The following is a 57,289-nucleotide window of genomic DNA, read 5'->3' on the forward strand; positions in this document are numbered from 1 at the left end:
CTTCCTTCGTACTCACCCTCTCGGGCTTTCCTCCGGGCGCTTCCCTTCGGTCTTGCGTTTCCGACTCTATCAGATCCTTTCGGCGTCTGATTCCCAGTCAGCGGGAGTTGTCTTCCCGGCCGTTGGGCCGTTCCGACGTCCCAAACCTTAGCGGATTCTCTCGGCGATTCCCAATCGGGCCGCCGAGCCCCGTATCGAATTGAATTCGGACACGCCGAAATCAACCCGCTCGGGAGATCGTGCTTGTGGTTTGGGTTGCCGCTGATGCGGCGGGAGTGCTGCCGCAGAACCGTTACGGCTCCGTGGCAACCCGAAGAACTTTACGGATCCGGCAGAGGGTTGTCAAGCGTCCGCTGTCAAGATCTTTTAGTCCAGGTCGTTCAGGCGTCCGCCCGCGTCCGGCTGGGCGTGTTCCACCCTGCGCAGCAGGCGGGTGAGGACGTCTCCCAGACTAGCGCGCTCGTCGGCGGAGAGGTCCTGGAGCAGGTCCTCCTCGAAGACCGTGGCGAGGCGCATCGCCTCGAGCCACTTCTCGCGGCCCCCCGCGGTCAGTTCGACGATGACGCGGACGCGGTTGGTCTCGTCGCGCTCCCGGGTCACCAGTCCCTCGGCGACCATGCGGTCGATCCGGTGGGTCATCGCGGCCGGCGTCAGGCCGAGGCGCTTGGCGAGGTCGCTGGGGCCCAGTCGGTAAGGGGCGCCGGAGAGGACGAGGGCCTTGAGGACCTCCCACTCGGCGTTGCTGATGCCGAGGGCGGAGGTCTGGCGGCCGTAGGCGACGTTCATCCGGCGGTTGAGCCGGGACAGGGCCGAGACGATCTGCTCGACCTGGGGGTCGAGGCCCTGGAACTCACGCTGGTAGGCGGCGATCTGCTCTTCGAGCGTCGGCTCGGTGGCACCGGGGGTCTCGGCCATGGGCGCAGTATCGCACGGGGGTCCTTTGCCTCGAAGTCCTTGACTCTGTACTCTTTAGCTTCACGAAATTTATCTTCGAAGTCTTCGGTTGTAAGTGCTGCATGACTTCAACTACCTGAGAGAGGTGAACGTGACCAGGGCGATGGGCGCAGCGATGCGCCGGATCCACGTGGGCAACGCACTCAGCGCGTTCGGGCTCGGCTTCACCGTCCCGTACCTGTACGTCTACGTGGCGCAGGTGCGTGGGCTCGGAGCCATGACGGCGGGGCTGGTCCTCGCCGTCTTCGCTGTGGCCGCGCTGGTCGTGCTGCCGTTCGCCGGGCGGGCCATCGTCCGGCGCGGTCCGCTGCCGGTCCTGCTCGCCGCCCTGGTCACCGCCGCCGTGGGCGCGCTGAGCCTGGGGCTGGCGGGCACCGCGACGGCCGTCCTGCTGTCGGCGGCCGCGCTCGGTGCCGGGCAGGCCGTGATGCAGCCGGCGCTGGCGACGATGATCGTCGACTGCTCGACCGCCGACACGCGCTCCCGCGACTTCGCCCTTCAGTTCTTCCTGCAGAACCTGGGGCTCGGCATCGGTGGGCTCATCGGCGGCCATCTGGTTGACTCTACGCGCGTCGACTCCTTCACTCTGCTGTTCTCCATCGAGGCTGCGGTGTTCCTCGGGCTGATCGCGGTGATGGCGACCGTGCGGATGCCGCGCGCCCCGCGCGTCGAGGGGGCTCCCGCGGGGACGGCCAGGTCCGGCTGGAAGCAGTTGCTCGGGAACCGGGCGATGGTGCAGCTGTCGGTGCTGGGCTTCGTGCTGTTCTTCGCCTGCTACGGGCAGTTCGATTCGGGTCTGAGCGCGTACGGGGTCGAGAAGGCCGGGATCTCGACGTCCGCGTTGGGGACGGCGCTGGCCGCCAACACGCTGATGATCGTCGTCGCGCAGTTCGCCGTGCTGAAGTTCGTCGAGCGCCGGCGCCGGTCGCGGGTGATCGCGGCCGTGGGACTGATCTGGGCCGTGGCCTGGGTCGCGGCCGGGTACGCGGGGCTCGGACACGGTAGTCAGGAGATGGCGACGGCCGCGTTCGTGTCGACGTACGCGCTGTTCGGGCTGGGTGAGGCGATGCTGTCGCCGACGCTCGCCCCGCTGGTCGCCGATCTGGCGCCGCGCGGGATGGCCGGGCAGTACAACTCGGCTTTCGCGCTGGTGAAGCAGCTCGCGCTGGCCGTGGGGCCGGCGGTGGGCGGGCCGCTGGCGGCCTCCCTGCCGGCGCCGTACGTCGTGACCTTTCTGCTGTTCTCCCTCGGGATCACCTTCCTCGCCCTGCGCCTGGGCCGTCGGCTGACCGCCGTGCAGGACCAGCCGTGGCGGAGGAAGAGCCTCGTCGTCGCACAGGGCGGGGCGCCCGTGGAGTCAATGGCCGGGTGACGGTCGCGTCCTCAGGGGCGCGGCAGGACGAACTCGCACCAGACCGCCTTTCCTCCGCCCGGTGTCCTGCGCGCCCCCCAGGACGAGGCGATCGTCGCCACGATGGCGATGCCCCGGCCCGACTCGTCGCCCGGTTCCGCGCGCCGCCGGCGGGGAAGGTGGTCGTCCCCGTCGGTCACCTCGATGATCAGGCGGCGGTCCGTGCGGCGCAGCCGCAGCCGCATGGGGGGCGTGCCGTGCTGGAGGGAGTTGGCGACGAGTTCGCTGGCGGCCAGGACGCCCAGGTCGTGCAGTTCGGGCGGGAACCGCCAGCTCGTCAGCACGCCGGAGGCGAAGGCACGCGCGCGTGGGGCCGCTTCGACGCCGCCCAGGAGTTCCAGCGCGGCGTTGCGGAAGAGCTCGCTGTCGGGGCCCGTACGGGCCGGGTGCTGCAGGACCAGGACGGCCACGTCGTCGTCGTGGTCCGCGGTGACGCCCGCCGAGCGGACGAGGCGGTCGCAGACGACCTGGGGGGTGCCGGTCGCACCGGACAAGGCGCGTTCCAGGGCCGCGATGCCCTCGTCCAGGTCCTCGTCCCGGCGTTCCACCAGGCCGTCCGTGTACAGGACGGCGGTGGAGCCGGGGCCGAGCGGGATCGAACCCGAGGCGTGCATCCAGCCGCCGGTGCCCAGCGGCGGGCCCGTCGGTTCGTCGGCGCGCAGCACCACGCCGCTCTCGTCGCGGACGAGGATCGGCAGGTGGCCGGCCGAGGCGTACACCAGGCGGCCCTCGTTGGGGTCGTGGATGGCGTACACGCACGTGGCGATCTGGTTGGCGTCGATCTCGGCGGCGAGGCCGTCCAGGAGCTGCAGGATCTCGTGCGGGGGCAGGTCGAGGCGGGCGTAGGCGCGGACCGCCGTGCGGAGTTGGCCCATGACGGCCGCCGCGCGGACGCCTCTGCCCATGACGTCGCCGATGACGAGGGCCGTGCGGCCGCCGCCGAGGGTGATGACGTCGTACCAGTCGCCGCCGACCGCGGCCTCCGTGCCGCCGGGCTGGTAGGTGGCGGCGATGCGCAGGTCGTCCGGCTGTTCGAGCTCCTGGGGGAGCAGGGAGCGCTGGAGGGTGACCGCGGTCTCGCGCTGGCTGCGTTCGCTGGCGCGCAGCCGCTCGGCGGCCTCGGCGTGGTCGGTGACGTCCGTGGCGAACACCAGGACCCCGCCGCCGTGGCCGTCCGGGGTGTCGCCCTCGGTGACCGGGGTGCAGCTGAAGGTGTAGGAACGGCCGTCGGGGGCCTTGCGGGACTTGAGCGTGCGCGGTCGGCCGCTGCGCTGGACCTGGTCGAGCAGGGGCAGCAGGCCCAGTTCGTCGAGTTCCGGGAGGGATTCTCGGGTGGGTCTGCCGAGCGGGCGCGGGCCGAAGGCGGCCACGTAGGCGTCGTTGACGTAGGCGACGCGGTGGTCGGGGCCGTGGACCAGGGCGACGAGGGCCGGGACGCGGTCGAGGACCTCGCGCACGGGGAGTTCGTCGACGGCCGGCACCGGGCGTGTGTCGTCGGTGAGTTGTTCGGCGCGGGCCGCGGGCACGGAGCCCGCGCCCTCGGCCTGCCGGTCGGGGACGGCCACCTGGTCCGTCCGCGCTGCAGCGCGGCGCTGCGTTCCGGGGAGCCGGGCGCTCCAGCGCGTGAAGTTCACGAATCCTTGCCTCGTGTCGTCGTCTTCGGCGTCTTCGGCCCACTCCGGACCCGGCCGGAGGGCTGGGGGGTGACACCCCCGGAATGCAGCACGGTGGGGAAAGCCTCTTGGGTTCTCGAGGGCGAGCGGTGCTCGCCGCGGGCGGGGATCAGTCTGGCAGTGTGGCCTACCGGGGCGACATCCGTCAGACGCCCACCCGGTCGGTGGAGTTCCTCGCTCCGGTCAGGACGACCCCTTCGGGTCGTCGGCCGGGTCACCAGGAGGCTTTCCACCGGCCGCGAGTTCGAACTCCGCACGGGGATGTTCGAGCGAACCGAGCGAGACGATCTCCCGCTTGAAGAGGCCCGAGAGGGTCCATTCGGCAAGCACACGGGCCTTGCGGTTGAAGGTGGGCACCCTGCTGAGGTGGTACACCCGGTGCATGAACCAGGCCGGGTACCCCTTCAGCTTGCGGCCGTAGACGTGGGCGACCCCCTTGTGCAGGCCCAGCGAGGCGACCGAACCGACGTACTTGTGGGAGTACGTCCGAAGGTCCTCGCCCCTCAGCGCATGTGCGATGTTGTCGCCGAGGACCCGGGCCTGGCGCACCGCGTGCTGGGCGTTCGGGGCCGTCTCCGCGCCGGGCTGTTCGGCGGTGACGTCGGGGACGGCGGCGGCGTCTCCCGCCGCCCACGCGTGCGTGACGCCGTCGATCGTCAGCTGGGGGGTGCATTTCAGCCGACCTCGTTCGGTGCGCGGGAGGTCGGTGGCGGCGAGGAGGGGGTGCGGCTTCACGCCGGCCGTCCACACGAGCGTGCGGGACGGGAAGCGGGCCCCGTCGCTGAGGACGGCGACCCGGTCGGCGCAGGACTCGAGGCGGGTGTTCAGCCGTACGTCGATGTTGCGGCGGCGCAGCTCGGTGACCGTGTAGCGGCCCATCTCCTCGCCGACCTCGGGCAGGATGCGGTCCGAGGCCTCGACGAGGATCCACTTCATGTCCTCGGCCTGGACGTTGTGGTAGTGGCGCGTGGCGTAGCGGGCCATGTCCTCCAGCTCGCCCAGCGCCTCCACGCCCGCGAAGCCGCCGCCGACGAAGACGAAGGTGAGGGCGGCGTCACGGATCGCCGGGTCGCGGGTGGAGGAGGCGATGTCCATCTGCTCGATGACGTGGTTGCGCAGCCCGATGGCCTCCTCGACCGACTTGAAGCCGATGCCGTGGTCGGCGAGACCGGGGATCGGCAGGGTGCGCGAGATCGAGCCGGGCGCGAGCACGAGTTCGTCGTACGACAGCTGCTCCGCGCCCGCGCCCTCCTCCTCGGTGGCGAGGGTGGTGAGGGTGGCGGTGCGCTTGGCGTGGTCGATCGAGCGGACCTCGCCGATGACGACATGGCACTGGTCCAGTACGCGGCGCAGCGGTACGACGACATGGCGCGGGGAAATGGAACCGGCGGCCGCTTCGGGCAGGAACGGTTGATAGGTCATGTACGGGTCGGGGGTGACGACCGTGATCTCCGCCTCGCCTCGCCGCAGTTCCTGTTTCAGCCTCCGTTGCAGGCGCAGCGCCGTGTACATCCCGACGTAGCCGCCACCGACAACGAGAATGCGCGCACGTTCCTTCACCATCCCATGACGCACCCGGCGCGGGAGTTTGTCCACAGCCCCGACAATTTGTATGACAGCGGGTCGGGGATCTCCGGAGTTGGCCGAATTGCCCAAGTGCGCGGAAGGAACGCAGGTCAGTGGGTGTGCGCCGGGTAACATCCGGGGGTGCAATCGGGACTTATACCACCCGTGGTCCGATCGGGGGGGCGCTCCGTGCGGAACGTGCCCCTTCTGAATTGACCCCCTCTCAACTATGTTCGTGTGTCGACGGGGTGTAGGGGGATGCGCTTCATCGGGTCCAGGTCCGCGACGGGCGGGCGGGTGATCCGTTCTTCTCCGCACGCTCCGGCTTTCATGGCGGGGAGAGTCTCCGGGGGGAGACGTCATTACCGGGGGAACACTTATGCATGTTCAGGACTCTCATTGGTCGTCCGCACTCGCGGCGGGCGGCGTGGTGAGCGCGGCGGGCAACGGACGCGCGAACGGACCGCGTACGACGCCGCTGCGCGTGGACGCACAGCGCAATCTGGAGCACGTGCTGCGGGCGGCGCGCGAGGTGTTCGGCGAGCTGGGCTACGGCGCGCCGATGGAGGACGTGGCGCGGCGGGCGCGGGTGGGCGTGGGGACCGTGTACCGGCGGTTCCCCAGCAAGGACGTCCTCGTGCGGCGGATAGCCGAGGAGGAGACCTCCCGGCTCACCGACCAGGCCCGGGCGGCGCTCGGACAGGAGGACGACCCGTGGTCGGCGCTGTCGCGGTTCCTGCGGACGTCGGTGGCCTCGGGGGCGGGACGCTTGCTGCCGCCCCAGGTGCTGCGGGTCGGCGTCGCCGAGGAGCGGGGTGACGGGGGCGGGTTCGACGAGGCGCGGGTGCCGCAGCAGCGGGTGCCGGGGGCCGGGGCCGGGGAGCTCCGGTTGGTCTCCGAGGGCACCGGGCCGGGTGTGTCCGCGCAGGACGACACCGGGGCCTCGGCGCTGCTCGAGGTGGTGGGGCAGTTGGTCGAGCGGGCTCGGGCCGCGGGGGCGTTGCGGGCCGACGTCTCCGTGTCGGACGTGCTGCTGGTGATCGCCACCGCCGCGCCGTCGCTGCCGGACCCGGCACAGCAGGCCGCCGCGTCCGCACGACTGCTGGACATCCTGCTGGAGGGGCTGCGCTCTCGGCCCGCGTGATGTTCGTGTGGGTGGGGTGACTTCCCACCCACACCGTCACTGTCGCGGCGCGCATGACTCGAAAGGGTGCACCAGGGCGTCAATGGAGGCTTCCCCGGAGGGTGAGGGCCAGTGCGGCTCCGGGGGGAATCCCCACGGATGAGTGGATGTCGTGCCCTCGGGGGGTCCTGAACAAAAGCCAATATGGCACTCTGACCCGGTGTTCGGGACTGGTGGGTCGGGCGGGGGCTATCTGCGATGAGTGGCGACGGGCGGGACGGGTCGCTGGACGACGGTGACCCGGAGGAGAACGGCTCCCCGCAGGTACCGAGTCAGGGAGGACGCGTCGGCACCCCGCGCGGCGACGACCTGACCGACGCGCCCTCCATCCCGGCACAGGGCGGCGAGCCCGTCGAGGGAAGCGTTCCCGCCCAGCGCGACCGGCGGGAGGGCGGCGGCGTGCTGCCGCCGCCCAGGGAGTTGCGCGCCTCCGACGCCGACCTGATCGACCGGATGCGCTCGGGTGACGACACCGCGTACGAGGAGCTGTACCAGCGCCACGCGGAGGCCGTGCGCCGGTACGCCCGTACCTGCTGCCGTGACGCCCACACCGCGGACGACCTGACCGCCGAGGTCTTCGCCCGCACGCTCCAGGCCGTACGCGGCGGACACGGCCCCGAGCACGCCGTACGCGCGTATCTGCTCACCACGGTGCGCCGGGTCGCCGCCGGCTGGACGAAGTCCGCCAAGCGCGAGCAACTGGTCGACGACTTCGCGGTGTTCGCGGCACAGGCCGCCCGCTCGTCCGAGGTCTCCGACGACGACAGACTGGACCTCGGCGCCGACGTGCGCGCGATGCACGAGGCCGAGCAGTCGATGGCGATGCAGGCCTTCCGGTCGCTGCCCGAGCGCTGGCAGGCCGTGCTGTGGCACACCGAGGTGGAGGACGAGTCGCCGAGCGAGGTCGCCACGCTGTTCGGGCTGGACGCCAACGGCACGCGCGTGCTCGCCAGCCGCGCCCGTGAGGGGCTCAAGCAGGCCTATCTGCAGGCGCACGTCAGCGCCACCCTCGTGGCCGACGAGGAGTGCGCCCGGTACGCCGACCGGCTCGGCGCCTACGCCCGCGGCGGGCTGCGCACGCGCGCCGAGCGGGGACTGCGCAAGCACCTCGAGGAGTGCGCCAAGTGCCGGCTGGCCGCGGGCCAGATCGAGGAGGTCGCCGGCGGCATTCCCGCCGTCGTACCGGTCGCCGTCATCGGCTGGTTCGGCGCCGCCGGGTACGCCAAGGCGATCGGCCTCATCGCCGGCGGGGCCGGTGCCGGGGCCGCCGCGGTGGCGAGCGGCGGTTCGTCCGGGGGCGCGGGCGCCGGCGGCGCGGCGGCCTCCGAGGGGCTGGGCGCGCCCGTGAAGGCCGGCATCGCGGCCGGTGTCGTCGCGGTGGCCGGCGTGGCGGTGGCGCTCGCGCTGGCCGGCAGCCCGCATCCGGCCAGGAAACCGGACGCCAAACCGCCGGTCTCGACGCCGGTCGTACGGCCCGAGTCGCCGAAGCCCACGCCCCCGACGCAGCAGCCGACACCGCCGGACGTCGTCCCCGTGGCGGACTTCCCCACCCCGACGCACGCCTCGCCGCCCGCACCCCGGCCGAGGCCCACGCCGACCCCGGCCCCCACTCCCGCGCCGAAGCAGCCCCCGCAACCGAGCCCGACGCCGACGCCCACCCCCACGCCGACCCCGCCTCCCCCACCGGCGCCTCCCGCCGTCTACCAGTGGAGCGAGCTGTCGTACGACATCACCGGCGACGGCACCAAGCCCGAGATGCGGATCGGTGACAGCAGCTGGGTGTGGCAGCGCTACGGCCTGTCGATCGGCGGACGGCGGTTCGCCCGAGGCGTGAGCGTGCACGGCGGGTCCTCGGTCACCATCGACCTCAACCGCGGCTGCACCGCCTACGACGCCGCCGCCGGCATCGACGACACGACCCTGGGACTCGGCAAGGTCCGCTTCGCCGTGTACGCCGACGGTGTCCGGCTGTGGAGCTCCGGGCCGGTCGAGGGAGGCGACCCGGCGGTCCCGGTCCATGTGGACCTCGCCGGGCACCGGACCGTACGGCTGGCCGCCGAGCCGAACAACGCCTTCGACTCGCTGACGCTCGCGGACTGGGCCGAGTCGAGGTTCACCTGCGCGTAGTCGACCGGCCCGGTCACCGCTCGCTCACGCGGCCGGATGGCTGCGCAGGGCCTCGGTGAGCTCGGCGAACAGGTCGTCCGGGGTGAGGGCGGCGCCCCTGGCGTACTCCGCCTCGTAGCGCTCGGCGGACAGGGTGGCGCGGGCGGCCTCGCCGGCCTGCTCGGCCCGCGCGCCCTCCGGCATGAGACGCGGCCGGCCGTCACGCCACGTGTCCGCCAGCGCCAGCAGCAGGGCCGCGCGCGCATGGTCGCCCAGCTCGCTCAGGACCTCCGCCGTGGTGTCCAGCAGGGTCGCCACGATCACTTCGGCGCAGCGCTTCTCCACCGCCTCCCGGACGGCGTCGACGAGCTTCGGCAGCCCGTGGACCGGGCCCGACTCGGCGGCCGTCACGCAGGCGTCCACCGCCATCAGCATCACCAGGAACTGCGGCGGCGGCGTACCCCGTCCGGTCTCCGCCCGGGCCTGCTCGCACAGCTCGCGCGCCCGGGCCGGATCCTTGTCGTCCAGGGCGATCTGGGCGAGCGTCAGCAGGACGAACGCCTTCGAGTCGACCACGGCGTGCCGCTCGGCGGCCTCACTCGCCTCGTCCAGCAGGCGCAGCGCGGACCGGCGATCGCCCGCGCGGAAGGCGATCTCACCGAGCCGGGCCAGCAGGAACGGCGTCTCGGTGTAGGCGCCGACCTCGTACGCCAGCCGCAGTGCCTCCTCGTACTCGGCCTTGGCCTCCGGGTGCCGGCTGCGGGCCATCGCCGCCTCCCCGGCCGCGCTGCACACCTGAGCCCGCATCCAGCGGTCGCCGACGCGGCGGCTGAGCACCCTGAGTTCCGCGAGGTCCTCGTCGACGCCTTTCATGCCGCCCGGCGAGTCGACGGCCATGTGGGTACGGAACATCAGGGAGACGCCGATCGCCCAGTCGTCGCCGTACGTACGGCAGTTGGCGACTGCCGCGTCCATGGCGGGGCGCAGGTCCGTCGAGCCGTCGAGGACGATGGTCGCCAGCGGCCACACCAACCCCGGCATCCGGGCCGCCTCCGGGCCGCCGGGCTCGTAGAAGTCGCGCAGCCGGGCGACGTGGCGCCGCAGCCGTTCGTCCAGCAGGCCGTCCAAGCGCTCCGTGTCCGACCTGAGGAACAGGTGCAGCATGCGGAGGTTCATCCGAAGCGTGTGCCGGGGGTGGTGTCGCTCGGCGTCCGGGGCGGCCAGGAAGACGTCGACGGGGTCGGGAACGTCGCCGGCGAAGGCGGCCGGGGCTGCCGTCGGGTCGGCGTGCCGGGTACGGCGGCTGTCCAGGGTGGCGCCCAGGCGCAGGGTGCGGTCCACCCAGGCGACGCTCTCCTGGCGGTAGTTGCGCAGCCACCAGAACCAGCCCATGGCCAGGACCAGGGCGCCGGCCTCCTCCTCGTCGCCCTCGGCGAGGGTGCGGTCGAGGGCCGCGCGGATGTTGTCCAGCTCGGTCTCCAGGCGCGCGATCCACGGCAGTTGGCCGGCGGACCGCAGCAGCGGCTCGGCCCTCTCCACCAGCGCGCGCACCCACGCGCGGTGCCGCCGTTCGGCCTCGGCACGCAAGTCGGGGACCTCGGCGGCGCGCTCGACGGCGTACTCATGGATGGTCTCCAGCATGCGGTAACGCATGGTGACCGGGCCGCCCTCGTCGTACGGCGTCTCGTGCGGGGTCGCCACGATCAGGGACTTGTCGACGAGGGCGCCGATCAGGTCGGCGGCGGGGCCGGTGCAGACGGCCTCCGCGGCGGCGAGGTCCCAGCCGCCGGCGAAGACGGAGGTCTCGCGCAGGACCGTGCGCTCCCGCTCGTCGAGCAGGTCCCACGACCAGTCGACGACCGCGCGCAGGGTCTGCTGGCGGGGCAGGACCGTGCGGCTTCCGGAGGTCAGGAGGCGGAAGCGGTCGTCGAGGCGGTCGGCGATCTGCCGCGGGGTGAGCAGCCGCAGCCGGGCCGCGGCCAGTTCGATGGCGAGCGGCAGACCGTCCAGGCGGCGGCAGATCTCCGCGACGGCCTCGCGGTCGCGCAGCACCACGTCCGCGTCGAGGCGGGCGGCCGACGCGCGCTCCTCGAAGAGGCGGTGGGCCTGGTCCGGGGCGAGGGGTTCGACCGGGCGCACCGACTCGCCGGGGACGCCCAGGGGTTCACGGCTGGTGGCGAGGATCGTGAGCCCCGGGCAGTGGGTGAGCAGCGTCTCGGCGAGGGCGGCCGCTGCTTCGATGACGTGTTCGCAGTTGTCAAGGATCAGGAGTTGGCTGCGCGGGGCGCAGTACTCGACGAGCAGGGCGAGCGGGTCGTCCTGCGGGGCCGTCAGCTCGGTGGTCATCAGCACGGTCTCGCGCAGACCGAGCGCGCTGACCACCGCGCCTGGCACCGCCTCCGGCCGGTCGAGCGGCGCCAGTTCGACCAGCCAGGCCTGCGGGAGCCCGGCGGCGGCTTCCTCGGCGAGACGGGTCTTTCCGGAGCCGCCCGGTCCGGTGAGGGTGACCAGTCTGGCTCCTTGCAATGCGGAACGGATGGCGTCGAGCTCTGGTTCCCGGCCCACGAAAGAGGTAAGTCGGGGACGGATGTTGCCGGTTGGGGTGGGGGGATGGGGGTGCGGGTTGGGGTGGGGTGCGTTGAGGAGTTCTGTGTGGAGGGCTTGGAGGTGGGGGCCCGGGTCGGTGCCCAGGCCCTCGGACAGGGCTCGGCGGGCCGTCTCGTACGCGGCCAGGGCGTCTGCGCCGCGGCCGGCGTCGCGCAGGGCGCGGATGAGGAGGGCGTGGAGGGGTTCGTCGTAGGGGTACGCCGCGGTCAGTTCCCTCAGGTGCGGTACGGCGGTGTGGGCGCGGCCCAGGCGCAGGTCCGCGTCGATGCGGGCGCGGGTCGCCTCCAGATGCAGGGCGTTCGCGCGGGTGGCGGCCGTGCGGTCGGGGAGGTCGGCGAGTGCGGGGCCGCGCCAGAGGGTGAGGGCCTCGTCCAGGGTGCGGGCGGCGCGGGGGGCGTCGTCCGCTGTGAGGGCCGTGGTGCCTTCGGCGACCAGGCGTTCGAAGACGTACAGGTCGATGTCGTCCTCGGTGGCGGCGAGGCGGTAGCCGCCGGGGGTGGAGGTGATGGCGTCCTTGCCGAGGGTGCGGCGCAGGCGGCCGATGAGGGCCTGGACGGCCGCGGGGGCGTCCTGGGGTGGGGTGTCGGGCCAGACCTCGTCGATGAGGGTGGTGGGGGGTGTGACGCGGCCGGGGCGTAGGGCCAGGACGGTGAGGAGGGTGCGTAGGCGGGGGCCGGGGATGGGTACGGGGGTGCCGTGGTCGTCGGCTGCTTCGGTGACGCCCAGGATTCTGTACCGCACGGGGTCATTGTCGCCGGAGTTTCGCCCCCGCCGCCCCTACCCGTCCCGTCTCCAGGGGCTGCTGCCCCCTCGGCCCCGCCCAGGGGGCCCCGCCCCCTGGACCCCCGATCGGCCCCGAAAGGGCCTCGTCCTCAAACTCCCCCAGAGGGGGACCCCCAGACGGGCTGGATTTACCGACCGGCGTCCAGATGTGCCGGCGCCTCTTCAGGTTCTTCAGGCCACCCCCGCCCCGCCGCCCGACGCCAGCGCGCCCCGTCTCGGGGAGATGCCCGCCGGGACCGCTCGTTGGCGGGCGGGGGTGCCTGTCCAGCAGGTGCCTCGGCGGGCGAGGAGGCGGCGGAGCCAGAGTTCCAGGGAGACCAGGTCGGCCAGGCCGTCCAGGGGGAGGGGCTCGCCCGCTGCCGCCGCGCGCAGGGCCTTGCGGACCACGCGGGCCTCGACCAGGCCCGCCTCGGCGAGGAGGGGGGTGCCGAAGAGGGACATGAGGGAGTCGGCGGAGGTGCGCAGGCCGGTGCGGGCGGCGACGGCCGCGGAGGCGTGGGAGGGGGCGCCCCAGCCGGGCGGGAGGTCGCGGACGCCGGCGCCCTCCAGGACCGTACGGAGGATGGCGGCGCGGGCGCCCGGCTGGACCCGTAGGGCTTCGGGGAGGGTGCGGCAGGCGCGGACGACCTGGTTGTCGAGGAACGGGGCGTGCAGGCGCTGGGAGCGGATTTCAGCTGCCTGTTCGAGGACGCGGACGTCGGCCGCCTGACGGGCGAGGGCGGCACGCGCGCGGTGGTCGCCCGGGCGTTGGCCGGGGCCGACCCCCGAGCGGTTCGTCGCGGCCTGGAGGCGAACCGATACTTCAGCCAGGGCCTCACCGGTCAGCCAGCGGGCCGCGGGGCCCGGTCTGGCCCAGGTGAGGGCGGCCAGGGAGGCTCCGACGGCGCCTCCGGGCTCGTCGAAGCGGCGCTGGAGCAGGCGCTCGGCGAGCAGGTCGAGGCCCGCCCGGTAGGGGGTACGGGCCAGCCGGCGGGCCGCGCCGTACACGCGCGCGGGGACCATCACGGAGCCGTCCGCCTTCGCCAGGGCGGCGACCGGGCGCACCAGGTGGCGGCGTTTGCGGTCCATCAGGAGGTCGGCCAGGCGGGCCGGGTGGGCGTCCAGGACCTGGCGGGCGCCGTAGCCGGTGAAGTGGTCCGCGCTGCCGGCGGCGAGGCGGGCGCGGTGGCGGGCGGCCGTCACGAGGGACGGGGCCGGTTCGTCGGTCAGCGGGCCGTCCAGGTCGGCGTAGGGGAGGGTCTCCTCGCCGCCGGTGACGACCACGTGGTGCAGGCGGGGGTTGGCCGCCAGGGCGCCGGCGCGTTCCAGTTCCGCCTCGCGGCCGCCCACCGTCAGGTCGTTGAAGGTGACCGCCAGCAGGCGCTCGCCCGCGCCCGTGCCGTGGCCGAGGACCGTGCCCGGCATGCCCGGCAGGCCGGCGGCCAGGAGCGCGAGGGTGCCCGAGGCGGGGCCGCCGGAGAGATCGGCGCCGATCCCCGCGACCGGCATACCGCGCGCGGCACGGCGTTCGGCGGGGCCCATGCCGGGGACGGGTCCGGGGTCCATGTCGACGCCGGGGACGTGCCGGGGTGCCGACAGACGCGCGCGTACCGCGTCCACGAGTGCGTCGCGGACCGCGTCGACGGCGCTGTCCGGGTCGGCGGAGGGGGCGGCCACCGCGAGGGAGGCGACCGGCTCGTAGCCGGCGATCTCGCGCGCCCCGGTGCGCAGGATCAGCGCGTGCCCCGGCGGAATGCGCCGTACGCCGTCGTACGGGGTGGAGTCGTGCAGCGCGGCCGGGACGTCCGGGGCGGCGAGCAGGGCTGCCAGATGGCCGAAGTCGAGGTTGGCCTCGATGAGGTCGGCGAGCGGCAGGGCGGCGGTGGCGTAGGCCGTTCCGTCGGCCCAGGGGGTGTAGAAGACCGGGCGCGCGCCCGCGAGGTCGCCGCAGACGGTGATGCGGCGGCCGACCTGGACAATGGCCGTGTAGCTGCCCGGCCAGGCCGTCAGATGGCGCAGTGCGCCCCCGCGCGCGGCGAACAGGCCGACCCGCAGTTGCTCGTCGGTGGCGCCGCAGGTGCCGAGGACCGCGATCCGGGTCTGCGCGTCGGCCCTGACCACCCGCACCTCGTCGGGGCGCCAGTCGCCGACCGCCCACAGCGGATCCGGGTCGCCCCACAGGAGTTGGGAGCCCACCGGATGCACGGTCTCGCCGTCCGCCCCGGTGGCCCCCGCGGAACCGATCCCGGCGGCCCCCGCGGCGGTGCTGCTCCATCCCACCAACCACCGCATCGACGCCTCCACAGGCTGTGGACAACCAGTGCACCGAACGAACCGGTTCACCATGCTGCCATGAAGAAGGCGTGCTGGAGGGGCGGCGAAGCCGCTTACGACCCTGGGAACGCGCCGGGGCGCTCACCCTGTCGGGGAGATCCCCCGGCCGTCAACACCCGGGCGGAACAGGGAGGCTGCGACGCGAATGCGCCCCCAAAACGCTCCCCGAAAACTCCGTTCGCGCCCTCAAGTGCCGTGGTGGGAGCGGTAATCACCCGGCGAACACGGGGGCGATTTTCAGCCAAATCGGCGATGCGGGGACACGCCCGCACACGCTCCGTACCGACACTGCGCGCCACCAAGTCAGGCGCGCAGCCCGGGAGGTGGAGTTCACCTCCCGGACCGGTCCGCCGCCCGCGGGGATGAAGGCGGCGGTGTCCCCCAGCCCACTGGATCCAGTACAGCGGGCCGACCCACGCACGATCCATGGAAGCGCTCCCGAGGTGGCCGGAGAAGAGCGCACGGACGGGCGCACGGCCACACATCGGGAGCACGAGGCAACCGCGCGTATCGGACCCGCACTTCAGTACGGACCACAATCCCGCCATCCGGAACAATGCCCCTTAACGCTTGGGATGCGGCGAACTACGCTGGGTTTACGAATGCCGCGTGGTTATGCCAACGCGGCAGCCGTCTGTGTCGAGGGGTGGCGCAATGTCCAGGGAGCAACGCGGGCCGAACGAAAAGCTCGGCGCCGTTCTCGCCCTCGCGGGAATCAGCAACGCAGGCCTCGCCCGTCGCGTCAACGACCTTGGCGCCCAGCGGGGACTGACTCTTCGCTACGACAAGACCTCGGTCGCGCGCTGGGTGTCGAAGGGCATGGTGCCGCAGGGCGCCGCGCCGCACCTCATCGCCGCCGCGATCGGCCAGAAGCTCGGCCGCCCGGTGCCGCTCCACGAGATCGGCCTGGCGGACGCGGATCCCGCCCCCGAAGTGGGCCTCGCCTTCCCCAGGGACGTGGGACAGGCGGTGCGCTCGGCGACGGAGCTGTACCGCCTCGACCTCGCCGGGCGCCGGGCCGGCGCCGGCGGCATCTGGCAGTCGTTGGCCGGATCGTTCGCAGTAAGCGCGTACGCAACGCCCGCCTCACGGTGGCTGATAACCCCGGCCGACTCTTCGGTGGCGCGCGAGGCGAACTCGGCGGAGGGCTCGGGCGCACCGCTCAAAGTCGGCCACAGCGACGTGCAGAAGCTGCGGGAGGCCGCCGAGGACGCCAGGCGCTGGGACTCCAAGTACGGGGGCGGCGACTGGCGCTCTTCGATGGTGCCCGAGTGTTTACGGGTGGAGGCGGCGCCGCTGCTGCTCGGCTCGTACTCGGACGAGGTGGGGCGGGCCCTGTTCGGCGCCTCCGCCGAGCTGACCCGCCTCGCCGGGTGGATGGCCTTCGACACCGGGCAGCAGGAGGCCGCGCAGCGGTACTACATCCAGGCGCTGCGGCTCGCGCGCGCGGCGGCCGACGTGCCCCTCGGGGGCTACGTGCTGGCGTCGATGTCGCTGCAGGCCACCTACCGGGGCTTCGGCGACGAGGGCGTGGACCTCGCGCAGGCCGCGCTGGAGCGCAACCGCGGGCTGGCCACCGCCCGCACCATGAGCTTCTTCCGGCTGGTCGAGGCACGGGCGCACGCGCGCGCGGGTGACGCGCAGGCGGCGGGGGCGGCGCTGAAGGCCGCCGAGGGCTGGCTGGAGCGGTCCCGGGAGGGGGACAACGATCCGTCCTGGCTCGGGTTCTACTCCTACGACCGGTTCGCCGCGGACGCCGCCGAGTGCTACCGGGACCTCAAGGCGCCGAGGCAGGTACGGCGCTTCACCGAGCAGGCGCTGTCGCAGCCGACGGAGGAGTTCGTGCGCTCGCACGGGCTGCGGCTGGTCGTCTCGGCGGTCGCCGAGCTCGAGTCGGGCAACCTCGACGCGGCGTGCGAGCAGGGCGTGCGGGCGGTGGAGGTGGCCGGGCGCATCTCGTCGGCGCGTACCACCGAGTACGTGAAGGACCTGCTGCACCGCCTGGAGCCGTACGGGGACGAGCCACGGGTGGTGGAGCTGCGGGAGCGGGCCCGGCCGCTGCTGATGGCACCGGCGTGATCGGCACCACCTGCCCGACCCGCGTTTGAAGCGACTGTCAGTGGCGCAGTGCACTATCGACAGTGGAGGTGGTGCAGGTGCGGTCCGGGATCGCTTACGACTGTGACGTGCTGGTGATCGGTGGGGGGATCGTCGGCATGTCGACCGCGTACGCGATCACGCGGGCCGCCCCCGGCACGCGGGTGGGCGTGCTGGAGAAGGAGGCGGGACCCGCCCGGCACCAGACCGGGCGCAACAGCGGCGTGATCCACAGCGGCGTCTACTACCGTCCCGGCTCCCTGAAGGCCCGCTTCGCCGTGCGCGGGGGCGCCGAGATGGTGAAGTTCTGCGCCGAGTACGGCATCGCGCACGCCGTCACCGGGAAGCTGATCGTCGCCACCGAGCGCGAGGAGCTGCCCCGCCTGCACGCCCTCGTGCAGCGCGGACGGGAGAACGGGATCCCGGTGCGGGAGCTGGGCGCCGCCCAGATCGGGGAGTACGAACCCGAGGTGCGCGGTCTCGCCGCGATACACGTGGGGACCACGGGCGTGTGCGACTTCGTGGGCGTGGCCCGGCAGCTTGCCGAGGCCTCCGGGGCGGAGATCCGCTACGGCGCCCGGGTCGAGCGGATCGACCGGCGCCCGGAGCTCGGGGTCGCCGTACGGACGACGGCCGGGGACGTCGTCCGCGCGCGCGTGCTGGTGAACTGTGCCGGGCTGTACTGCGACGAGGTCGCGCGGCTGGCCGGGGACGACCCGGAGATGCGGATCGTGCCGTTCCGCGGCGAGTACTACTCGCTGGCGCGGCCCGAGCTGGTGCGGGGGCTGGTGTACCCGGTGCCGGACCCGGCGTTCCCGTTCCTCGGGGTGCACCTCACCCGCGGCATCGACGGCGGCGTGCACATCGGCCCGAACGCGGTGCCGGCGCTGGCCCGGGAGGGCTACGGCTGGGGTGTCGTACGGCCGCGGGAGGTGGCCGGGACGCTGGCCTGGCCCGGGTCCTGGCACATGGCCCGCCGGCACTGGCGGTACGGGGCGGGAGAGCTGCGCCGGTCGGTGTCCCGGCACGCGTTCACCACCGCCGTACGGCGGCTGCTGCCGGCGGTGACGGCGGACGACCTGGTGCCGACGGCCGCCGGCGTCCGGGCGCAGGCGGTGCTGCGGGACGGCTCGCTGGCGGACGACTTCCTGATCAAGGAGGGCCCCCGCACGGTGCACGTGCTGAACGCGCCCTCCCCCGCGGCCACGGCCTCGCTGCCGATCGGGCGGGAGGTGGCGAGGAGGGCGCTGGCGATGCTGACCTCGGTGTGAGCCGCCGTAAAATCGAACTCACTGTGTCTGACTCCCACACCATCCCCGAACCTCCCGGCCCCGGCGAGCACCCCTCGCACGCGCCCGGTGTCTCCATCCGGCACTCCCGGGCCAAGGGCGAGCCGCGGTTCCCCGACGGGCCGAAGGCCGACCCCGCGGGTTCGCACTTCGAGCGGCGCATCCGGAGTTTCCAGCCGCGCCGCAGCCGAGTGACCGCCGGGCAGGCGGACGCCCTGCAGCGGCTGTGGCCCAAGTGGGGGCTGGACATCGACGGCCGGCACACCCTCGACCTCGCCGAGCTGTTCGGCAACGACCACCGCGTGGTTCTGGAGATCGGGTTCGGCATGGGCGAGGCCACCCTGCAGATGGCCGCCGCGGACCCGGAGACGAACGTCCTCGCCGTGGACGTGCACACCCCGGGGCAGGGAAACCTGCTCAACCTCGCCGACCAGAGCGGCCTGTCCAACATCCGCGTCGGCAACGGGGACGCCATCATCCTGCTGCGCGAGATGCTCACCCCCGACTCGCTGGACGGGCTGCGCGTCTACTTTCCCGACCCCTGGCCCAAGAAGCGGCACCACAAGCGCCGGCTGATCCAGCCGGAGTTCCTCGACCTCGCCGCCTCCCGGATCCGGCCCGGCGGGATCGTGCACTGCGCGACGGACTGGGAGCCGTACGCCGAGCAGATGCTGGAGGTGCTGACCGCGCACCCGGCGTTCGAGAACACCGTGCCCGGCGGCGGTTTCGCACCCCGTCCCGACTTCCGCCCGCTGACCCGTTTCGAGGGCCAGGGACTGGACAAGGGACATGTCGTGAACGACCTGCTGTTCCGTCGCGTACAGCATCACGACCAGCCCCCCACCGGCGCCTGAAGTCCAGCGGGCAGCGCGATGCACCGTCGCGGGCGGCGCCTTCGCTCGTTAGGGTCGATGCCGTGGCCACCTGTCCTCCGTACCCGACGCATCCGCCGCAACCGCCGTACCCCGGTGGTCCCCTGGGCGGGTCGATCGGGCACGCGCACTGGTGGCAGCGGCGTGCGGTGCGCTACGGCGCGCTCAGCGCCCTGCTGGCGCTCTCCGGCCTCGTCATCCTGGCGCTGGTGCGCGAACAGACCGGCACCGAGGGGTTCCTGGTCGGGCTGGGCCTCGCGGTGCTGCCCGTGCCGCTGCTCATAGCCGCCTTCCGCTGGCTCGACCGGGTCGCCCCCGGCCCCTGGCGCAATCTGCTGTTCGCCTTCGCCTGGGGCGCCTGCGCGGCCGCGCTGATAGCGATCGTCGCCAACAGCTTCGCGACCAGGTGGATAGCGACGGCAACCGCGGACCCCTCCGGCGCGGACACGCTCGGGGCGACGGTGATAGCGCCGGTCGTGGAGGAGTCGGCGAAGGCGGCGGCCGTACTGCTCGTCTTCCTGTTCCGCAGACGGGACTTCACCGGCATCGTCGACGGGGTGGTGATAGCCGGGATCACCGCCACCGGCTTCGCGTTCACCGAGAACATCCTCTACCTGGGCACCGCCTTCGGCACCGACCAGCTCACCGGCGACCAGGGCATCACGTCCGTCACGGTGGCGACCTTCTTCGTGCGGATCGTCATGTCGCCCTTCGCGCACCCCCTGTTCACCGTGCTCACCGGTATCGGATTCGGGATCGCCGCGGCGTCCGCCGACCGGCAGCGCGCGCGGCGCGTGCTGGTGCCGCTGTGCGGGCTGCTGCTCGCGATGGGCATGCACGCGCTCTGGAACGGCTCGTCCACGTTCGGCCAGTTCGGGTTCTTCGGCGTCTATGCCGCGTTCATGGTGCCCGCGTTCGGGCTGCTGACCTGGCTGGTCATCTGGACCCGGCAGCGGGAGCTGCGGACCGTGCGCGAGGAACTGCCCGCGTACGTCGCCGCGGGCTGGCTGGCGCCCGCCGAGCCGTACGCCCTGGGCTCGATGCGGGCGCGGCGGATGGCCCGCGACCACGCCGCGCACCACTTCGGCAGGCCGGCCGCGCGGGCGGTGACCCGCTACGAGGCGTACGCGACCTCCCTCGCGTTCCTGCGGCACCGGGCGCGGCGCGGGCGGGCCGGCGCCGACTTCGCCGTACGGGAGCGGGAGTTGCTGGCCGAGCTGTGGCGCCTGCGGGACGTCGCCCGGCCGGCGCTGGACCACGCGGCGCGGGCGACGGCCCCACCGGTGCCGGAGACCGCCCCGCCGTGGCCGCGGTACGGCACCTACGGTCAACCGGCGGCGCCGTATCCCGCGCACAACCCGTACCGCTCGTAGGGCCGGGGCGGGCTCGGCGCCGCCGGAGGCTGCCGTGGGACGGTCAGGCCGAGGCCTCCGTCAGGCGGCTCAGTTCCGCGTCCGTCAGGGTCAGGTCCGCGACCCCCAGCAGGGCCGGGAGCTGGTCGACCGTGCGGGCCGAGGCGATCGGGGCGACGACCGTGGGCTGCGCCGCGAGCCAGGCCAGCGCGACCGTGGCGACGGGGGCGTCGTGGGCCTCGGCGATGTCGTCCAGGGCCTTGAGGACGCGCTGGCCGCGCTCGGTCTCCAGGTGCTGGGCGGCACCGCCCGCGCGCGGGCTGTCGACCGTCGTACCGGGGCGGTACTTGCCGGTGAGGAAGCCGGACGCCAGGGCGTAGTACGGGACGGCGGCGAGGCCGTAGCGCGCGGCGACGTCCTGCAGCGCGCCCTCGTAGGTGTCGCGGGAGACCAGGTTGTAGTGCGGCTGCAGCGCCACGTACTTGGCGAGGCCCTCCCGGTCGGAGAACTCCAGGGAGGCCGCGAGCCGTTCGGCGGAGATGTTGGAGGCGCCGATCGCGCGCACCTTGCCCGCCGTCACCAGCTCGTCGAGCGCGCCGATGATCTCCTCGACGGGGATCTCCGGCTTGTCGAAGTGGGTGTAGTAGAGGTCTATGTAGTCGGTGTCGAGGCGGCGCAGCGAGGCGTCGGCGGCTGCCTTGATGTTGGCGGCGGACAGGCCCTGGTACTCGGGGTGCTGGCTCACCTTGGTCGCGATGACGACGTCGGAGCGGTTGCCGCGGGCCTTGACCCACTTGCCGATGACCGTCTCGGACTCGCCGCCCTTGTTGCCGGGGACCCAGGCCGAGTAGCCGTCGGCGGTGTCGACGAAGTTGCCGCCCGCGGCCGCGTAGGCGTCGAGCACGGCGAAGGACGTGGCCTCGTCCGCGGTCCAGCCGAAGACGTTGCCGCCGAGGGAGAGCGGGAAGACCTCGAGGTCGGAGGAGCCGAGTTTGCGCAGAGAAGTCATGTTCAGCGTCAACGCCCGAGACGGAGACCTGTCTTCCGGAACGGCCGCAAACTTCGCGTAAACAGTCGGAGGCGGCCGTTCCGCAGTGGCGTACCGGTCAGGGGTTGAGGCCCTTGCCGCGCAGCCAGGGCGCCGGGTCGATGCCGGTGGCCTGCCCGTCCGGGTGGACCTCGAGGTGCAGGTGCGGCCCGGTCACGTTGCCGGTGGCGCCGATACGGCCGATGACGTCACCCGTGCCGACCTTCTGGCCGACGCTGACGTTGATCGACGACTGGTGGCAGAACCACAGTTCGGTGCCGTCGTCGAGGGTGAGGATCGTGCGGTAGCCGTACGCCCCCGCCCATCCGGCCTCGGTGATGGTGCCGCTGTGGATGGCCTTGATCAGCGTGCCCGTGGGGGCGGCGAAGTCGAGGCCCGTGTGGTAGCCGGAGGACCACATGGAGCCGGCCTGACCGAAGGTGCCGGTGATGGTGTACGACACCACGGGCAGCGTGTACTGCGTGGCCAGTTTCGCGAGCTTCACGGCCTCGGCCGCCTTCTGGGCCGCCGCCTGCGCCTTGTCCTTCGCGGCCTGCGCCTGGGCGGCCGCGTCCTTCTCCGCCTGGGCGGCGGCCTGGCCGACCTGCTGGGCGAACGCGGCCTCGGTGGCGTACTGGGCCTTGCTGTCGATCTGGACCCGCTGCACCTCGGCCTGCGCCATGATGCGGTCGCGCAGCGCCTCACCGGCGCCCTTGGCGCCCTGCGCGGCGTCCTTGGTGCTCACGCCGACGTCGCTGAGGGCGGTCGCGGAGCCCTTGGGGGCGCTGGAGCCGCCGTCGAAGACGTGGGCCACGGAGGCCAGGTCCGGCAGCGAGATGGACACCGGCGGCTTGCCGGTGTTGGCACTGGCCATGCCGCCCGCGCCGACCGCGGCTATGACGCCGACGCCGAGAACCGTGGAGCTGCGGGCCAGTCCCCCGCCGCGCTGCCGGGAGACACGGTGCCGGCCGCGAACCGTGCGGAGGGACTCCTCGGTGGGGTTCCACTCCTCCCACTGGCCCTCGTCGTTGCCGGGGCCGAAGCCGAAGGGCTGGGTGCTCGGCACGAACGGGGCTGCCGGGGCAGGCGGGTTGGACGCCACGTGGGCGTGCTCCTTTCCTTCCTTCTCGCCTACCGGGTTAGCTGACGGGTTCGGAGCAGGAAGGTCTCCTACGCGCGTATACCTGCCGTGCTGCCACGACGGCATCCGCGCGATTCACCCCAGGGTGGTGGTTCCCCGGTTCCCTTGCGGGATTCGGCGCGTGCGCACGGAGCCGCCTCTTGTGACGGCTGGGACGACCGCGCTGCGTTATCGAACGTTAATAGACCCACGGTGCCGTTTCCAAGCAGTTCGGCTTGATCATTAAACGTTTTTGGTGCGGACGTACGGGCCATGACCGGCGAAATTCGGGCGAGTTGACCTCGCCGCGGGAGCGGCCCCGGAATTGACGGTGCGTCAGTTGTCATACACAGAGAGGCCACCCGATTACCCCGGGTAAGAACAGGTCACGGCCGCTCTCGCGCACGCTTCGGCTCGGGGGGCGGAGTGCGGAGTTCGCCGTGCACCGCCCAGGCGACCGACACCATCGGCACCGCGACGACCGCGCCGACGACCCCGGCCAGGATGCCGCCGGCGATGACGGAGACGGCGACGACGACCGGATGCAGCCGGACCGCCCAGCTCATGACCAGCGGATGCAGGACGTGGCCCTCGATCTGGCCGACGATGACGATCAGCGCGAGGACCACGATCGCGATGGCAGGACCGCGCGTGGCCAGCGCGACCACCGTGGCCACGCCCAGCGCGATGGGCGATCCCACCAGCGGGATGAACGCGGCGAAGAACTCCAGCAGGGTCAGCGGCAGGGCGAGCGGCACCCGCAGCACGAACAGGGCGATGCCGACCAGCACCGCGTTGCTGGCCGCCACGATGACGATGCCGCGCGTGTACCCGGCGAAGGTCCGCCACGCCGTACGGCCCGCGCGGTTGAACGGGTCCCGCGCCCGCTGCGGCAGCTGGTCCTGGAACCAGCTCCAGAACCTGTCACCGGAATGGACGAAGAACAGGGAGCAGAACAGCGCGAGCACCCCCGCGGTCAGCACCTCCACGAGCCGGCTGGCGCCGTTCACGGCGCTGTTGATCAGCACGGAGCGGTGCTGGGAGACGAAGGTGTTCACCTTGTCCTGAAGGTTCGACGTCAGGGCCGGACTCACGTGGAAGGGCGGCCCCTGCAGCCACCGTTCGATGCGCCCGACGCCGCCGCTGAACTCCTGCCCCAGCTTGCCCCACTCGCTCGCCACCAGTTCACCGACGAGCGCCAGCAGCCCGAGGACCACCAGCAGGCTGCCCACCACGCTCACCACCACCGCCAGGGGCCGCGGCAGCAGGCGCGCCAGCAGATCGGCGAGCGGACGCAGCACGGAGGTCACGACGAGGGCCAGGAACAGGGCCACGGCGACCAACTGCAGCCGTCCCAGCAGCACGAACCCCGCGTACACGGCCGCCCCGAGCACCAGCAGCCGCCACGCGTACGCGGCAGCCGCCTTCAGCCCGCGGTTGACCACCACACCGTCCCCGGTCGGCCGCACCGTCGTCGCCGACCTGCGCGCGACCGCCACCGTCCCGACTCCGCGTGCGGGCCGGCTGCCGAGCACGACGTACCGCATCCGCCGCTGGCCGGGACCGGCGCCACGGCTGCCGCCGGGTCCCGCTCCGGGACGTCGGCGCGACCTGCGCAGGGCGTCACTCACCCGCACGTCACCGCCTCACGTCATCGAAACCACGCAGCTACGTGTCCCCCGAGGAGCCCACTTCTAAAGTCACTTCGCCCATCTGCCCCGGTGGGCCTGCCCGAGAGTGTGCCCCAGCTCACCCTCGCGCATCCCGCCGTCCGGGAACACCCCACCACGCCTCTCCGTTGAGGGATACGTGGCCGGCGGAGGGGACAGTGTCCCCGGGCCTCACCTACAGCCCATGGGGACGATCGTCCGGCTGAAGCCCCATGGAGCACCTCGCCGAGAGGCGACCGCCCTCCGCAGGCCACCCCTTTACCGCCCCGGCTGGTCTCCCCCGTCCAGCCGGGGCTTTCTCGCGTCACGGTGACGTCGACGATCACACTGGCTTACTCTCGCCGGGTGATTGAGGACGGCGCCACCGACCAGGGCAGCGTGACCACGGTCCGGCGGGTCGGCGAGACCATCCGGCGCCCCGTGCGGGAGTGGACCCCGGCCGTGCAGGCGCTGCTACGGCACCTGGAGGCGGCGGGCTTCCGCAAGGCACCCCGCGCGCTGGGCACGGACGGCGAGGAGGAGGTGCTGTCCCTGCTCCACGGAGAGCCCGCCTTCAAACCCTGGCCTCCGGGCCTGCGCACCGCGCGCGGGGTGCTGGCACTCGGTCACTGGCTGCGCGACTACCACCGGGCCGTACGCGATTTCCGGCCCCCGCCCGGCGCTCGCTGGCAAGGCCAGGAGGAGGAGTGGGAGCCGGGCCTGGTGATCCGCCACGGCGATCTCGGCCCGTGGAACTCCATCTGGGACGGCGACCGCCTGACCGGTTTCATCGACTGGGACTTCGCGGCCCCCGGGCACGCCCTGGACGACGTGGCCCAACTCGCCTGGTACGCCGTGCCGTTGCGCCCGACGGACCCAGGACAGGACCCGTTCCTCACAGGACTGCCGGCCCTGCGCACCCGCCTCGCCGTTCTCTGTTCCGCCTACGGGACGCAGCCGCGGGCCGTACTGGACGCCCTGCAGGGCCTCCAGCGACGCGAGTCCGAGCGCATCGAACGCCTCGGCGCGCGCGGAACCGAACCGTGGGCCGGCTTCCTGGCCCGGGGCGACGCGACCGGGATGCGCGAGGAAGCCCGCTGGCTCCGGGAGAACCGCGCGCTGCTGCTGGACGGGGCTTGAGAAAACCCGGAGACACACCGAGAACCGGGAAAACCGAGGGCCGGAACCCGTTTCCGGATTCCGGCCCTCGGCCTTCAGTAGCGGGGACAGGATTTGAACCTGCGACCTCTGGGTTATGAGCCCAGCGAGCTACCGAGCTGCTCCACCCCGCGTCGTTGTGAGACCAGCATACGCCATCCGCGGGACGCCCAGCACCAGGGTTTTCCCCCGCCCCCTTTCACCTGGCTTTCCTCACTCGGCCAGATGGGCGTTCGGCGCCTTCGCCCGCTCCTCGTACTCGGGCAGGACGACCACCTCGACCCCCCGCGAGGCCAGCAGGCCGCTGCCGTCGGCGCCCGCCACGAACGTGTCCGGCTCCCGCCAGGCCGTCACCACGCGCCGCACCCCCGCGTCCAGGATCAGCCGGGCGCACGGCTTGGGGCGGGAGGCGCGGTGGGCGCAGGGCTCCAGGCTGCTGTAGACGGTCGCGGTCGCGAGCCTCGGGTCGTCGGGGTCGAGCTTCGCGAGGGCCGCCTCCTCCGCGTGGACGACGGGGTCGCCCGCCTCGCGGGAGTGACCGCGGGCCAGTTCCGTACCGTCGGCGGCGACGACGACCGCGCCGACGCTGAACGCGGTCCGCGAGGGCGGGCACTCGGCCGCCAGGTCGCAGGCGAGGCGCAGCCAGTGGTGGTCGGCGGCGGAGGGGAGCGGCCCGGTGCCGGGGGCGGTGGGCTCGTAGCGCGTCAGGACGACGTCCTCGATCTGCCGGCTCTCCACGAGCCTGAGCCGTCCGCCCTGGTAGCCGCCGGGGCCGAAGAGGCGGGGCGCGACGGGGTCGCCCACGAAGAGGGGCGCGAGCACGAGCTGGAGCTCGTCCGCGAGCCCCTGCTGGAGCAGCTGGGTGTGGATACGGCCACCGCCCTCGACCATGAGCCGCCGCACCCCGCGCACGTCGTGCAGGTGCTCGAGCAGCCGGCGCCAGTCGAGGTCCGGGCCGAGCGGGACGACGTCGGCGGCGACGCCGAGCGCACGCGCCCGCTCACCGCCCTTGTCCGTGGTGTAGACGACCTTGTCGCCACCCGTGTGCCAGAAGTTCGCCGCCGGATCGAGCTCGCCCGAGCCGCTGACGGTCACCTTGAGCGGGTACTCGGACCGGCCGGAGGCGAGGCGGGCGGCACGGCGCTCGGGCGAGTTGACCAGCAACCTCGGGTTGTCGGCGCGGATCGTGCCGGCGCCGACCAGGATCGCGTCGACCGAGGCCCGTACCTCGTCGACGCGGTCGAAGTCGGCCGGCGAGGAGAGCAGCAGGCGCTCGGGGCCGGTGTCGTCGAGATAGCCGTCGAGGGAGACGGCGGCGGACAGCAGGACGTACGGGTGGGGCATCGACGCGCTCCGCGCTTGTGGGTGGACGGCGGGTCTTGGTTCAAGTTTGAAACAAACCTACACTGGTGGCATGACGACTCGCTGGCTCACCCCGAAGGAGCAGCGCGCCTGGCGCGCGTACATCGCGGCGACGTTCCTCGTCGAGGACGCGATCGACCGGCAGCTCCAGCAGGACGCCGGCATGCCCCACCTGTACTACTCCATCCTGGCCAACCTCTCCGAGACCCCGGAGCGGCGGCTGCGGATGACCGATCTCGCCGAGCGGACGAAGATCACCCGGAGCCGGCTGACGTACGCCGTCAGCAGGCTGGAGAAGGACGGGCTGATCACGCGCGAGAACTGCCGCTGGGACAAGCGGAGCAGCTTCGCCGTGCTGACCGACCAGGGCATGGAGGTCCTGGAGCGCACCGCCCCGGGCCATGTGGAGAACGTACGGTCCCTGCTGTTCGACCACCTCACGGAGGAGCAGGTCGGGCAGTTGGAGGAGATCTGCACGGGGATCGTCCAGCGGCTCCAGGAGGACGAGCGCCCGACGACCGACGAGGTGCCGTGGCGCCGCCGCTCGACGCCGCCCTGTTCATGACCGGCGTGTGAAGTGCGCCGTAATACTGGCGTTATCTTGTTGCTTCAAATTTAAAGCATGGGGTAGGGTCGCGGACCGTGCACCTGTTTCAAAACTGAAGCAGGCGCCGGCAGACTACGGACGGACCCCGGAGACCCGCATGCCCGACTTCCCCGCCGCCACCGAGCGCGCCCGTGTCCGGGTGCCGCTGCGCTTCGCCGACGGCTACAGCGTCGACGCCGAACTGGTCACCTTCCACGGACTGACCGACGGCCAGGAGCACGTCGCCGTCGTCCTCGGCACCCCGGCCCCGGGTACGGTCCCCCTGGTCCGGCTGCACTCGGAGTGCCTGACCGGCGACGTCTTCGGCTCCGCCCGCTGCGACTGCGGCCCGCAGCTGCGCGAGGCGGTCGAGCGCATCGCCGACCGCGGCGGCGTCCTGCTCTACCTGCGCCAGGAGGGCCGCGGCATCGGCCTCTACAACAAGCTCGACGCGTACGCCCTCCAGGACCAGGGCCTCGACACCTACGAGGCGAACGCGGCCCTGGGCCTGCCCGAGGACGCCCGCGACTACACGGCGGCCGCGCAGATGCTGCAGGCCCTGGGCATCGAGGAGCTGGACCTGCTGTCCAACAACCCCGACAAGGCCGAGCAGCTGCGGGGCCAGGACATCGCGGTGCGCGACCGCGTCCCCACGGGCGTGTTCACCACCGCGCACAACGTGCGCTACCTGCGCGCCAAGGTGCTCCAGACGCAGCACACGCTCCCCCTCGGACAGCTGACGGAACTCACCGCCGGCTGATCCCCCGGGGGTCCGTCACCACACGCACGGCAGCATGACGTCGATCACGGTCGGCCCGCCGACGGGGCTCGCGACCTCCGGCCTGCCGCAGCGCTTTCCACATACCGCCACGGTGGGCGGCCGACCGCCCCGGGCGCGGAGGAGCGGACTACACCATCGGCGCTGCCCAGGCCCTCACGGCCGCCCCAGGCTGTCCAGGAGCGCGCGCCTCGCCTCCAGGGCCGGCGCGATGTCCTCGACGGTCTCGAGCGCCAGCTCCCCGACCTCACCGGTGCCGACCACCAGGATCCGGGCGTCGCCGACGGCCGTCCGCACCTGCCACGAGTCGGGGTCGGCACCGCGGTGGAGCGTCCCGGCGACCGACTCGCCGTCCACGAGGACCGACACGTCCTCGGCGGGAGCCGCCTCCTCCATCTCCGCGATCTCGTCAAGCTCGTACGACTGCCCCGGAAGCTCCCGCCAGGTGGTGACCCGAACCTGCTCCGGGCCCTTGGCCCACCGTCCGTGAAGGAGCGTCACGAACTCCAACTCACCGTTCCCCTCCTGCCACTCCGCGAGGATGCAGGGCGTGCGCCGCTCGGACGAGGCCAGCCGGTAGGCCGTCGCACGGCCGTCCTGGAACGCCTGAAGGAGCTTCTGGTGCAGGGCTTTTTGCAGTTCACTTCCACGGGGACCGGAGTTGGCGAATTGCATGGCCTCAGTGTGGCACCGGTGGGGCGTTCAGTCGTTCGGTCTGCCCGACTCCGGCATGCCGATGACGTACGTCCCCTTCGCGGGCAGAGTGGCGACGAGCCCCCGCTTCCGGAGTTCCACGACGGCTCGACGCACGGTGCCGATGCTGACGCGATACAGGTCGGTCATGGTCCGCTCGCCCGGCAGCGCGGCCCCTTGCGGCAACTTGCCGGACGCGATGTCCGCCTCGATGGCGTCGGCCACTTTCACGTACTCGTAGCGCGGAAGCTCGGTCATCTCTCCACCGTGCCGCAGCCCTACGCATACCGCAGAGGCGGAACGCGTTCCGACGCGCTGGGACGCAGAAGGTCTCGGTAGGGTGCAGAGGGACGCAGTTACCGGTATGGTGGCCCTGAGCTGGTACGCGGCGCTGGTGATGCTGCTGTTCACGCCGTACTACGTCCACTTCGGCCTCCGGGACACCCTGATGCCGCCCACCGACCTGGTCCTCCCTCTGCCGCCGGGCCACACGGCCACCGGGTCCGGCCAGGGCGGCGACCCCTGCCGCAGTGCGGTCTGTTCCCGCGGGCTGGAGATCACCGGTCCGCCCGGGCAACCGGTCGCAGCGACCAGAACCGCGGTACGGAACTGGCTGACCGCCCACCACGGCTGGCATCTGGACGCCGCCGATTCCGGCACCCGGCGGGTCGGCTGGCTGCTGGATCGCCGTACGGTCAGCGTGGACCTGCTGGTGAACGGGCAGCACGTCTCCGTACTTCTGGAGGGCGGCGACGGTTGGCACTGAGCGGGCGCGAGCCTCGCGCCCGCGTCAGGACTCAGCGCACCCCGGCGTAGGAGTGCTTGCCGGCCACGAAGAGATTCACGCCGTAGAAGTTGAAGAGGACGCAGGCGAACGCCACCAGGGCGAGGTACGCCGCCTTGCGGCCCTTCCAGCCGGCGGTGGAGCGTGCGTGCAGGTAGGCGGCGTACGCGATCCAGGTGATGAACGACCAGGTCTCCTTGGGGTCCCAGCCCCAGTAGCGTCCCCAGGCTTTCTCGGCCCAGATGGAGCCCGCGATGATGGCGAAGGTCCACAGCGGGAAGACCAGCGCGTTGATGCGGTAGGAGAGCATGTCGAGGTGGACGGCGGTGGGAAGCCGTTCCAGGATGCCGTCGAGGCGGCTTCGCCCCTGTCCCTCTCCAGCGGCAAGGCGGCCTTCCCGGGACTCCTGCGCCAGATAGGCGACGGTGACCGCGAAGCCGGCGCAGAAGACGCCCGAGCAGATGATCATCGCGGAGACGTGGACGCCGAGCCAGTAGGAGTGGAGGGCCGGGACCAGCTGTTCGGAAGCGGTGTACAGCACCGTGACGGCCAGGCCGAGGATGAGCAGCGCCGCGATGAGGATCGGCAGTCCGAGCCAGCGCACGTTCTTCCCGGCGGCCAGCAGGACGAGGTGGGTGGCCACCACCGTCAGCGCGAAGACGCAGGAGAACTCGTACATGTTCCCCCAGGGCAGCCGCATCACCGACAGGCCTCGGGTGACCACGCCCGCGGCATGCAGGAGGAAGCCCAGGACGGTCAGCGAGACGGCGATCCTGCCCAGGAGGTCGGCCTGCTCGTCCGTCCCGGCGGCCCCGGGGCCGTCCGCCACCCCGGTGCGGCCGTGACCACCCCGGCCGTCCCGGCCACCCCGGGTGACGACGGCGGGCGCTGCGCGGACGAGCGTGGACACTCCACCGCCGGCCCCCGCGACGCGCGCCTCCTGCCGCGCCGTCCCCGTGTCGGCTTCCGTCCCGGTGGGCGAGGCGCGCTCGGCGTGCGCGGCGGAGATGCGGGCGACCCTGCCCCGACTTCCGAAGGCCCATTCGGCGCAATAGGCGAGCATCGCCAGCAGATACACGAAGATGGCCGAATAGATGAGGTAGTTGGAGACGTTGGCCAGACTGACCTTGACCGCGGCAGCGCCGAGGAACATCGACTACTCCTTCCGGACCGAGTCGGCGGGGAAGGGCACGGCTAAACCGTCTGAACACCCGCCAGCTGTAAGGGGAGTTGGCATCACAACGGGAGTGTGGCACGCGGGCTCGAAGCCGCTGACACCGGTGCGGCCGTGAGGGTGGTGACCCCTCGCGGGGATGACAAGACGCCGAAAAAGGACGACTTACGGGGCAACGGCGCTCGCTCGTTCGCCCTCTGACAGGTTGCGATCAGCGAACCCAACGGCGGCTGCGGACCGGTGACCAGGCTCGTATCCTCCGTTTGTCGCTGTCGCCTAGCAGGAGACCATCCGAAGGGGGAAAAACAGACGATGAGCGTTCTCAACCGACGCGCCGCGCGTGCGGCCGTCGTCGCGGCAGCCGGGCTGGCGGCACTCGGACTCAGCGCGGTGACGGCTTCCGCGAAGGCCGATTACGCCTTCAAGGCGAGCCCGCACTCCGTGAAGGTCGGCGGCCGCGTCCACCTGAAGGGCTACGCCGCGAAAGACGACGACCTCTTCCAGAAGTTCTGCGTACAGGAGCGGCACGGCCGAGGCTGGCGCAATGTGAAATGTGCCCACGGAGCGGACTTCGACGGCGGCTCCGTCGACACCTGGGTGAAGACGACGCACCGCGGCACGCTGCAATTCCGCGGCGCGCTCTACGAGACGGACTGGGGCTCGAACAAGCTCCACCTGCAGTTGGTCACCCCGACCGAGACGGTCAGGGTGCGCTGACCACCGGAACAGTCCGACGGGCTCCGGGACCTGCCACAGGCCCCGGCGCTCCCGGGCACCCGGCCTACCGTCCCTCGAGTTCCCGCCTGGCCTCGAACGCCTTCGTCAGCACCTTGGAGCGGTAGGGATTCGCGGCGTCGAGGGCCGATGCCACCGCGACCGCCTCGTCCAACAGCGCCAGCCGCTGCTCGGGCAGCCTCCACACCGTCGGCGACGCGCCGGCCTCCACCAGAACGTACGCCAGCTTCGACCCGTACACCTCCGGCTCGACCTGCGTCAGCAGGCGGTAGATCCCCAGCCCCGCGACGCCGCGTACCACCCGCTGGTTGGCGCTGAGCAGCTCAACCCCGCCCGCATGACCATGTCCTGATCCACCGATCCCCCTCCGTTCCCTCACCCCCACCTGCGCCGTCCCACGACGAGACAGCACGACGAACGCGTCGACACCCGAGAACGGATGCCGACACGGACGTCGGAGAGTGGATGGCGACGAGTCTGCGGGCAGGCCACCACCTGGGACAAGCCTGAACCGACGTGCGCTCCGTCCTACCGCAAACCGCCTCCGAGCAGGCATGATGGACCTGACACTCACTCAGGCCCGGCCCGAAGGCCGCCCCACGGGCGCATCCGCTCGGCATCGCTCACGCAAGAGCCGGAAAACGGAGCAGCGCCCGAGCCGACCGAAGCCGACTCAGGCGCTGCTTAGCAGGCCGGAGGGGGTAAGCCCTCCCCCGCCTCCGTAGGCCCTGTGGGACTCGAACCCACAACCAATGGATTAAAAGTCCACTGCTCTGCCAATTGAGCTAAGGGCCCGGGCGATGTTGCCCCCACGAGCATAGCCGGACGTGGCCGTGTCTCCGATCGGGTATCGGTGACACGGCCATGTCGCGCTGCACCGTATGCCGGGAGTGTTACGGATCAACCTTTTCGGGGGCGCCGCCGGCGGACACCGCGCGGGCCGCTTCCCGGGCCAGCGTGCGTTCGTGCTCGGGGTTCAGGAACCAGTGCCGGGCCGAGGCGGCCCACCACGCCGCCGCGAAGCCCAGGACGACCAGGACGGCGACCGGGGCGTAGTTGAAGCTCTCCCAGGTGACCGGCGACTGCGGGGGCAGCATGAACAGGACGGTGATGACGACGACCCAGGCCACCGAGATCACCCCGATCGGCTGCGACCAGCGGCCCAGGTGCCACGGCCCCCGGTCGAAGGCGTCACCCTTGCGCACCCGCAGCAGCGTCGGAATGACGTAGGCGATGTAGAGACCGATCACGGCGATCGACGTCACCGCCGTGTACGCCGTGACGTTGATCAGGTACGGCAGACCGAGGACCAGCGCTCCCGCCGCCGCCAGCCACACCGCCGCCACGGGGGTGCGGGTGCGCGGGCTGACCGTGTGCCAGACGCGGGAGAAGGGCAGGGCGCCGTCGCGGGAGAAGGCGTAGATCATGCGGCTGTTGGCCGTCACGGACGCCATCCCGCAGAACAGCTGGGCGCCGATCACCACCAGGAGCAGGAGCTTGCCCCCGGTCGCCCCGAGCGCGTCCAGCAGGATCTGCGCCGGCGGCGCCCCCGTCGGGGACGCGAGCTCCTTGTCGTACGACTGGATGGCGAAGGTGAAGCCGAGAAGGAGGACGAAGCCGGCGATCCAGGAGGTCCAGATCGACCGGACGATTCCCTTCGGGCCGGCCGTCGACGCGTCGTGGGTCTCCTCGGTCATGTGGGCCGAGGCGTCGTAGCCGGTGAAGGTGTACTGGGCCATCAGGAGGCCCAGCATGACGACGTAGACGCCGCTGCCCCAGCCCGTGTTGTTCACGAACTTCGTGAACACGAAGGACGCCGACTGGTGGTGGTCCGGTACGAAGGTCAGGGCGCCGACGATCACCGCGACGCCCAGCACGTGCCACCACACGCTGATGCTGTTGAGCAGGGCGACGATCTTCACGCCGAAGGTGTTCAGCAGGCCGTGCAGCAGGAGGATCGCCGCGAAGAGCAGGACCGTGCGGCCCGGCGTGACCTGGAAGTCGAACTGCAGGTTCAGGTACGCGCCGAGGAAGGACGCGGCGCCGAAGTCGATGCCCGCCGTCACGGCCACCTGCCCCAGCACGTTGAACCAGCCCGTGAACCACGCCCAGGCGGCCGCGGAGCGGGGCGGGGCGAGTCTGTGGGCCCAGAAGTACAGGCCCGCGGAGGTCGGGTAGGCCGAACAGATCTCGGCCATCGACAGGCCGACGAACAGGGTCATCAGACCTACGGCGACCCAGCCCCAGGTGATCACCGCCGGGCCGCCCGTGTTCATGCCCGACTGGTACAGGGTGAGGCAGCCCGACAGGACCGAGATGATCGTGAAGGAGACCGCGTAGTTGGAGAACGCCGACATGCGGCGGGCCAGGACCTGCGTGTAGCCGAGCTGGGCAAGCCGTTCCTCGTCGGACAGTCCCGAGGGGGACGGACCCGACTGCCCGCTCACTATGGCGTCATCTGTCATGCCCCCAGCGATTCCCATACCGGGGGCGTGACAATCGTCACAACTTGGCTAGAAAATGCCCTCCGCCCAACGCGAAGGGCCCGCACGACCGAAGTCGTACGGGCCCTCAGCTCTGCCCAGTCGCTCAGCTCACTCGGCGTCAGCCGTTGCGCTTCCAGCGCGGCTTGTCGTCGCGGCGGCCGAAGGACGAGGAGCCGTTGCCCGTGCCCCGGTGGTCGTCACGGCGGCCGTAAGGACGCTCGTGGCCGCCGGAGCGGAAGCCCGGACGGTCGTCACGGCGGTCGCGGTTGAAGGGACGGTCGCTGCCCCGGTGACCGCCACGGTCGTCACGGCGCTCGAAGGAACGGCCCGCCGGACGGTCGTCGCGACGGAAGCCGCCACGGTCGTTGTCCCGGCGCTCGAAGGAGCGCCCACCACGGTCGTCACGACGCTCGAAGGAACGGCCACCACGGTCGTCACGGTCCCGGTTGAAGCCACCGCGGTCGTTGTCACGGCGCTCGAAGGAACGCCCACCACGGTCGTCACGACGCTCGAAGGAACGGCCACCACGGTCGTCACGGTCCCGGTTGAAACCGCCACGGTCGTTGTCACGGCGCTCGAAGGAACGCCCACCACGGTCGTCCCGACGGAAGCCCCGCTCGCCCCGGTCGTCCCGGCGCTCGAAGGAACGCCCGCCACGGTCGTCACGATCCCGGCGGAAGCCCCGCTCGCCCCGGTCGTTGTCCCGGCGCTCACGACGCTCGTACGACGGCCCCGCCTCCGTACGCTCCACGTCCTGCGCGGCCGGCTGCTCGGGCACCGACACCTCGGCCACCTCGACGGCGGCCTCCGCCTGCGCCTCGGCGACCGCCGCCTCGGGGTCCTCGCCCCGCTCGCGCGCGGCCCGCGCCACCAGACGGTCGGCCTCCTCCCGCAGCTCGCTCGCGCGCCGCTGCGCCCGCTCCAACTGCTGGGTCAGGTGGGCGACCTCACGCTCGGCCTGCTGCGCCGCGTTGCCCGCGGACTCCGCCTGGACCTCCGTCATCGACCGCGCGCCGGTGATCTCGGCGACCTCCGGCTCGAAAGCCGTACCGGAGTTGATGATGTGCCGGCCGGCGTCGACGCCCGCGTCCTCCATCAGCCGGAAGATCTGGCGGCGCTGGTGCGGCAGGGACAGGGAGACGACCGTGCCGGTGCGGCCCGCGCGCGCCGTACGGCCGGCGCGGTGCAGGTAGTCCTTGTGGTCACCGGCCGGGTCGACGTTCAGCACCAGGTCGATGCCGTCGACGTGGATACCGCGGGCGGCGACGTCGGTCGCGACGAGCGCGTTGACGTAGCCCTCCTTGAAGTCGGCCAGCGTCCGCGTCCGCGCGCCCTGCGTCATACCGCCGTGCAGCGCGTCCGCCTTCACCCCGGACTCGCGCAGCTGCTCGGCGATGCGGTCCGCGCCCAGCTGGGTGCGGACGAAGATGATGGTGCGGCCCTTGCGGGAGGCGATCGCGGCGGTGACCGGCGCCTTGTCCTTGGGCTTCACGATCAGGATGTGGTGCGACATGGTCGTCACGTTGCCCTGGGCGCTGTCGACCTCGTGTGAGACCGGCTCCACCAGGTAGCGCTTGACCAGCGTGGAGATCTCGTTCTCCATCGTGGCCGAGAACAGCATCCGCTGGCCGCCGGCCGGGACCTGGTCCAGCAGCTCGGTGACCTCGGGCAGGAAGCCCAGGTCGGACATCTGGTCGGCCTCGTCGAGGACGGCGACCTCGACGTCCTCCAGGGAGCAGGCGCCCCGGTTGATGATGTCGCGCAGGCGGCCCGGGGTGGCGACGAGGATGTCGACACCGCGCTCCAGCGCGTAGATCTGGTTGCCCATCGACGTGCCGCCGCAGACGACCTTCATCTTCAGGCCCAGGACGTCACCGTAGGGCTGGAGCGCGTCCGCGACCTGCATCGCGAGTTCACGGGTCGGGGTGAGGATGACCGCGCGCGGCTTGTGCTTCTCCGTGCGGCCACCGGCCAGCCGCGCCAGGGTCGGCAGACCGAAGGAGAGGGTCTTGCCGGAGCCGGTGCGGCCACGGCCGAGGATGTCCTTGCCGGCCAGCGCGTCCGGGATGGTCGCGGCCTGGATCGGGAAGGGGACCGTCACGCCGTTCTGCGCGAGCTTGCGCACGACACCCTCGGGCAGACCGAGGTCGGCGAAGGTCACCTCGGGGGCGGCCTGCTCCTCGTTCTCGCCGTTCTCGGGCACGACGACGTGATCAGTACTGGAAATGGACATGCGTATGCGAAACCTTCCGGAGTCTCGTCGGCACGCGCCCGTCAACTCCGTGATTCGCAATAAGACCGCCTCTATGCGGTCAGCCACGGCAAAGGAGAGAACGCGCCACGCGGCGCTCTCTGCAATGGCGCCGGGCAATGGGATCAAACGATCTACCACCATACGCACCCCCCACCCCCGAAAGCAAACCCGACCCCGCCCCTGTAGGCAACGTCACTCCGCCACCCCACACCCCGCGCCCATCACACCGGCGACCCGGCCGCAGGCGCCGGCTCACGGTCCTCCCACTGCGGCGCCCCCTGGTGCGCCGACGACGACGGCTGCGCGGACGGCGTGGACACGGAGGCCGAAACCGTCGGCTGCGCACTCGGCGTCGGCTGCGCGGCCGACTGGCTCACGGAAGGCTGCGCCCCGGTCGGCGCCCCACCTCCCGGATCGGCGCTCTTCCCCGGCCCCCCGGCCACGGGAGCGGACCGGCTCGCCCCCACCGACGGCGAGACACCCGGCGACGCCGGCTCCCCCGCCTTCTGCGCCCCCTTGCCCTTCCTGTCCCCGTGCTTGCCGTCGGCCACCGCGCCGAACCCCGACCCGCCCCCGGACACCGCCGACCCAGCGTCCGCCGCCTCACCGGCCCGCCGACCCGCCGAGTGCGACGGCTTCACGCCCCCGCCTCCCCCGTCCCCGCCCACACTCACACAACCGGCGGCCGCGGCGACGGCGACCACCGTGGCGGCCAGACGGACAGGTACGTACAAGGGGCGCACGGGAAGCCACCTCTCAGGCGGAGGGAGAAGTCAACCTGCTCAACTCCCGCCGCCCACAAGAGGACACGCGCCGGGACTACCCGTACCCCAGCGCGTGCAGCCGCGCGTCGTCGATCCCGAAGTGATGCGCGATCTCGTGCACCACCGTCACCTCGGTCTCCGCCACCACGTCCTCCCGGCTGTCGCACATCCGCAGCGTCGGCCCGCGGTAGATCGTGATGCGGTCCGGCAGCACCCCCGCGTACCACTCCCCCCGGTCCGTCAACGGCGTGCCCTCGTACAGCCCGAGCAGCTCCGGGTCGTCAGCGGGCGGTTCGTCCTCGACGAACACCGCGACGTTGTCCATCAGCCGCGTCAACTCCGGCGGAATCCGGTCAAGCGCCTCGGCGACCAGTTCCTCGAACTCCTCGCGCGTCATCTCCAGCACACGCCCATTGTCGGCCACCCGACGCACGTACGAGAGTCAGCAACCCGCTCGCATACCCACGCCCGGACTTGGGCATACGGGACCAATGGCCCGCGTCCCCGCCATCGCGTCGACCCTCCTGAACCGCGTCCGCACCTCCCCGGGCACCCTCGCCCGCCACTACCGCTCCCGACGCCGGCACCCCACCGCCGAACTCGTCCCCCAACCCCACCCCTGGGCCCGCGCCCTCGGCCTCCTCGCGGTCGTCCTGCTCGGCGCCTGGCTCGGCCTGCTGATCGTGGGCAACGTACGGGTGCCGGTCGGACCGATGAACACCACCATGACCCTGCGCCCGTCCCTGTCCGGCGGCACGAAGATCAACATCTCCCCGCTGGGTGCCCTCGAACTCGACACCCACCAGGCCCCCGTCCGCCTCGACGTCAACGTCGACCAACTCGACCCCGCCCGCTCCCAGGCCCTCGTCGCCCACCCCGAACGACTCTCCGGCCTCCAGAACGAGGTCACCCACGACGTCGAACACGGCACCCTCGACCTCGCCCTGCGCTCCTGCGTCGCCGTCGTCTCCGGCGCCACCGCCCTCGGCCTCGCCGTCTACCGCCGACCCCGCCGCGCCCTCGCCGCCGGCGGCACCGCCCTCGCACTCCTGATGGCCTCCGGCGCCTCCGCCTACGCCACCTGGAACCCCGACTCCGTCCTGGAACCCAAGTACTCCGGCCTGCTCTCCTCCGCCCCCTCCCTGGTCGGCAGCGCCCGCAGCATCGTCACCGAATTCGACGTCTACCAGAAGGAACTGGCCCGCCTGGTCACCAACGTGACCAAGCTGTACGACGTCACCTCCACCCTCCCCGCCTACCAGCCCGACCCGACCACCATCCGCGTCCTGCACGTCTCCGACATCCACCTCAACCCCGCGAGCTGGAAGATCATCGCCTCGCTCGTGCAGCAGTACAAGGTGAACGTCATCGCCGACACCGGCGACACCATGGACCACGGATCGTCGGCCGAGAACGGCTTCCTCGACCCGATCGCCGACCTCGGAGCCCCGTACGTCTGGGTCCGCGGCAACCACGACTCGGCAGTGACCCAGCGCTACCTGAAACGCATGAAGAACGTCCACGTCCTCGACGACGGCAGCGCCGAGACGATCGCCGGACTGCGCTTCGCCGGCATGGGCGATCCCCAGTTCACCCCGGACCGCTCCAACAAACCCGGCGCCGACGCGTCCGAACAACTCGCCGGCGACCGGCTCGCCGCCGCCCTGAACGACCAGCGTGCGGCCGGCAGTCCCGTCGACGTCGCCATGGTCCACGAACCCTCCGCCGCCCGCGAGGTCGACGGCAACGTCCCCCTTGTCCTCTGCGGCCACCTCCACCACGAGGGCGACGAGATCCTCCAGCACGGCACCCGGCTGCGCATGGAGGGCTCGACCGGCGGCAGCGGGCTGCGCGCTCTCGAACACAAGTACCCGGCCCCCATCGAGGCCTCGATCCTCTACTTCGACCGCGCCACCCGGCGCCTCCAGGCCTGGGACGCGATCAAACTGGGCGGCCTGGGCGAGACGACGGCGGAGGTGAGCCGCCACCTCCCGGACGAGAACAAGCCGGGCGCCACCCCATCCACACCATCCGCCACTCCCACCTCACCGTCCCCCTCCCCCTCGACCCCGTAATCCGTTTTGGCGATCCCTCCCCGCATCCCATATGCTTCTCACGTCCCCGACGCGCTGAGAGGCGCCCAGGCGGGCCGATAGCCCTCATCGTCTAGCGGCCTAGGACGCCGCCCTTTCAAGGCGGTAGCACGGGTTCGAATCCCGTTGGGGGCACGCAAAACCGTGTGCGACACTGGTGGTCGCCCACACAGCTTGGTCCTGTGGAGCAGTTTGGAGTGCTCGCCACCCTGTCAAGGTGGAGGCCGCGGGTTCAAATCCCGTCAGGACCGCTGAGGTCTCCTCGGAGCCCTCGTGGCTGGGTAGCTCAGTTGGTACGAGCGATCGCCTGAAAAGCGATAGGTCGCCGGTTCGACCCCGGCCCCAGCCACAACAAAGGCCCCGATCTACGGATCGGGGCCTTGGCAGTTCAAGGGGGGCGGACATTGACGGTGAACGACTTCCGCGGCTTTGAGATCGTCCGGCGTGGTTACGACCGGGACCAGGTCAACGCCTATCTCGCTCAGCTGGCTGCCGGTACGGCTCCCGACGCGCCCCCGGTCTTCGATCTCGCCCGTCGTGGTTACGACCGGGCGCAGGTCGATGCGCGGCTCGCCGAGCTGCGGGCCGGATGAGCGATCCGGCTGCCCTTCGGGGGCGGCGGCAAATCATTCGCCACGTATTTCCCCGGGATGAGATCCTGGACCGCGTATGTCTACGCACCCTGCCCCCGGTACCCCGGCCCTCGGCTCCCTCGCCCCCCGCCTGACCGAGCTCTCGCTGCGCGATGCGCAGCGGCTCGGGCGCAGGCTCGAAGGTGCGCGCAGGATCCGCAAGCCGGAGGCGCGCGCCGCCGTGCTCGCCGAGATCGAGGCGGAGGTCGGGAAGGCCGAGGAGCGGATGGCCACCCGGCGCGCCCGTGTTCCCGCCGTCTCGTATCCCGAGCAGCTTCCGGTCAGCCAGAAGAAGAGCGAGATCGCCGACGCCATCCGCGATCACCAGGTGGTCATCGTCGCCGGTGAGACCGGTTCGGGGAAGACGACCCAGATCCCGAAGATCTGTCTCGAGCTCGGGCGTGGTGTGCGCGGCATGATCGGGCACACCCAGCCCCGTCGTATCGCCGCCCGTACGGTCGCCGAGCGGATCGCCGAGGAGTTGGACACCCCGTTGGGGGAGGCCGTCGGCTGGAAGGTCCGCTTCACCGACCAGGTGAACCCGGACGCCACGTTCATCAAGCTGATGACGGACGGCATCCTGCTCGCCGAGATCCAGACCGACCGCGAGCTGCGCGCCTACGACACGATCATCATCGACGAGGCCCACGAGCGGTCGCTCAACATCGACTTCCTGCTCGGGTACCTGGCGCAGTTGTTGCCGCGCCGGCCCGACCTCAAGGTCGTCATCACCTCGGCGACCATCGACCCGGAGCGTTTCTCGCGGCACTTCGGTGACGCCCCGATCGTCGAGGTCAGTGGGCGGACGTATCCGGTGGAGGTGCGCTACCGGCCGCTCCTTGAGGAGGATTCGGAGGACTCCGACCGGGACCAGATCACCGCGATCTGCGATGCGGTCGAGGAGCTGCAGAAGGAGGGGAAGGGGGACATCCTCGTCTTCCTCTCCGGTGAGCGGGAGATCCGTGACACCGCGGACGCGTTGGTCCGGAAGGATTACCGGTTCACCGAGGTGCTGCCGCTCTACGCCCGGCTCTCCCACGCCGAGCAGCACCGTGTCTTCCAGCCGCACACCGGGCGCAGGATCGTTCTGGCGACGAACGTCGCCGAGACCTCGCTGACCGTCCCGGGCATCAAGTACGTCATCGACCCCGGCTTCGCCCGTATCTCCCGCTACAGCCACCGCACCAAGGTGCAGCGGCTGCCGATCGAGCCGGTCAGCCAGGCCAGCGCCAACCAGCGCAAGGGCCGCTGCGGGCGCACGAGCGACGGCGTCTGCATCCGCCTGTACTCCGAGGACGACTTCCTCGCCCGTCCGGAGTTCACGGACGCGGAGATCCTGCGCACCAATCTGGCTTCCGTCATCCTGCAGATGACCGCGGCCGGTCTCGGCGAGATCGAGAAGTTCCCCTTCATCGATCCGCCGGACCACCGCAACATCCGGGACGGTGTGCAGTTGCTGCAGGAGCTGGGCGCGCTCGACCCGGCCGAGAAGGACCCGCGCAAGCGGCTGACGCAGACCGGCCGCAAGCTGGCCCAGCTACCGGTCGACCCGCGGCTGGCCCGGATGGTCCTGGAGGCGGACCACAACGGCTGCGTCCGCGAGGTCATGGTGATAGCCGCCGCGCTCTCCATCCAGGACCCGCGTGAGCGCCCGGCCGACAAGCAGGCGCAGGCCGATCAGCAGCACGCCCGCTTCAAGGACGAGACCAGCGACTTCCTGGCCTATCTGAACCTGTGGCGCTACATCAGGGAGCAGCAGAAGGAGCGGGGCTCGAGTTCGTTCCGACGGATGTGCAAGCAGGAGTACCTGAACTTCCTGCGCATTCGCGAATGGCAGGACATCTACTCCCAGCTGCGCACGGTGGCCAAGCAGATGGGCATCCACGTCAACGAGGAGGACGCGCCCGGCGACCGCGTGCACGTCTCTCTCCTCGCCGGTCTGCTGTCGCACATCGGTATGAAGGACGTGAAGGAGGGCGCGAAGAACGAGTATCTGGGCGCCCGCAACGCGAAGTTCGCGATCTTCCCCGGTTCCGCGCTCTTCAGGAAGCCGCCGCGGTTCGTGATGTCGGCGGAGCTGGTGGAGACCTCCCGGCTGTGGGCCCGGGTCAACGCGAAGATCGAGCCCGAGTGGGTCGAGCCGCTCGCCGGGCATCTCCTGAAGCGCACGTACAGCGAACCGCACTGGGAGAAGGACCAGGCGGCCGTGATGGCGTACGAGAAGGTGACGCTGTACGGCGTCCCGATCATCGCCGACCGGAAGGTCAACTACGGCCGTATCGACCCGGAAGCCAGCCGTGAGCTGTTCATCCGCAACGCGCTGGTCGAGGGGGACTGGCGCACGCACCACAAGTTCTTCGCGGACAACCGCAGGCTGCTGAGTGAGGTCGAGGAACTCGAACACCGTGCCCGGCGCCGGGACATCGTGGTCGACGACGACACGCTCTTCGACTTCTATGACGCCCGGGTGCCCGAGCACGTCGTCTCCGGTGCCCACTTCGACTCCTGGTGGAAGCGCAAGCGGCACGAGGAGCCGGAGTTCCTGGACTTCGAGCGGGAGATGCTCATCCGGGAGTCGGCCGAGGCGGTGACCAAGGCGGACTATCCGGACAGCTGGCGGCAGGGGCAGCTGAAGTTCCGAGTGACGTACCAGTTCGAGCCGGGTGCGGACGCGGACGGTGTGACCGTGCACGTCCCGCTCCAAGTGCTCAACCAGGTCACGGACGAGGGCTTCGACTGGCAGATCCCGGGGCTGCGGGAGGAGTTGGTGACGGAGCTGATCCGTTCCCTGCCCAAGCCGATCCGCCGCAACTACGTGCCGGCCCCGAACTTCGCGAAACGCTTCCTGGACTCTGCCGTCCCCTTGCAGGAACCGCTCACCACGACCATGGCGCGCGAGCTGAAGCGCATGGTCGGCGTGCCTTTCGAGGCGGAGGACTTCGACTGGTCGAAGGTTCCGGACCATCTGCGGATCACGTTCCGGATCGTCGACGAGCGCCGGCGCAGGCTGGCGGAGGACAAGGACCTGGAGGCGCTGAAGCTTCGTCTCAAGCCGAAGGCGCGCCAGGCGATCTCGCAGGCCGCCGCGGCCACCGCCGAGCGGCAGGGCGGGGAGTCCCTGGAGCGCAAGGGCCTGACCGACTGGACGATCGGCTCCCTGACCCGTGTCTTCGAGACCCGGCGGGCCGGTCAGCCCGTCAAGGCGTACCCGGCACTGGTGGACGACGGCGACACGGTCTCCGTACGCCTCTTCGACACGGAGGCGGAGCAGGCGGAGGCGATGTGGAAGGGCACGCGGCGGCTGATCCTGCGCAACATTCCGGTGAACCCCGCGAAGTTCGCGAGCGATCGCCTGACGAACGCCCAGAAGCTCGCCCTGTCCGCGAATCCGCACGGTTCGGTGCAGGCCCTGTTCGACGACTGCGCGATGGCGGCGGCGGACCGGCTGATCGCCGACTTCGGGGGGCCGGCGTGGGACGAGGAGTCGTACCGGAAGCTGTACGACAAGGTGCGCGCGGAGATCGTGGACACGACGGTGCGGGCGGTCGGGCAGGTGCAGCAGGTGCTGGCGGCCTGGCAGGCCTGTGAGCGCCGTCTGAAGGGCGTACGCAGCCCCGCGCTGCTGGCGAACCTCCAGGACGCGAGGCGGCAGTTGGACGCGCTCGTGAAGCCCGGTTTCGTGACGGAGACCGGGCTGCGCCGGCTGCCGGACCTGATGCGCTACCTCGTCGCCGCCGATCGCCGGCTCCAGCAGATGCCGACGAACGTCCAGCGGGACACGACCCGCATGGAGAAGGTCCACGAGATGCAGGACGAGTACGCGTGGCTGCTGGAGCAGATGCCGCAGGGGCGCCCGGTGCCGCAGCAGGTCCTCGACGTCCGCTGGATGATCGAGGAGCTCCGGGTGAGCTATTTCGCCCACGCGCTCGGCACGGCGTACCCGATCTCCGACAAGCGGATCGTGAAGACGATCGACCAGTTGGCGCCGTAACCAGTCCCGCACACACGGTGAGTTCGACCAGGCGGCTCCCCTCCTGTACAGTCTCTTCTCGCAGCGCAACGCACGAATGGCGCCGCGAAACCTGGTCCTGTGGAGCAGTTTGGAGTGCTCGCCACCCTGTCAAGGTGGAGGCCGCGGGTTCAAATCCCGTCAGGACCGCCAGAGGAACCGAAGGCCCGCACCCGCGAAGAGTGCGGGCCTTCGCCATGCCCCGCCCATCAACCCCCGCCACCCTCCCCGGGCGGAGGCCGCGCCCGCGGCGCAGCCGCAATCAAACACAGCAAATCCCGTCAGGACCGCAAGAAGAAGACGAAGGCCCGCACCCGCGAAGAGTGCGGGCCTTCCTCGTACCCGACCTAGGTTGCCGCCCCTGTGGCCGTGTCCTGCCCGGCCGACTGCGGTTGCCTTCAGGTGGCGACTCCCTGCGTATCGGGGGCGTGCGTGCCCCTCACCGGCCCCACGCCGTCTTGACGGCGTGGGAATCCCTCGGTACCCAGAACCCAGGGCCTCTTTCCGTGCGGCCCAGTGGAGGTGGCGTATGGCGGCGCCGGTCAGGCATGAGACGCGGGCGTTGCTCCGTGCGCATCTGTCGGCCGCGTCCTCGTACGGGCACCTGACCCGGCACTGCCCGGTCTGCCACCACCTGCTGCGGCTGGCGATGGACTCCGCGCCGAGAGTCGTCGAGACGTCGGACGCGGCGGAGGAGGAGAGTCCCGCGGGTGCCTGACTCTCCATTAGCGTACGCGGAGCCGTGGCAACAAGGACTCTGGCATGTGACGGGTGTCACCGCATGAGTTTCTGAAAGCACGGTACTTACACCCGACCTACAACAGGTCAATTTAATATGTGCAATTGCACCCTTGTTGTCACCTCCCCGCGCGCCCCCCAGCCAGGGCCCCCACAGGAGATCCGACAGCCCTCCCCAGACTCCGACAAGCCCGCTCACAGAGCGGTCGACCCCGAACGCCAGGCGCACAAAAAAGATCGCGCTGGACCCGGCGGAGTCCAGCGCGATCGACGACGCACCCTGTCACGTACTGGGGAAGCCCGGAGGGGCTTGGGCGTAGGTCCCGTTGGGGCAGGACCCGCGTCGTGTGGAGCTAGGGTTCGGGCGTTCCGGCACGTTGGGGGACCTACCGGTTTGCCCTGCTATGTAGTTGTTCAGGCCTCGCTGCGCTGCTGCGGGATGCCCGCGAGCAGAGCGCGGACCTCGGCCTCGCGGTAGCGGCGGTGCCCGCCGAGCGTACGGATCGACGTGAGCTTGCCGGCCTTTGCCCACCGCGTGACCGTCTTCGGGTCCACGCGGAACATCGTGGCAACCTCAGCCGGGGTCAGCAGCGGCTCGGCATCAGGGGTGCGAGCGGTCATGAGCGGCCTCCTCGGGAGAACCGAACCTTCTCGGTTCTTTCCTCTAAATTCTGCACCTTGACCCGCGTTGCCCGAAATGGCGGACGCGAGTCGAGTCGGTTATAGGACGAACGGCTTGTCCTCGGCACTACAACTACACCATCTGTCCAGCCGCGTCGGCCAAACCGATGGAATTGCCCCTCCAGGTGTTCATCACCGACGGAAGCCGATGGACCATGCCATAGCGGACAGTCACGCCACTGTGACGATCAGTCACAGGACGATCAGGAGTCATCAGACCCCCCACAGAAGAGCCTCCCCCGGGCCCCTTGTCCTATTTTGGCACGAGGAGGGGCAAGAGATGCAAGAGCCGGGTACGTGCGGTCCGTCACGCTTGACACACAGTGAGGTGTACGCCCGGATCGGGACCTACGTCCCTTGTCTGCGAAAGCTGAGCTTCCGGAACCTCTTGAACGAGGACGAAACCCCAAAACGGGCGTCCCGTCAAACGTCAGTTCGCCGAGCGCCGGTCCCTGACCGACCGCCAGCGCTCCACCAGCCGCCCGTAGGCGGCCCCCGCGGCCGCCCCGTCGCCGAGCCGCAGCGCCTCGATGCCCTCGGCGACGTCGGCCGCCGAGTGGTCGTCCTCGAGCTCGCCGGCCGGCAGGGTGTGCACCAGGCCGCCGTAGTCCAGCTCGACCAGCGAGCGCGGATGGAACTCCTCCAGCCAGCGCCCCACGTCCACCAGACCGTCGATGAGCGGTCCCTCGTCGAGGGCGTCCTTCAGGGTCCGCAGGGCCCGTGCCACCCGCCGCCGTGCCTGCACCATCGGGGTGCGGTAGCGCAGCATCGGCGGGATCTCGCCGGACCCCTTGTCGAAGCGCCGCTCCTCGTCCGACACCAGCACGAACCAGTGCAGCGGCACCTGCCAGGTCGAGGTGCGGATCCAGGGGCGGGCGTCCGGGTTGCGCACCAGCCAGCGCTCGTAGTCCTGGCTCGACTGGCGCCGTACGAGTTCCGGGAGCGCCGCGTCCAGGACCGGCTTGGGCAGTTCCTCGGGCAGCTCCTGCAGGGCCTGCCAGCCGCGTAGCCGGGTCCGCCAGGGGCAGACGCACACCACCCCGTCCACGTCGAGCACGAACGCGTCGCCGCTCTCGTGCACCGGCACCGCGACGGGCGGGGTGGGCAGCAGGTCGGCGAGCGAGCGGCGCAGTTCGTCCTGGTACGACGGCCGCTCGGGGCGGCGGGCGTAGCGCGCCCAGTGGCCGCGCTCGGGCTCGGCGAAGGCGGCCAGCGGTTCGTAGACGCGGAGGTACGTCGCGTACGGGACGATCACCGAGGACACCTTGGGCACGCCTGCTCCCTCCCCCTCCCACCACCGGGAAAACCTGCGGAACCCGCTCACCGGACGCGCGGGAAATCCATGCAAATCGTCGCACGGCCGTACTCCGGTGGGAGATGATCCGCGGCACTGCCCGGATGGCGGGGCGATCAGGGTCTAAATTCGTGCTCAGCACCCGCCACCTACACGGGAGCTGCTCCACCCGCCGCTACTTGCTTCAGGAGTCACCACAGTGACCGACGTAACCGGCGCACCTGCTGATGTACTGCACACCCTGTTCCACTCGGACCAGGGCGGACATGAGCAAGTCGTGCTCTGCCAGGATCGCGCGAGCGGTCTGAAGGCCGTCATCGCCATCCACAACACCGCCCTGGGCCCCGCGCTCGGCGGTACCCGCTTCTACCCTTACGCGACCGAGGCGGAGGCCGTCGCCGACGCGCTCAACCTCGCGCGCGGGATGTCGTACAAGAACGCCATGGCCGGTCTCGACCACGGCGGTGGCAAGGCCGTGATCATCGGCGACCCGGACCGGGACAAGACCGAGGAGCTGCTGCTCGCCTACGGCCGCATGGTCGCCTCCCTCGGCGGCCGGTACGTGACGGCCTGCGACGTCGGTACGTACGTCGCCGACATGGACGTCGTGGCGCGCGAGTGCCGCTGGACGACCGGGCGCTCGCCGGAGAACGGCGGCGCCGGCGACTCCTCCGTGCTCACCGCCTTCGGCGTCTACCAGGGCATGCGGGCCAGCGCCCAGCACCTGTGGGGCGACCCCTCGCTGCGTGGCCGCAAGGTCGGTGTCGCGGGCGTCGGGAAGGTCGGGCGCCACCTGGTCCGGCACCTGCGGGACGAGGGCGCAGAGGTCGTGATCACGGACGTGCGTGAGGAGGCCGTGGGGCGAATCCTCGCGGACCATCCGGAGGGCGTGACGGCCGTCGCCGACACCGCGACCCTGATCCGCGTCGACGGCCTCGACATCTACGCCCCCTGCGCGCTCGGCGGCGCCCTCAACGACGACACCGTGCCCGCGCTGACCGCGCGGATCGTGTGCGGGGCGGCCAACAACCAGCTCGCCCACCCGGGCGTCGAGAAGGACCTCGCCGACCGCGGGATCCTCTACGCGCCGGACTACGTGGTCAACGCCGGCGGTGTCATCCAGGTCGCCGACGAGCTGAACGGGTTCGACTTCGGCCGGTGCCGGGCGAAGGCGGCGAAGATCTTCGACACCACACTGGCCATATTCGCACGTGCGAAGGAGGACGGGATTCCGCCGGCCGCGGCGGCCGACCGGATCGCCGAGCAGCGCATGGCGGACGGCCGCGCGGCGCGCTGAATCCGTACGGATCACGGGCCCGGAGGGGTTTGGCCGGTACCCGTCGGCGGGCACTTGGAGAGAACTCTCACGTCCGTCGGCGGGTCGCCTGCCGAGAAGTGGTTAAAATCGCGGTTGACCAGCGGGGACAGGGCGCCCCGAGGGTCCTGGGCGCGGGCACGTCATGCGGGCGACGTACCGTATGGGCGCGGGCTCAGGTACCGTGGAAGCCCTACGGACCGGTCTCTCCACGGAGAGCCCGTTCCAGATCATGAACGCGTGTCAAGACTCTGGGGCCGTCGAGCCCCGTCACCGAGGGGGTCGAGCCATGGGGCGCGGCCGGGCCAAGGCCAAGCAGACGAAGGTCGCCCGCCAGCTGAAGTACAACAGCGGCGGGACTGACCTGTCGCGTCTGGCCAGTGAGCTGGGCGCTTCGACTTCGAGCCAGCCGCCGAACGGCGAGCCGTTCGAGGACGACGAGGACGAAGACGACCCGTACGCCCAGTACGCGGATCTCTACAACGACGACGATGAGGACGAGGACGACCACTCCGGTCCGTCGTCCCAACATCGTCGCGGCGCGTAGTGCTTGCGACGGCTTAGCCGTTCAGACCCGGTCCGGGGCCCAGCACCGGACCGGGTTTCATGCTGCCGTCGTTCCGCGCTGCCGTCGCGGGGCTGTGCCCCGGACGGTCACGCGTAGTCGCCCACGAGTTCCGCACCCGTCGAGTGGTCGCCGCGTTCGGTGATCTCTCCGGCGACCCATGCCTCGACCCCGCGGTCGGCCAGCGTCGCGAGCGCCACGTCGGCCGACTCCTCGGGGACGACGGCGATCATGCCCACGCCCATGTTGAGGGTCTTCTCCAGCTCCAGGCGCTCGACCTGACCCGTCCTGCCGACCAGCTCGAAGACCGGGGCCGGGGTCCAAGTGGAGCGGTCGACGATCGCGTGAAGGGTGTCGGGGATCACACGCGCCAGGTTGGCGGCGAGTCCGCCACCCGTGACGTGGCTGAAGGCGTGGACATCGGTGGTGCGCGTCAGCGCCAGGCAGTCCAGCGAGTAGATCTTGGTCGGCTCGAGGAGTTCCTCGCCGAGGGTGCGGCCGAAGTCCTCCACGCGCGCGTCCAGGGAGAGACCGGCCTGGTTCAGCAGGACGTGCCGGACGAGGGAGTACCCGTTCGAGTGAAGCCCGGAGGCCGCCATGGCGATGACGGCGTCCCCCGTACGGATGCGATCCGGGCCGAGCAACCGGTCGGCCTCCACGACGCCCGTACCGGCGCCGGCGACGTCGAAGTCGTCCTCACCGAGCAGCCCGGGGTGCTCGGCCGTCTCGCCGCCCACCAGGGCGCAGCCGGCCAGCACACAGCCCTCCGCGATGCCCTTGACGATCGCGGCGACCCGCTCGGGGTGGACCTTGCCGACGCAGATGTAGTCGGTCATGAACAGCGGCTCGGCGCCGCACACCACGATGTCGTCCATGACCATCGCGACCAGGTCGTGGCCGATGGTGTCGTACACGCCGAGCTGACGGGCGATGTCGACCTTGGTGCCGACGCCGTCGGTGGCGGAGGCGAGCAGGGGGCGCTCGTAGTTCTTCAGGGCGGAGACGTCGAAGAGGCCGGCGAAACCGCCGAGGCCGCCGAGGACCTCGGGGCGCCGCGTCTTCCTCACCCACTCCTTCATGAGCTCGACGGCGCGGTCGCCCGCTTCGATGTCGACGCCGGCAGCCGCGTAGGAAGCACCGGTAACAGGACTCTCAGACATTGCCTGGGATCTTTCGGGTCGGTTTCTACGAGGCTTACGGGCGACGGATCGCGTCGGCCGCGGCCGTGGCCGCGGGACCCGCGGCAAGCTCGGTCTCCAGGAGCTGCTTGCCCAGCAGCTCGGGGTCCGGAAGCTCCATCGGGTACTCGCCGTCGAAGCAGGCGCGGCACAGGTTCGGCTTGGCGATGGTGGTCGCCTCGATCATGCCGTCGATGGAGATGTACGCCAGCGAGTCGGCGCCCAGCGAGGTGCCGATCTCGTCGATCGTCATGCCGTTGGCGATGAGTTCGGCCCGGGTGGCGAAATCTATGCCGAAGAAGCAGGGCCACTTCACCGGCGGGGAGGAGATCCGGATGTGGACCTCGGCGGCGCCCGCCTCGCGCAGCATCCGCACCAGCGCCCGCTGGGTGTTGCCGCGCACGATCGAGTCGTCGACGACGACCAGGCGCTTGCCCTTGATGACTTCCTTCAGCGGGTTCAGCTTGAGGCGGATACCGAGCTGCCGGATGGTCTGCGAGGGCTGGATGAAGGTCCGGCCGACGTACGCGTTCTTCACGAGACCCGCACCGAAGGGGATGCCGGAGGCCTCGGCGTAGCCGATGGCGGCCGGGGTGCCGGACTCCGGGGTCGCTATCACCAGGTCGGCCTCGACCGGGGCTTCCTTCGCGAGCTTGCGGCCCATCTCCACGCGGGAGAGGTACACGTTCCGACCGGCGATGTCGGTGTCGGGGCGGGCCAGGTACACGTACTCGAAGACACAGCCCTTGGGCTTCGCTTCCGCGAATCGCGAGGTGCGCAGGCCGTTCTCGTCGATGGCGACGAACTCGCCCGGCTCGATCTCGCGGACGTAGCTGGCGCCGCAGATGTCCAGGGCGGCGGACTCGGAGGCGACGACCCAGCCGCGCTCGAGGCGGCCGAGGACCAGCGGGCGGATGCCCTGCGGGTCGCGGGCGGCGTAGAGGGTGTGCTCGTCCATGAAGACGAGGGAGAAGGCACCGCGCACCTTCGGGAGGACCGTGTGGGCGGCCTCCTCGATGGTCAGCGGCTTGCCGTCCGCATCCTCCTGGGCGGCCAGCAGGGCCGTCAGGAGGTCGGTGTCGTTGGTGGCCGCCACGCGCGGGGTGCGGCCGCCCTCCTTCTTCGGCAGGTCGGCGACCATCTCGGCGAGCTGCGCCGTGTTGACCAGGTTGCCGTTGTGGCCGAGCGCGATGGAACCGTGCGCGGTGGCGCGGAACGTCGGCTGGGCGTTCTCCCACACGGAGGCGCCGGTGGTCGAGTAGCGGGCGTGTCCGACCGCGATGTGACCCTGCAGCGAACCGAGCGAGGTCTCGTCGAAGACCTGGGAGACGAGGCCCATGTCCTTGAAGACGAGGATCTGGGAGCCGTTGCTGACCGCGATACCCGCGGATTCCTGGCCCCGATGCTGGAGGGCGTAGAGCCCGAAGTAAGTGAGCTTGGCGACCTCTTCGCCCGGAGCCCAGACACCGAAGACGCCGCAGGCGTCCTGGGGGCCCTTCTCACCGGGGAGCAGATCATGATTGAGTCGACCGTCACCACGTGGCACGGCATCGAGTGTAGGCGAGATCGACCACTGGTCCGAATTAGGGATACCCACCGGTAGTGGATCACCCTCCCCGCGCCCCCTTCTGACCTGCGCAAACACTGACGAGCCGGACCGCCGTGGCCCCCGGACGGCAGGACCTGAGTGAGACGTCCCTCACCTTCCGGGTGGCGGTCCGCCCCCCGCGGGGGCTATGCCATCAGCGGCAGCAGTCCGGACAGGTCCGCCCGTTCCCCGCTCGCGCTCACCCGTGCCTCCTCCAGCGCGTCCTTCCACGCCAGTCGGCCCGTCGCGAGCCGGATCCAGGTGAGCGGGTCGGTCTCGACGACGTTCGGCGGGGTACCGCGGGTGTGCCGGGGGCCCTCGACGCACTGCACGACGGCGTGCGGCGGGATCCGCACCTCGGTGGAGCCGCCGGGCGCCTTCACGGCGAGCGCGTCGGCGAGCAGCCGGGTGCAGGCGGCGAGCGCCTGCCGGTCGAACGGCACCTCGAGGCCCGGCACGGCGGCGTTCAGGTCGTCGGTGTGGACGACGAGTTCGACGGTACGGGTGACCAGGTACTCGGCGAACGGCATCGCGCCCGCGGTGGTCTGCAGCAGCCGCGCCCCGGGGTACGTGTCGAGCTGCCGGACCAGGTCCTGCTCCACGCCGTCGAGGTAGGCGCCGAGGTCCTGGTGTTCCCCCGCGAGCTGCTGGGTGAACGCGTCGATGGCCGTGGAGTTGGCGGAGGTCCTGAAGGGCCAGTCGAGCGGGGTGGCGTCCTGCCGCGCCGGCTCGGGCAGGTCGAGGGCCCGTCCGATGGCCGACAGGGCCATGCCGAGGTGCGCGACCAGTTCCCGTACGGTCCAGTCCCCGAGCCGGGTGGGCAGCGCGAGCTGCTCCGCGCTCAGGGTCCCGGCGGCCCGGCGTACGTTCCCGTACTGGGCGAGGACCGCGGCACGGATCTTCGCGGGGTCGTAGGTGCGGGCGCGCTTCTTGGCCGTGGGCATGACCGTGAGCCTAGTGCCGCGGCAGGCGACGTTCGCCCCGTCGCGACGCCCGGCACGCCCTCTCGCCGCACCGGCCGAAACCCCAAGTACGTCCGGTCCCTCAACGGGGCATTCCGCCCGGCACGCCGAGAGGACGCTCCCCCCACTCTCGACTTCGCTCGAGCGGGAGGAGCCCCCACGACGCCGCTCCTTACCGGGCAAACGATGCCTGCCGCGGCACTAGTTGGAGAGGCTGACAGTCGGCCCAGGAATTGCGAAGGCCCCGGCCGTGCGGGACGGGCGGGGCCTTCGGCGTCGTACGTCCGGTTACTTCAGCAGGGCCGGGATCGTCTCCTCGTGGGCGACGCGCAGTTCCGCCAGGGAGATCGCGAACTCGCCCTGGACGTCCACCTCGTCGCCGTCGACCACGCCGATGCGGTTGACGGGCAGACCCCGGGCCCCGCACATGTCGTTGAAGCGGACCTCCTCGGAGCGCGGCACCGCGACGATCGCGCGGCCGGCCGACTCGGAGAAGAGGAAGGTGAACGCCTCCAGCCCGTCCGGTACGACCAGACGCGCGCCCTTGCCGCCGAGCAGCGCCGACTCGACGACCGCCTGGATCAGACCGCCGTCGGACAGGTCGTGCGCGGAGTCGATCATGCCGTCGCGGGAGGCGGAGATCAGGATCTCGGCGAGCAGGCGCTCGCGCTCCAGGTCGACCTTCGGGGGCAGTCCGCCGAGGTGGTCGTGGATCACCTGCGACCAGGCCGAGCCGCCGAACTCCTCACGCGTGTCGCCGAGGAGGTACAGCAGCTGCCCCTCCTCCTGGAAGGCGACCGGCGTGCGCCGGGCGACGTCGTCGATGACGCCCAGGACCGCGACCACCGGGGTCGGGTGGATGGCCACGTCGCCGGTCTGGTTGTAGAGCGAGACGTTGCCGCCGGTCACCGGCGTGCCCAACTGCTGGCAGCCGTCGGCGAGTCCGCGGATGGCCTCCGCGAACTGCCACATCACGGCCGGGTCCTCGGGCGAACCGAAGTTCAGGCAGTCGGAGACGGCGAGCGGCCTGGCGCCGGTGGTGGCGACGTTGCGGTACGCCTCCGCGAGCGCCAACTGGGCGCCCGTGTACGGGTCGAGCTTCGCGTAACGGCCGTTGCCGTCGGTCGCGATGGCGACACCGAGGCCGCTCTCCTCGTCGATGCGGATCATGCCGGAGTCCTCCGGCTGTGCCAGCACCGTGTTGCCCTGCACGAAGTGGTCGTACTGCGAGGTGATCCACTTCTTGGAGGCCTGGTTGGGAGAGGCGACCAGCTTCAGGACCTGGTCCTTCAGCTCCGCCGAAGTCGTGGGCCGCGCAAGCTTGCCCGCGTCGTCCGCCTGGAGTTCGTCCTGCCACTCCGGACGGGCGTACGGGCGCTCGTAGACCGGGCCGTCATGGGCGACCGTGCGCGGGTCGACGTCGACGATCTTGCCGCCGTGCCAGTAGATCTCCAGGCGGTCGCCGTCGGTCACCTCACCGATGACGGTGGCGATGACGTCCCACTTGTCGCAGATCTCCAGGAACCGCTCGACCTTCTCGGGCTCCACGACCGCGCACATGCGTTCCTGCGACTCGCTCATGAGGATCTCCTCGGGCGAGAGCGTGGAGTCGCGCAGCGGTACGTCGTCCAGCGTCACGCGCATGCCGCCGGAGCCGTTGGAGGCGAGCTCGGAGGTGGCGCAGGACAGGCCGGCCGCGCCGAGGTCCTGGATGCCGACGACCAGCTTCTCCTGGAAGGCCTCCAGGGTGCACTCGATGAGCAGCTTCTCCTGGAAGGGGTCGCCGACCTGCACGGCAGGACGCTTGCTCGGCTTGGCGTCGTCGAAGGTCTCGGAGGCCAGGATCGAGGCGCCACCGATGCCGTCACCACCCGTACGGGCCCCGTACAGGATGACCTTGTTGCCCACGCCGGACGCCTTCGCGAGGTGGATGTCCTCGTGCCGCATCACACCGATGGCACCGGCGTTGACCAGCGGGTTGCCCTGGTAGCAGGCGTCGAAGACGACCTCGCCGCCGATGTTCGGCAGGCCGAGGCAGTTGCCGTAGCCGCCGATGCCGGCGACGACGCCGGGGAGCACGCGCTTGGTGTCGGGGTGGTCGGCCGCGCCGAAGCGAAGCGGGTCGACGACCGCGACCGGGCGGGCGCCCATCGCGATGATGTCGCGGACGATGCCGCCGACGCCCGTGGCCGCGCCCTGGTAGGGCTCGACGTAGGAGGGGTGGTTGTGGGACTCGACCTTGAAGGTGACGGCGTAGCCCTGGCCGACGTCCACGACACCGGCGTTCTCGCCGATGCCGACGAGGAGGGCGTCGGACTGCGGGGCCTTCTCGCCGAACTGGCGCAGGTGCACCTTCGAGGACTTGTAGCTGCAGTGCTCGGACCACATCACGGAGTACATGGCGAGCTCGGCGCCGGTCGGGCGGCGGCCGAGAATCTCCACGACCCGCTCGTACTCGTCCTTCTTCAGGCCGAGTTCGGCCCAGGGCAGCTCGACGTCGGGGGTCTCGGCCGCGTGCTCGACCGTGTCCAGAGGCGTCCTGCTCATGCGGTGACCAGCTTCTTGAGGATCGAGGTGAAGAACGGGAGGCCGTCGGTACGGCCGGTACCGATCAGCGGCTCGGTGGCGTGCTCGGGGTGCGGCATGAGGCCCACGACGTTGCCCGCCTCGTTGGTGATGCCGGCGATGTCGTTGAGCGAGCCGTTCGGGTTGAAGTCGAGATAGCGGAAGGCGACCCGCCCCTCGGCCTCCAGCTTGTCCAGCGTGTACTGGTCGGCGACGTAGCGGCCGTCCATGTTCTTCAGCGGGATGTGGATCTCCTGGCCGGCCTCGTAGTCGACGGTCCAGGCGGTCTCCGCGTTCTCCACCCGCAGCTTCTGGTCACGGCAGATGAAGTGGAGGTGGTCGTTGCCGAGCATCCCGCCCGGGAGGAGGTGCGCCTCGGTGAGGATCTGGAAGCCGTTGCAGATGCCGAGGACCGGCAGCCCGGCCTTCGCCTGCTCGATGACCGTCTCCATCACGGGCGAGAAGCGGGAGATGGCGCCGGCCCGCAGGTAGTCGCCGTAGGAGAAACCACCCGGAAGGACGACGGCGTCCACCTGGTGGAGGTCCTTGTCCTTGTGCCAGAGGGCGACCGGCTCGGCGCCCGCGAGGCGGATCGCGCGCTGGGTGTCCCGGTCGTCCAGGCTGCCCGGGAAAGTGACGACGCCAATACGAGCGGTCACTTCGCGGCCTCCGCGACTTCGTCCACCCGGACGGTGAAGTCCTCGATCACGGTGTTGGCCAGGAAGGATTCCGCAAGATCGTGGATGCGGGCGAGCGCGGCCTCGTCGACCGGCCCGTCAACTTCCAGTTCGAAACGCTTTCCCTGACGTACGTCCGAGATCCCCTCGAAACCCAGGCGCGGCAGTGCGCGCTGCACCGCCTGGCCCTGTGGGTCGAGGATCTCCGGCTTGAGCATGACGTCGACTACGACGCGTGCCACGTGCACTCCCGGTGGTGTGGTGCTGAGCAGGTTCCTGCAGGTGGTTTCAGACTACCCGCACAAAATTTCTACGCGCGTCGACTTGTAGGAATCTACGTGACCGCTGTCACGATCCGGCGACGGCGGGGGCGCCCGCCAAAATTTGCGGGAAAGATACGCACTCGACAGCCGAACCCTATTGCGCTCGGACCCGTAGAAGGATTTAGTCAGCCTTCACAATGCATTGTCGGGCGCTGTACAAATGAATTGGCATAGTGCCGTACGAAGGGACCGATATTCGTGGCGCAGAAGGTCGTGGTCACTCTCTTTGACGACATCGACGGCTCGGAAGCGGCGGAAACGATCGCCTTCGGACTCGACGGCAAGTCGTACGAGATCGACCTGAATCAAACCAACGCCAAGGAACTGCGCAAGGCGCTCGCGCCCTACGTGGAGGCCGGCCGCAAGCGGGCCAAGTCGGGCCGCACCTACCGGCAGACGGAGGTCGCCCCCGACCCGGCGGCCGTCCGGGCCTGGGCCCAGGCCAACAAGATGGACGTGCCCGCCCGCGGGCGCATCCCCAAGAAGGTCTACGAGGCCTTCAGCGCGGCCCAGTAGCCGCCGGCCGACGACCGGTCAGCCGCCCCCCGGCGGAACCGACTTGCGCTGCACCCCTCCTGGTCAGCTAGAGTCTGGAACACGCCGAGGGGCGAGGCCGAAAGGCCCGGCTCCAAAGCGCATGCGGGTGTAGTTCAGTAGCAGAACATCCCCCTTCCAGGGGGAAGGCGCAGTGTGCAATTCCTGTCACCCGCTCTGCACCGCCGGTCCGGACCACTGCTGTGGATCAGGTAGGCTGGTGCTCGCGCCGATCGGTGGGAGCCGGTCGGAGGCAATGCGGACGTAGCTCAGTTGGTAGAGCGCAACCTTGCCAAGGTTGAGGTCGCGAGTTCGAGCCTCGTCGTCCGCTCTGGAATGAAGGCCCCGGTCACCGACCGGGGCCTTTTTCGTGCGCGGTCCGCCTCTGACATTTGTCATGGGGAGTGATGACAGCGCGCACTGCTCCCCGGCCGCGGGCGCCGGGACGCTGGTGCCATGGACACGAACGAACACGTGATTGAGGTCACCGACCTGCGGCGTGTGTACGGGGGCGGGTTCGAGGCGGTGCGCGGAATCACCTTTTCCGTGGACCGCGGCGAGATCTACGCGCTGCTCGGCACCAACGGCGCGGGCAAGACGTCGACGGTGGAACTGCTCGAGGGGCTTGCCCGGCCGTCCGGCGGGCGGGTGCGGGTGCTCGGCCACGACCCCTACGAGGAGCGGGCCGCCGTACGGCCGCGCACCGGGGTGATGTTGCAGGAGGGCGGCTTTCCCTCCGAACTGACCGTCGGGGAGACCGCGCGGATGTGGGCCGGGTGCGTGAGCGGGGCACGGCCCGAGCAGGAAGCCCTGGAGCTGGTCGGGCTGCGGCGGCGGGCTGACGTACGGGTGAAGCAGTTGTCCGGGGGTGAACGGCGGCGCCTTGACCTGGCGCTCGCGCTCCTCGGACGGCCCGAGGTGCTGTTCCTGGACGAGCCGACGACCGGGCTGGACGCCGAAGGGCGCCGGGACACCTGGGAGTTGGTGCGGGCCCTGCGGGACGAGGGGACGACGGTCCTGCTCACAACGCACTACCTGGAGGAGGCCGAGGGGCTCGCCGGCCGCCTGGCGATCCTGCACGAGGGGCGCGTCGCGGCGACGGGGACGCCGGCCGAGGTGACCGCACGGCAGCCCGCCCGGATCTCCTTCCGGCTTCCCGACGGCTGGTTCCTCGGCGATCTGCCGCCGCTCGCCGAACTGGGGGTGTGCGGGCACGAGGCGGACGGGGACGTCGTGCGGCTGCGGACGCGGGAGCTGCAGCGGGCGGCCACCCGGCTGCTGACCTGGGCCGAGGGCGCGCGGGTGGAGCTACGGGACCTGGACGTGCGGTCGGCCTCGCTGGAGGAGGCGTTCCTCGGG

Annotated in this window: 44 protein-coding genes, 8 tRNA genes and 1 riboswitch (1 of these 53 cut by a window edge); of the genes, 26 read left to right on the forward strand and 26 right to left on the reverse strand. The window is 71.1% G+C overall.

Features of this window, described 5'->3' with window-relative positions; translation table 11 throughout:
• Window positions 1-366 precede the first annotated feature (366 nt).
• Window positions 367-915: a MarR family winged helix-turn-helix transcriptional regulator gene (locus tag ACIRVK_RS33940; protein WP_404253977.1), complete on the reverse strand. Its 549-nt coding sequence runs from the start codon at window positions 913-915 to the stop codon at window positions 367-369.
• Window positions 916-1,045: 130 nt separating this feature from the next.
• On the opposite strand from ACIRVK_RS33940, the gene ACIRVK_RS33945 reads away from it, so the two are divergent.
• Window positions 1,046-2,326 (forward strand): MFS transporter, encoded by a 1,281-nt coding sequence (locus ACIRVK_RS33945; protein ID WP_404254071.1) that lies wholly within the window; start codon window positions 1,046-1,048, stop codon window positions 2,324-2,326.
• Between the two features lie 11 nt (window positions 2,327-2,337).
• Here the strand turns inward: ACIRVK_RS33945 and ACIRVK_RS33950 are convergent, their stop codons facing one another.
• Window positions 2,338-3,999: a SpoIIE family protein phosphatase gene (locus tag ACIRVK_RS33950; protein ID WP_404253979.1), complete on the reverse strand. Its 1,662-nt coding sequence runs from the start codon at window positions 3,997-3,999 to the stop codon at window positions 2,338-2,340.
• A gap of 222 nt (window positions 4,000-4,221) precedes the next feature.
• On the reverse strand, window positions 4,222-5,601 hold the full coding sequence (locus ACIRVK_RS33955) for an NAD(P)/FAD-dependent oxidoreductase (RefSeq protein ID WP_404253981.1): 1,380 nt from the start codon (window positions 5,599-5,601) through the stop codon (window positions 4,222-4,224).
• A 382-nt stretch (window positions 5,602-5,983) separates the two neighbouring features.
• On the opposite strand from ACIRVK_RS33955, the gene ACIRVK_RS33960 reads away from it, so the two are divergent.
• Both ACIRVK_RS33960 and ACIRVK_RS33965 read left to right on the forward strand, forming a co-directional pair.
• Window positions 5,984-6,748, forward strand: a complete 765-nt coding sequence (locus ACIRVK_RS33960; protein WP_404253983.1) for a TetR/AcrR family transcriptional regulator — start codon at window positions 5,984-5,986, stop codon at window positions 6,746-6,748.
• 237 nt (window positions 6,749-6,985) lie between these two features.
• Complete coding sequence (locus tag ACIRVK_RS33965) at window positions 6,986-8,914, forward strand: sigma-70 family RNA polymerase sigma factor (RefSeq protein ID WP_404253985.1); 1,929 nt, start codon at window positions 6,986-6,988, stop codon at window positions 8,912-8,914.
• Between the two features lie 24 nt (window positions 8,915-8,938).
• Here ACIRVK_RS33965 and ACIRVK_RS33970 read toward each other — a convergent pair whose 3' ends face one another.
• Together ACIRVK_RS33970 and ACIRVK_RS33975 are read right to left on the reverse strand one after the other, a co-directional pair.
• On the reverse strand, window positions 8,939-12,241 hold the full coding sequence (locus ACIRVK_RS33970; RefSeq protein WP_404253987.1) for a BTAD domain-containing putative transcriptional regulator: 3,303 nt from the start codon (window positions 12,239-12,241) through the stop codon (window positions 8,939-8,941).
• A gap of 213 nt (window positions 12,242-12,454) precedes the next feature.
• Window positions 12,455-14,554: an asparagine synthase-related protein gene (locus ACIRVK_RS33975; protein ID WP_404253989.1), complete on the reverse strand. Its 2,100-nt coding sequence runs from the start codon at window positions 14,552-14,554 to the stop codon at window positions 12,455-12,457.
• Window positions 14,555-15,250: 696 nt separating this feature from the next.
• On the opposite strand from ACIRVK_RS33975, the gene ACIRVK_RS33980 reads away from it, so the two are divergent.
• The 4 genes from ACIRVK_RS33980 (at window position 15,251) to ACIRVK_RS33995 (ending at window position 20,227) form a co-directional block, all read left to right on the forward strand.
• Window positions 15,251-16,675, forward strand: coding sequence for an MFS transporter (locus tag ACIRVK_RS33980; RefSeq protein ID WP_404253991.1), 1,425 nt, complete (start codon window positions 15,251-15,253; stop codon window positions 16,673-16,675).
• 68 nt (window positions 16,676-16,743) lie between these two features.
• Window positions 16,744-17,964, forward strand: coding sequence for an L-2-hydroxyglutarate oxidase (lhgO, locus tag ACIRVK_RS33985; RefSeq protein ID WP_404254073.1), 1,221 nt, complete (start codon window positions 16,744-16,746; stop codon window positions 17,962-17,964).
• Window positions 17,965-17,987: 23 nt separating this feature from the next.
• Entirely contained in the window at window positions 17,988-18,836 is an 849-nt protein-coding gene (gene trmB / locus ACIRVK_RS33990) for a tRNA (guanosine(46)-N7)-methyltransferase TrmB (protein WP_404253993.1), read from the forward strand.
• A 62-nt stretch (window positions 18,837-18,898) separates the two neighbouring features.
• A complete protein-coding gene (locus ACIRVK_RS33995; RefSeq protein ID WP_404253995.1) occupies window positions 18,899-20,227 on the forward strand; it encodes a PrsW family intramembrane metalloprotease in 1,329 nt (442 codons plus the stop codon).
• Window positions 20,228-20,270: 43 nt separating this feature from the next.
• Here the strand turns inward: ACIRVK_RS33995 and ACIRVK_RS34000 are convergent, their stop codons facing one another.
• The 3 genes from ACIRVK_RS34000 to ACIRVK_RS34010 all read right to left on the reverse strand — a co-directional run bounded on the left by ACIRVK_RS34000 (window position 20,271) and on the right by ACIRVK_RS34010 (window position 23,990).
• Window positions 20,271-21,215: an aldo/keto reductase gene (locus ACIRVK_RS34000; RefSeq protein ID WP_404253997.1), complete on the reverse strand. Its 945-nt coding sequence runs from the start codon at window positions 21,213-21,215 to the stop codon at window positions 20,271-20,273.
• 97 nt (window positions 21,216-21,312) lie between these two features.
• Entirely contained in the window at window positions 21,313-22,335 is a 1,023-nt protein-coding gene (locus ACIRVK_RS34005) for a M23 family metallopeptidase (protein ID WP_404253999.1), read from the reverse strand.
• An 11-nt stretch (window positions 22,336-22,346) separates the two neighbouring features.
• A riboswitch (cyclic di-AMP (ydaO/yuaA leader) is annotated at window positions 22,347-22,504 on the reverse strand.
• A 235-nt stretch (window positions 22,505-22,739) separates the two neighbouring features.
• Complete coding sequence (locus tag ACIRVK_RS34010) at window positions 22,740-23,990, reverse strand: AI-2E family transporter (protein ID WP_404254001.1); 1,251 nt, start codon at window positions 23,988-23,990, stop codon at window positions 22,740-22,742.
• Window positions 23,991-24,368: 378 nt separating this feature from the next.
• On the opposite strand from ACIRVK_RS34010, the gene ACIRVK_RS34015 reads away from it, so the two are divergent.
• On the forward strand, window positions 24,369-25,142 hold the full coding sequence (locus tag ACIRVK_RS34015; RefSeq protein ID WP_404254003.1) for a phosphotransferase: 774 nt from the start codon (window positions 24,369-24,371) through the stop codon (window positions 25,140-25,142).
• 78 nt (window positions 25,143-25,220) lie between these two features.
• Here ACIRVK_RS34015 and ACIRVK_RS34020 read toward each other — a convergent pair.
• Window positions 25,221-25,294 (reverse strand) — tRNA-Met (locus tag ACIRVK_RS34020).
• Between the two features lie 79 nt (window positions 25,295-25,373).
• A complete protein-coding gene (locus ACIRVK_RS34025) occupies window positions 25,374-26,504 on the reverse strand; it encodes a dihydrofolate reductase family protein (protein WP_404254005.1) in 1,131 nt (376 codons plus the stop codon).
• Window positions 26,505-26,574: 70 nt separating this feature from the next.
• On the opposite strand from ACIRVK_RS34025, the gene ACIRVK_RS34030 reads away from it, so the two are divergent.
• Both ACIRVK_RS34030 and ribA read left to right on the forward strand, forming a co-directional pair.
• A complete protein-coding gene (locus tag ACIRVK_RS34030; protein ID WP_404254007.1) occupies window positions 26,575-27,087 on the forward strand; it encodes a MarR family winged helix-turn-helix transcriptional regulator in 513 nt (170 codons plus the stop codon).
• A 139-nt stretch (window positions 27,088-27,226) separates the two neighbouring features.
• Window positions 27,227-27,868, forward strand: coding sequence for a GTP cyclohydrolase II (ribA, locus tag ACIRVK_RS34035; RefSeq protein WP_404254008.1), 642 nt, complete (start codon window positions 27,227-27,229; stop codon window positions 27,866-27,868).
• A 174-nt stretch (window positions 27,869-28,042) separates the two neighbouring features.
• On the opposite strand, the gene ACIRVK_RS34040 is transcribed toward ribA, so the two are convergent.
• Complete coding sequence (locus tag ACIRVK_RS34040; protein ID WP_404254010.1) at window positions 28,043-28,561, reverse strand: hypothetical protein; 519 nt, start codon at window positions 28,559-28,561, stop codon at window positions 28,043-28,045.
• Window positions 28,562-28,588: 27 nt separating this feature from the next.
• A complete protein-coding gene (locus tag ACIRVK_RS34045; RefSeq protein ID WP_404254012.1) occupies window positions 28,589-28,837 on the reverse strand; it encodes a winged helix-turn-helix domain-containing protein in 249 nt (82 codons plus the stop codon).
• Window positions 28,838-28,943: 106 nt separating this feature from the next.
• Between ACIRVK_RS34045 and ACIRVK_RS34050 the strand changes: the two genes are divergently transcribed.
• The gene (locus tag ACIRVK_RS34050) at window positions 28,944-29,345 is read left to right on the forward strand and encodes a hypothetical protein (RefSeq protein ID WP_404254014.1); all 402 of its coding nucleotides are present in this window, start codon (window positions 28,944-28,946) and stop codon (window positions 29,343-29,345) included.
• Window positions 29,346-29,376: 31 nt separating this feature from the next.
• Here ACIRVK_RS34050 and ccsB read toward each other — a convergent pair whose 3' ends face one another.
• The gene (ccsB, locus tag ACIRVK_RS34055; protein WP_404254016.1) at window positions 29,377-30,516 is read right to left on the reverse strand and encodes a c-type cytochrome biogenesis protein CcsB; all 1,140 of its coding nucleotides are present in this window, start codon (window positions 30,514-30,516) and stop codon (window positions 29,377-29,379) included.
• A 333-nt stretch (window positions 30,517-30,849) separates the two neighbouring features.
• Between ccsB and ACIRVK_RS34060 the strand changes: the two genes are divergently transcribed.
• Window positions 30,850-31,254 carry a hypothetical protein gene (locus tag ACIRVK_RS34060; RefSeq protein ID WP_404254018.1) on the forward strand — a complete coding sequence of 135 codons (405 nt, stop codon included), beginning with the start codon at window positions 30,850-30,852 and terminating at the stop codon, window positions 31,252-31,254.
• A 64-nt stretch (window positions 31,255-31,318) separates the two neighbouring features.
• Here ACIRVK_RS34060 and ACIRVK_RS34065 read toward each other — a convergent pair whose 3' ends face one another.
• The 5 genes from ACIRVK_RS34065 to ACIRVK_RS34085 all read right to left on the reverse strand — a co-directional run bounded on the left by ACIRVK_RS34065 (window position 31,319) and on the right by ACIRVK_RS34085 (window position 37,182).
• Window positions 31,319-31,651, reverse strand: coding sequence for a hypothetical protein (locus tag ACIRVK_RS34065; protein WP_404254020.1), 333 nt, complete (start codon window positions 31,649-31,651; stop codon window positions 31,319-31,321).
• A gap of 343 nt (window positions 31,652-31,994) precedes the next feature.
• Window positions 31,995-32,067, reverse strand: a tRNA-Lys gene (locus ACIRVK_RS34070).
• Between the two features lie 98 nt (window positions 32,068-32,165).
• Window positions 32,166-33,737 (reverse strand): amino acid permease, encoded by a 1,572-nt coding sequence (locus ACIRVK_RS34075; protein ID WP_404254022.1) that lies wholly within the window; start codon window positions 33,735-33,737, stop codon window positions 32,166-32,168.
• A gap of 139 nt (window positions 33,738-33,876) precedes the next feature.
• A complete protein-coding gene (locus ACIRVK_RS34080; RefSeq protein ID WP_404254024.1) occupies window positions 33,877-35,991 on the reverse strand; it encodes a DEAD/DEAH box helicase in 2,115 nt (704 codons plus the stop codon).
• Between the two features lie 840 nt (window positions 35,992-36,831).
• A complete protein-coding gene (locus ACIRVK_RS34085) occupies window positions 36,832-37,182 on the reverse strand; it encodes a metallopeptidase family protein (RefSeq protein WP_041819691.1) in 351 nt (116 codons plus the stop codon).
• An 85-nt stretch (window positions 37,183-37,267) separates the two neighbouring features.
• Here ACIRVK_RS34085 and ACIRVK_RS34090 point away from each other — a divergent pair, with 85 nt between their 5' ends.
• The 8 genes from ACIRVK_RS34090 to ACIRVK_RS34125 all read left to right on the forward strand — a co-directional run bounded on the left by ACIRVK_RS34090 (window position 37,268) and on the right by ACIRVK_RS34125 (window position 44,228).
• On the forward strand, window positions 37,268-38,851 hold the full coding sequence (locus ACIRVK_RS34090) for a metallophosphoesterase (RefSeq protein WP_404254026.1): 1,584 nt from the start codon (window positions 37,268-37,270) through the stop codon (window positions 38,849-38,851).
• A gap of 80 nt (window positions 38,852-38,931) precedes the next feature.
• Window positions 38,932-39,004, forward strand: a tRNA-Glu gene (locus tag ACIRVK_RS34095).
• A 41-nt stretch (window positions 39,005-39,045) separates the two neighbouring features.
• A tRNA-Asp gene (locus ACIRVK_RS34100) sits at window positions 39,046-39,120 on the forward strand.
• Between the two features lie 24 nt (window positions 39,121-39,144).
• A tRNA-Phe gene (locus tag ACIRVK_RS34105) sits at window positions 39,145-39,218 on the forward strand.
• A 61-nt stretch (window positions 39,219-39,279) separates the two neighbouring features.
• Window positions 39,280-39,462, forward strand: coding sequence for a DivIVA domain-containing protein (locus ACIRVK_RS34110; RefSeq protein ID WP_404254075.1), 183 nt, complete (start codon window positions 39,280-39,282; stop codon window positions 39,460-39,462).
• Window positions 39,463-39,538: 76 nt separating this feature from the next.
• A complete protein-coding gene (gene hrpA / locus ACIRVK_RS34115) occupies window positions 39,539-43,492 on the forward strand; it encodes an ATP-dependent RNA helicase HrpA (protein WP_404254028.1) in 3,954 nt (1,317 codons plus the stop codon).
• 93 nt (window positions 43,493-43,585) lie between these two features.
• Window positions 43,586-43,663: transfer RNA gene (locus tag ACIRVK_RS34120), tRNA-Asp, on the forward strand.
• Between the two features lie 376 nt (window positions 43,664-44,039).
• Window positions 44,040-44,228, forward strand: a complete 189-nt coding sequence (locus tag ACIRVK_RS34125; protein WP_404254030.1) for a DUF6274 family protein — start codon at window positions 44,040-44,042, stop codon at window positions 44,226-44,228.
• Window positions 44,229-44,662: 434 nt separating this feature from the next.
• Here the strand turns inward: ACIRVK_RS34125 and bldC are convergent, their stop codons facing one another.
• On the reverse strand, window positions 44,663-44,869 hold the full coding sequence (bldC, locus tag ACIRVK_RS34130) for a developmental transcriptional regulator BldC (RefSeq protein WP_003949541.1): 207 nt from the start codon (window positions 44,867-44,869) through the stop codon (window positions 44,663-44,665).
• Between the two features lie 490 nt (window positions 44,870-45,359).
• Window positions 45,360-46,202 carry a hypothetical protein gene (locus tag ACIRVK_RS34135; protein WP_404254032.1) on the reverse strand — a complete coding sequence of 281 codons (843 nt, stop codon included), beginning with the start codon at window positions 46,200-46,202 and terminating at the stop codon, window positions 45,360-45,362.
• Window positions 46,203-46,422: 220 nt separating this feature from the next.
• On the opposite strand from ACIRVK_RS34135, the gene ACIRVK_RS34140 reads away from it, so the two are divergent.
• A complete protein-coding gene (locus ACIRVK_RS34140; RefSeq protein ID WP_404254034.1) occupies window positions 46,423-47,520 on the forward strand; it encodes a Leu/Phe/Val dehydrogenase in 1,098 nt (365 codons plus the stop codon).
• 307 nt (window positions 47,521-47,827) lie between these two features.
• Window positions 47,828-48,085, forward strand: a complete 258-nt coding sequence (locus tag ACIRVK_RS34145) for a DUF3073 domain-containing protein (protein ID WP_404254036.1) — start codon at window positions 47,828-47,830, stop codon at window positions 48,083-48,085.
• A gap of 107 nt (window positions 48,086-48,192) precedes the next feature.
• On the opposite strand, the gene purM is transcribed toward ACIRVK_RS34145, so the two are convergent.
• The 6 genes from purM to purS all read right to left on the reverse strand — a co-directional run bounded on the left by purM (window position 48,193) and on the right by purS (window position 55,315).
• On the reverse strand, window positions 48,193-49,263 hold the full coding sequence (gene purM / locus ACIRVK_RS34150) for a phosphoribosylformylglycinamidine cyclo-ligase (RefSeq protein WP_404254038.1): 1,071 nt from the start codon (window positions 49,261-49,263) through the stop codon (window positions 48,193-48,195).
• A gap of 34 nt (window positions 49,264-49,297) precedes the next feature.
• Window positions 49,298-50,827 (reverse strand): amidophosphoribosyltransferase, encoded by a 1,530-nt coding sequence (gene purF, locus ACIRVK_RS34155; RefSeq protein ID WP_123966093.1) that lies wholly within the window; start codon window positions 50,825-50,827, stop codon window positions 49,298-49,300.
• Between the two features lie 188 nt (window positions 50,828-51,015).
• A complete protein-coding gene (locus tag ACIRVK_RS34160) occupies window positions 51,016-51,813 on the reverse strand; it encodes a sterol carrier family protein (RefSeq protein ID WP_404254040.1) in 798 nt (265 codons plus the stop codon).
• A 306-nt stretch (window positions 51,814-52,119) separates the two neighbouring features.
• Window positions 52,120-54,378: a phosphoribosylformylglycinamidine synthase subunit PurL gene (purL, locus tag ACIRVK_RS34165; RefSeq protein WP_404254042.1), complete on the reverse strand. Its 2,259-nt coding sequence runs from the start codon at window positions 54,376-54,378 to the stop codon at window positions 52,120-52,122.
• The gene (gene purQ, locus ACIRVK_RS34170) at window positions 54,375-55,055 is read right to left on the reverse strand and encodes a phosphoribosylformylglycinamidine synthase subunit PurQ (RefSeq protein ID WP_404254044.1); all 681 of its coding nucleotides are present in this window, start codon (window positions 55,053-55,055) and stop codon (window positions 54,375-54,377) included. Before purQ ends, purL begins: the two co-directional genes overlap by 4 nt.
• Window positions 55,052-55,315, reverse strand: coding sequence for a phosphoribosylformylglycinamidine synthase subunit PurS (gene purS, locus ACIRVK_RS34175; protein ID WP_093501106.1), 264 nt, complete (start codon window positions 55,313-55,315; stop codon window positions 55,052-55,054). Before purS ends, purQ begins: the two co-directional genes overlap by 4 nt.
• Window positions 55,316-55,594: 279 nt before the next feature.
• Between purS and ACIRVK_RS34180 the strand changes: the two genes are divergently transcribed.
• The 4 genes from ACIRVK_RS34180 to ACIRVK_RS34195 all read left to right on the forward strand — a co-directional run.
• Window positions 55,595-55,912 carry an Lsr2 family protein gene (locus ACIRVK_RS34180; RefSeq protein WP_404254046.1) on the forward strand — a complete coding sequence of 106 codons (318 nt, stop codon included), beginning with the start codon at window positions 55,595-55,597 and terminating at the stop codon, window positions 55,910-55,912.
• Between the two features lie 123 nt (window positions 55,913-56,035).
• Window positions 56,036-56,107, forward strand: a tRNA-Gly gene (locus ACIRVK_RS34185).
• An 81-nt stretch (window positions 56,108-56,188) separates the two neighbouring features.
• A tRNA-Gly gene (locus tag ACIRVK_RS34190) sits at window positions 56,189-56,261 on the forward strand.
• A gap of 125 nt (window positions 56,262-56,386) precedes the next feature.
• Window positions 56,387-57,289 carry the 5' portion of an ABC transporter ATP-binding protein gene (locus tag ACIRVK_RS34195; protein WP_404254048.1) on the forward strand. It continues 30 nt past the right edge of the window, so 903 of the gene's 933 nt are visible here — the first part of the coding sequence; its start codon is at window positions 56,387-56,389; its stop codon lies off the right edge, out of view.

Source organism: Streptomyces sp. NPDC101152 (assembly GCF_044768275.1).
Taxonomy (GTDB): Bacteria; Actinomycetota; Actinomycetes; order Streptomycetales; family Streptomycetaceae; genus Streptomyces.

What these genes read in the sequence shown, in the direction of transcription:
- ACIRVK_RS33940 (WP_404253977.1), bottom strand. Translation starts at nt 915, where the DNA reads ATGGCCGAGACCCCCGGTGCCACCGAGCCGACGCTCGAAGAGCAGATC.
- ACIRVK_RS33955 (WP_404253981.1), bottom strand. Translation starts at nt 5,601, where the DNA reads ATGGTGAAGGAACGTGCGCGCATTCTCGTTGTCGGTGGCGGCTACGTC.
- ACIRVK_RS33960 (WP_404253983.1), top strand. Translation starts at nt 5,984, where the DNA reads ATGCATGTTCAGGACTCTCATTGGTCGTCCGCACTCGCGGCGGGCGGC.
- ACIRVK_RS33965 (WP_404253985.1), top strand. Translation starts at nt 6,986, where the DNA reads ATGAGTGGCGACGGGCGGGACGGGTCGCTGGACGACGGTGACCCGGAG.
- ACIRVK_RS33975 (WP_404253989.1), bottom strand. Translation starts at nt 14,554, where the DNA reads ATGCGGTGGTTGGTGGGATGGAGCAGCACCGCCGCGGGGGCCGCCGGG.
- ACIRVK_RS33980 (WP_404253991.1), top strand. Translation starts at nt 15,251, where the DNA reads ATGTCCAGGGAGCAACGCGGGCCGAACGAAAAGCTCGGCGCCGTTCTC.
- ACIRVK_RS34000 (WP_404253997.1), bottom strand. Translation starts at nt 21,215, where the DNA reads ATGACTTCTCTGCGCAAACTCGGCTCCTCCGACCTCGAGGTCTTCCCG.
- ACIRVK_RS34025 (WP_404254005.1), bottom strand. Translation starts at nt 26,504, where the DNA reads ATGCCCCACCCGTACGTCCTGCTGTCCGCCGCCGTCTCCCTCGACGGC.
- ACIRVK_RS34030 (WP_404254007.1), top strand. Translation starts at nt 26,575, where the DNA reads ATGACGACTCGCTGGCTCACCCCGAAGGAGCAGCGCGCCTGGCGCGCG.
- ribA (WP_404254008.1), top strand. Translation starts at nt 27,227, where the DNA reads ATGCCCGACTTCCCCGCCGCCACCGAGCGCGCCCGTGTCCGGGTGCCG.
- ACIRVK_RS34040 (WP_404254010.1), bottom strand. Translation starts at nt 28,561, where the DNA reads ATGCAATTCGCCAACTCCGGTCCCCGTGGAAGTGAACTGCAAAAAGCC.
- ACIRVK_RS34045 (WP_404254012.1), bottom strand. Translation starts at nt 28,837, where the DNA reads ATGACCGAGCTTCCGCGCTACGAGTACGTGAAAGTGGCCGACGCCATC.
- ACIRVK_RS34050 (WP_404254014.1), top strand. Translation starts at nt 28,944, where the DNA reads ATGGTGGCCCTGAGCTGGTACGCGGCGCTGGTGATGCTGCTGTTCACG.
- ccsB (WP_404254016.1), bottom strand. Translation starts at nt 30,516, where the DNA reads ATGTTCCTCGGCGCTGCCGCGGTCAAGGTCAGTCTGGCCAACGTCTCC.
- ACIRVK_RS34060 (WP_404254018.1), top strand. Translation starts at nt 30,850, where the DNA reads ATGAGCGTTCTCAACCGACGCGCCGCGCGTGCGGCCGTCGTCGCGGCA.
- ACIRVK_RS34075 (WP_404254022.1), bottom strand. Translation starts at nt 33,737, where the DNA reads ATGACAGATGACGCCATAGTGAGCGGGCAGTCGGGTCCGTCCCCCTCG.
- ACIRVK_RS34080 (WP_404254024.1), bottom strand. Translation starts at nt 35,991, where the DNA reads ATGTCCATTTCCAGTACTGATCACGTCGTCGTGCCCGAGAACGGCGAG.
- ACIRVK_RS34090 (WP_404254026.1), top strand. Translation starts at nt 37,268, where the DNA reads ATGGCCCGCGTCCCCGCCATCGCGTCGACCCTCCTGAACCGCGTCCGC.
- hrpA (WP_404254028.1), top strand. Translation starts at nt 39,539, where the DNA reads ATGTCTACGCACCCTGCCCCCGGTACCCCGGCCCTCGGCTCCCTCGCC.
- ACIRVK_RS34125 (WP_404254030.1), top strand. Translation starts at nt 44,040, where the DNA reads ATGGCGGCGCCGGTCAGGCATGAGACGCGGGCGTTGCTCCGTGCGCAT.
- bldC (WP_003949541.1), bottom strand. Translation starts at nt 44,869, where the DNA reads ATGACCGCTCGCACCCCTGATGCCGAGCCGCTGCTGACCCCGGCTGAG.
- ACIRVK_RS34145 (WP_404254036.1), top strand. Translation starts at nt 47,828, where the DNA reads ATGGGGCGCGGCCGGGCCAAGGCCAAGCAGACGAAGGTCGCCCGCCAG.
- purM (WP_404254038.1), bottom strand. Translation starts at nt 49,263, where the DNA reads ATGTCTGAGAGTCCTGTTACCGGTGCTTCCTACGCGGCTGCCGGCGTC.
- ACIRVK_RS34160 (WP_404254040.1), bottom strand. Translation starts at nt 51,813, where the DNA reads ATGCCCACGGCCAAGAAGCGCGCCCGCACCTACGACCCCGCGAAGATC.
- purL (WP_404254042.1), bottom strand. Translation starts at nt 54,378, where the DNA reads ATGAGCAGGACGCCTCTGGACACGGTCGAGCACGCGGCCGAGACCCCC.